Genomic DNA, 56880 nt, shown 5'->3' on the forward strand with positions numbered 1-56880 from the left:
ATGCTCAACACGCTGGTGGTGAACGGAGTACAGCCGGTTGCATACGCCGCGAACGGCGTCAGCGTGGACAGCCTGAAGCCGAAAGACGGCGGTCTCGACATCGCTCCGCTGAAGAAGCTCACACCGGCTATCGCCTCGCTCGATACGGCGTTGCGCGTTGCCGACGCGTCGGCGATGGGCGTCGACACGAAGCACACCCTGTCGCAGATCGCAGCACCGGTCGGCACGCTGCACACGACAATTCAGAAGGTGCTCCCGCTGACGGCTGAGCTCCGCCGGGTGATGCCGCTCTTCTACCCCGCCCTCGGTGGCGACGGGAAGCGTCACTACCTGCTCATGTTCCAGAACAACGCCGAGGAGCGGGCCAGCGGCGGCAACCCCGCGGCGCTGGCGATGCTGAATGTCGACGACGGCAAGATCAAGCTCGGCAAGCAGCCGAGTTCCACCGATTTCCCGTCGCCGTACGTGACGCCGCCGCTCACGTTCAAGGGGGACTGGAACAAGCTGTACGGCCTGCACACCAGCACCTACCTGCAGAACATCACCTTCACTCCGGACTTTCCGAGCAGCGCCAAGTTGGTCCGCGCGATGTGGCTGAAACAGTACGGCGGCAAGGTCGACGGCGTCATCTCATTCGATCCGGTCGCGCTGTCTTATTTGATGCGGGCGACCGGGCCGGTCACGCTCAAGAACGGTCAGATCCTGAACTCCGACAATGCGGTGACGTACCTGCTTTCCGACGTGTATGCCAGGTACCCCGATCAACTCGTGCAGAACGCGGTCTTCGCCTCCGCGGCGCAGGCGATCTTCGGAGCGGTCACCTCGGGTCAGGGCAGTCCGAAGGACTATCTCGCACAGCTGACGCCGATGCTGGCCGAGCAGCGGCTGAAGTTCTGGAGCGTCCGCAAGAAGGAGCAGGCGGCGTTGAAGACCTCGCAGGCCTGGAACATGCTGCCCGAGGACAACAGCACCGCCACCACCGTGGGGGTCTACAACAATGACGACGCGACATCGAAGATGAGCTTCTACATGGACTCGACGATCAAGGTGAAGTCGAGCATGTGCCCGGCGAAGAAGCCGACGTTCACGGTGACGACCAAGGTCACCGACACCCTGAAACTGTCTCAGGTTCCGGGTCTCAGCAGCTATGTCCTCGCGGCCCAGCCCCGTATCGCAGTCGGCGGCGACCGCCAGTGGGTGCAGGTCTACGGCCCGGTCGGCTCCAAGCTGATCTCGATGTCGATCGACGGCAAGAAGGTCGTCTGGGGCACGAACGTCGACTACCTGCTGAACACGAACTACAACGCCACCGGCGTCTCGGACAAGAAGCCGGCGGTGCGCGGCGAGATGTACGACCGGCCGGTCGGCATCGTCAGCATCAACATGGGTCCGCAGCAGTCGCGCACGGTCGTCGCGCACTTCTCGGGCGCGACGGATCCGAGCACGACGGTCGCAGTCAGCCACACCCCCAAGGTGCGGCAGGTGCCGGTGACGATCACGCAGAACGACTGCACGTAGCCGCTCCCGCACCGTCGGCGGACGCCCTCAACTACGGAGTGGACTGCGCAGCTACGGAGGACCTGGGCTCGAACACGGCGCGTCGCGCAGGTTCTCCGTAGTTGCGCTGGTTCTCCTCAGTCGGGGCCGATGCGCACAGAGGTGTCCGAGCTCGCCGGGTACTCGCTGTCGACGACGGCGACGGTGCCGGTGCCGGTGCCGGTGCGGCTCACCTTCGAGACGGAGTTGTGCAGGATCTGCAGGCTGTCGAACCCGCCGTTGTCACCTGGGCAGGGAAGGTCGGTTCAGTGCGGTGGGCCCGAAGCCGGTGGCAGACCCGAGTAGCAGGCCACGCCCTCCGCCCGCCCTGCGCTACCCGTTCGACGCACCCCGGAACGGGTGCTTCGGGTTCACCTTCTTGCCGAAGAAATCGGTCTTCACCGACGCCGGCACCGCCACACCGCGCTGCGCACCCTTGGTGCTCTGCAGTCGGTAGCCGCTGACGGTCTTCATGCCGTTGCTGCCATGTCCCGGGTTCCGCAGTCCGGGATACGCGTGGCTCGTCCCCGCGCCCTTCGGCTCGGTCTTGGAATGATGACCGATGAAGGTGTTCGCCTTACTGAAGAGCGGACCGGGGAAGCGGTAGCTGCTGTTGCCGAAGCTGTAGACGATGTTGTTGAAGAACTGCGTCCCCTTGGCGCCGAAGCCCTGCTTGGTCCGCACCACGCTGTCGGCCTTCACGGACGACGCCACATAGATGGAGTTGTTGTAGATGTGGACGTTCTTGCTCGGCTTCTTCGTCGTGAAGACGATCGCGGCGCGTGTGTTGTTCTCCAGGATGTTGTATCGGATCGTCAGGTCGGTGGCGTTGCAGATCAGGAGGCCGCCGCCCTGGTTGTCGTGCACGTAGTTGGCCTCGACGGTGGTGTTCTTCGCCGAGACGTCGATGTCGATCCCTTCGCCGTCACCACCCAGTCGATGCTCGCCGTACACCTCGTTGTGATCGATCCGCACGTTCTGCGACCGTGCCGTCCAGATACCCGAGTTCGCGGTCTCCGGACTGACCTTCTTGCACTGCGGGCAGGGCCAGAAGTCGGCACCGTTCGCGCTCAGGCTGTGGTCGATGCGGCCACCCTTCACCCCGATCAGAATGATGCTGTCGCCCCGCGCCTGGCGGACCGTGTCATACCCGATGCGCACGTCGGTGTCGGTGCTCGCGGGGTACTCCGCGTTGTTCACGACGATGCCCGTGCGGCCGACTTTGCTCACCGCGTTGTGCAGGATCTGCAGGTGGTCGAATCCGTCGCCCCTCGTGCCGAAGGTCAGAGCGGCGATGCCGCCGAAGAGCCTCGGCCCGTGGAAGCCCGCGACCGGGCTGCTGACGACGTTGTCGACGGTGAGGCGCTGCGCCGTCAGGTTCGCCAACCGCTTGCCGCCCTCGTTCAGGAACAGCAGGCCCGCCCGATAGGTCTTCGTGGTCTTCGTCTTGACCTTGTTCGTCAGGTGCAGGTCCTGCACGGTCCAGTCGTGCTGGTTGAGCAGCCGGACGGTGCCGGTGTTGTTGGGGGTACCGCCGCCGTTGATCGTGGGCTTGGCGCCGGAGCCGTAGGCGCCGATCACGATGGGGCTGCCGGGCGCACCTGAGCCGAGCGGGGCCAGGCGACCTGAGCAGGTCGTGCCGCGCTTGAACAGGATGTGGTCGCCTGCGGAGTAGGCACCGTGTGCGTTCACGGACTTCGCCTTGTTCCAGGGTGACGACGCGGAGCCGTTGCCGTTCGTCTTCGCCGCACAGTTCACGTAGTAGGACACGCCGCCCACCGAGAGCGCGGGCGCCGCGGCGGCAGTGGCCGCGCCGGCGCCGAGCACGAGCGCGCCGACCCCGAGGATCGCGACCGGCGCCGCGATCACGCGACGCAGCCGCGTGCTTCGGGTCGTGGGGCGTGACGTCGGGCGGGGCGTGCGGATCGAGCGGAACAGTCGGTGCATGCGGTCGGACTCCAAGCGGTGCGGGCGGGCATCGGCCTCGAGGCACGGCGCGCGGTGGCGCAGCGCACGGCTGCTGCCCACTTGTCGACCGACCCCCGGCTGTGCGGCGCAGATCGAGCGCCGCGCGATCAACGATGACATGGTGCTCGGGTCCTCGCGGCGGGTCGTGCGGCGAGGCGTCGGATCGGCGTGGCCCTTGCCCGCAGTTCCGGGGTTCCGACCCACGCGGAGGCCCCCGAACTGGGGCGGAGCACGGATCCGGATGCCTCCGGCGGGGCCGGTACTGTGACGGGGCCGGTCCCGACGGCACCCCACCCAGGAAGATCACGAGTGCCAGCAGAGCGCAAGTCTGTACAGGCGCGCCCTGACGCGGCCTCGCACGAGGTGCGCCGTCGCGTTCGACTGGTCGGCCTCATCGCCCTCGGGCTCGGGGTGCTGTTCGTCCTGATCAGTGCGTTCTGGGTCGGCGGCCGGGCGATCGCCGCCAAGACCGCCCTCGAGCGGGCGCAGTCGCAGCTGACGACCTTCAAGAGCAGTATCGGCCGATCCGGCGGCCCCAGCACCATGCAGCTGTACTCCAGCGTCGTCGCGAACACCGACCTCGCCGCAGCGCAGGTCGACGATCCCGTCTGGCGGCTCTACGAAGGGGTACCCGGAGTGGGGCCCAACCTGAAGGCGTTCCGGCGGATCGCCCAGGTGCTCGACACGGTCGTCCGCACCGGGGTGCGTCCCGTCGCCAAGGTGGGGGACGGGATCAGCATCGACAGCCTCAAGCCGGTGAACGGCGCGCTCGACATCGCTCCGCTGCGCCGCCTGGGCCCGGCCGTCGCCAAGCTCGACACGGCGCTGCGCGTCGCTGACGCGGCCACCGGGCGGATCAACACCAGGGGCACGCTGCCGCAGATCAGCAGCACCGTGGTTCGCCTGCGCTCGACCATCGGCACACTGCTGCCCGTCACCGGCGAGTTGAAGAAGGTCGCTCCGCTGCTCTATCCGGCCCTCGGCGGCGGCGAGCGGCGCCACTACGTGCTCATGTTCCAGAACAACGCCGAGGAGCGCGCCGGCGGCGGTAACCCCGCCGCCCTCGCCGAGTTGAAGGTGTCGAACGGCAAGATCCAGCTGGGCCGCCAGCCGAACTCGCAGGAGGTGCCCCATCCGTTCTCGAAGCCGCTCGTGACCTATGGCGGCGACTGGGACAAGCTGTACGGCCCGCACACCTCCACGTACCTGACCAATTTCAGCTTCACGCCCGACTTCCCGGCAACGGCGCAGATGGTCAGCGCCATGTGGCTGCAGCTGTACAAGCAGCCGATCGACGGCGTCATCTCGGTCGACCCGGTCGCGCTCTCGTACCTGATGCGGGCGACCGGGCCGATCCCGATCGGCCACGGCGTCACGCTGACCTCCAAGAACGCGGTGCGGTTCCTGCTCTCCGACGTCTACAAGCGGTTCCCCGACTCGCACCTGCAGAACGCGCTCTTCTCCTCCGCCGCCAAGTCGATCTTCAAGGCGGTTTCGAGCGGGCAGGGCAGCCCGAAGGCGTACGTGCAGCAGCTGGCGCCGATGCTGAAGGAGCAGCGGCTGAAGGTGTGGAGCGCGCGGCCGGCCGAGGAGGCGGCGCTGCTCGACTCGCCTGCCGGCACCATGCTGCCCGCGGACAACAGGGTGAAGACCACCTTCGGCGCGTACTACAACGACGACTCCACCTCGAAGATGAGCTATTACATGGACGCGACCGTCGGGGTCGCCGCCAAGGTCTGCCGGTCGTCGAAGCCCTCCTACACGGTCACGACCAAGGTGACCAACACGCTGAAGGCGTCGGAGGTGGCCGGGCTGCCGAAGTACGTGCTGGCGGGCCAGTCCCGCATCCCCGTCGGCGGCGACCGCCAGTGGGTGCAGCTGTTCGGGCCGGTGGGCGCGAAGCTCGGCTCGGTCACGATCGACGGCCGGACCGTGCGCTGGGGCACGAACATCGACTACAAGCTGAACACGAACCCGCGGGCGACGGGTGTTGACGATCTGAAGCCGGCGGTGCACGGCGACATCTACGGCCGCCCGGTCGCGGTCGTCAGCATCAAGATGGGGCCGGAGCAGTCGCGCACCGTCGTCGCACACTTCGCCGGCGGCACCGACCTCAGCAGCAAGCTGGCGGTCAGCCACACCCCCAAGGTGCGAGCCGTGCCGGTGACGATCACCCACACCCCCTGCGGCTGATCGGGCCGTGCGGCGAGCGGCGGACCGACGGCGCAGCTGCTGGGCTCAGCGGGTGGCGGACTCGCGCTCGCCGCCGGCGGAGATGGCGGCCAGTGCGCGACGGAGCACCGTGGAGGAGGTCGACATCGTGTACGGGAAGTAGACGACCTCGACGCCGACCTCGGCGAACTGCCGTTCCAACCGCCGGCCCTTCGGGGTGTCGCGCCAGTCATCGCCCTTGAAGAAGTGAGTGAAGCGCACCTGCCGCCAGGTGTCGAGCTTGTCGGGGACGGTTTCTGCGCGGGCCTCGTCGACGAAGGAGATGCTCTGCACGATCTCCAGCCGCTCCGCCAGCGGAATGACCGGGGCGGTGCCCTTGGTCAGCAGCAGCATCTCGTCGGAGACGACGCCGGCGATCAGATAGTCGCACTGGCTCTTGGCGTGCCGCAGCAGGTTCAGGTGCCCGATATGGAAGAGGTCGTACGCGCCCGCGGCGTACCCGACGCGCAGTGGGGGCTGCGCACCGGTCGCGACGGGCGTGGGCCTGCCTCTCGCGGGTACGCCGGGCGCTGGGGGGACGCTCATGGGGAGGGGCCTTCGGGGTGGGCTGTGGGGGGATGGACCGGCGGGGGCCGGCGCTCAGGAGGCGAGGGCCATGGATCCGTCGTCCGCGCGGGCGAGCAGCTGGATGATTTCGGCGCTGATCGCCTCGCGATAGGTCTCCGGCGCATAGCGGCGGGCCGCCATCGGCGCCAGGGCGACCGCGGAGCGGCGGAAGGCCGACCAGGTGACGGCCACGCGGTGCAGCGCCTCCGCGAGCGCGATCTCGTCGTCGGCGTCCACCGAGACGGCGGACGCGAAGCCGTCGATCGCCTCGCCGAGACCGCCGATCGCGCTGACGATGACCGGCCGGCCGGCGAGGACCGCCTCGACGGCGGTGTTGCCGAACGGCTCCTCGGTGCGGGAGGGGACCACGGCCACGTCCGCCTCGTTCAGGGTGTGCCAGATGGAGGCGCGGAATCCGTGGAAGCGCACGCGCTCGCCGAGTCCCAGGGTCGCGACCTGGGCGTGCAACTGCTGCTCATACCACTCGTAGCCGGGGAAGACCCCGCCGACGATGTCGAGGCTGGCGGGCACGCCGTGCGCGGTCAGCACTCCGAGTGCGGCGATAGCGACGTCGACCCCTTTGCGGGGCGAGAGGCGCCCGACGTATGCGATGCGCAGTCCGTCGCCGACCTCGGGCCGCGGCAGGCGCACCGCGTCGGGTCCCGCGACGCCGTTGTAGATGACCGAGGTGCGGCGGGCGAGCGACGGGACGACCTCGGTCAGGCTCTCCATGCTGAACCGGCTGTTGGTGATCACCCGGTCGGCCAGCAGCAGCGGCCAGGCGAGCGCCTCCCGCAGCATCACGGGCATGGCCCGCTCGCTCTCGTGCACATGGCAGAGCACGGGGATGCGCCGGCGGCGGGCGCGCAGGATCCAGAGCGGCACGGTGACGGTGGACACGTAGACCACGTCCGGTCGCACCCGTTTCAGCAGGGTGTCGATCCGGCGGGCGGCGCCGACCGAGCCGGCCATGAACGAGGCGAGGTGCTGCGGATACAGCAGACGCTTGCGGATGACGGGCGCGGCGATCAGCACCGTCTCGGCGCCCAGGCTGCGGGCGGCGGCGAACAGGGGTCCGTCGGTCGGCATCGCGACGATCACGCGCCAACGTCGCTCCACGAGCCCGGTGACCGTCTCCAGCATCACCCGGTCGGACCCGTACAACTCGGCGCCGGGATGCGCGATCAGGACGGTGCCGACCTCGGGACCGGTGGGGGGCAGCTCAGGCATCCACCACCTCCCACGACGTGTTCCACGGGGCGGTGCCGTGGCGGCGGCCGTTGCTCATGCCGCGCGTGCTGTAGCCGCGGGAGAGGCGGGCGGCGAGGGCCTCGTAGCTCTCGGTGACGACGTCCCAGTTGTAGAGGACCTGGGCGCGCTCCTGCATCAGCTCGCCGATGTCGCGGAAGCGGTAGGCGTACCGTTCCACCTCCTCGATCTGGCCGGCCAGCTGCCGAGCGCCGGAGAAGTACAGCCCGGCGGTGCCGGCGACCTCGCGGTTGAACAGCACGTCCCAGCCGAGCACCGCGGTGCCGGCGCCCATGGCGCGGAGCAGCGACGGGTTGGTGCCGCCGACGGAGTGGCCGTGCACATAGCTGAGGGCGTGCGCATACAGCTGGTCGAGCAGGCGCTGGTCCCAGACGGCGCCGAGCATGCGGATACGGCTGTCAGCGGCCGCCGCGTGCTTGATGCCCGTGGTGTAGGCGGGGGCGTAGGGCGCCGAGCCGACCACGACGAGCGGCAGGGTCGCGCCGGAGCGGGCGTAACCGTCCACGATCACGTCCACGTGGTTCTCGGGTTCGAAGCGGGCCACGACCAGGTGGAACTGGCCGGGGACGAGCCCCAGTTGCTCGATCTTGTCCGTGGGGGTGTCGCGCAGGATGTTGGTGCCGTAGCTGATCAGTTCGGTCGGCATCGCGAACTCGTCGTCGTAGTAGTCGGCGATGCCCTGGGCGTCGGCGATCAGGGCGTCCGCCTCGCGGACGGCGGTGCGCTCGGCCATCTGGTAGTAGCGGCGGCCCCATTTGCCCCACTTGTCGCGCTTCCACTCCAGTCCGTCCACGTGCAGGGCGACGGCGGTGCCGCGCGAGCGGATGAGCGGGATGAACGGGGCGTTGGCGGCATTGAAGACGAACGCCACGTCGTGGCGCCTGGTACCCGCGAAGTGCGCGGCCGAGAACGCGGTGTTGCTGATCGTCTCCAGCGACTTGGAGTGGATCGCCGGCAGGTGCACGAGGCGCATCCCGAGGTGCGAGGTGGGTGCCCGGCGCTCAGTGGCGCGTCCGTAGACGGTCACCTCGTGCCCGCGCTCGACCAGGCGCTGCCCGATCTCCTCGATCGCCGTCTCGAAGCCGCCGTACGCAGCGGGCACGCCTCTGGTGCCGAGCATGCCGAGTCGCAGTGCGGGGACGGTCTGCGCGTGGCGGGCGATGGCCGTTGAGGTGACGGTCACGGAGGGGGCCTCGTTTCGGTCCGCGCGGGGTGGGCGCGGCGTGGGTCGGACCGCTTGCCGAGGTGGCGGGCTGTCCTGTCGATCGGACTGACCGATCGAGTGAGGGAGGGTGGGTGTGGGTTGGATCGACTGCACCGGGTCGTCGTCAGGACGGGACTCGATGCACAGAGCGTTCATGCGCCGGGGTGGCGCACGGCGACCGTGAGTCGCTCGAAGGAGTGGGCGGGTAGGGGACGCGCCGACGCGGAGCGGCCGATGGGTGTCGGCTCAGGTGGTGCGGGGTGCGCCGCGAGGCGTTCCGTCGATGCTAGCCAGTGCGCGTGCGGTAGGGGAGGTCCCAACTTCGGGGGGTACACGATGATGACGGCCCCACGGGAGGGCGACGCACAGCATCGCGAGCAGTGCCCAGTTGCCCTCGATCAGCAGGCGGCTCTCCGCCAGCGCCTGGGTCAGCAGGGCCGCGAGCAGCAGCAGCGGCAGCAGGGTCAGGGGTGCTCGTACGGCGGCGAGCCGCAGCGCCCGGAAGGCGACCGAGCCGGTGAGCAGCGCGAACGCGGCCAGTCCGAGCACGCCCAGCTGCAGTTCGACGTCGAAGAACGCGTTGTGCGCCTGCAGGTAGGTGACTCCGGCGCGCACGACCAGGTCGTCGAAGGGCGGCGACCAGGGCACCCACCAGCCGACGAATCCCCAACCGAGCAGCGGACGCTGCACGACGAGGGTGCCGACGATGTGCCAGATCTCCAGCCGCCCGGTCAGGTCGTCGCCCTTGCCGAGCAGCCGGAGCACGGGATCGAAGATGGCGGAGCTGCTCAGGGTGGTGAGCCCGACGATGGCGACCGCGCCGATGGTCAGCAGGATGCGGCCGTGGCCCCGGATGTGGCGGTAGCCGAGGATCAGCAGGGTGGCGGCGACGACGGTACCCGCCGCCACCAGGACCGTCGCGGAGCGGGTCAGCCCGAACAGCAGTACGTCGAGCGCCAACGCTGCGACGCCCAGGCGTCGGTCGATCCGCCGCGCCGCCAGCAGGCAGCCGACGATGATCATGCCGAGCAGCGCCAGGAAGCACGTCAGGTTGGCGTTGCCGACGATGCCCTGGATGCGCTGTCCCTTGTAGAGCAGGCCCTGACTCCAGTAGAACGCTCCGGGAGCCCCCGCGCTGTAGTCGGTGAAGAACGGCAACAGCTCGTGGCCGGGCAGGAACGGCACGACCGCCTCGAACACCAGCGACAGCGCCAGGTGGACGTGGATCATCAGGGCGAAGATCGCGACCAGCCGGCCGATGGGCTGCGCGAGCAGCAGCGATACGCCGATGACGGTCGTGGACAGCTGCACGAAGAAGCCGAGCAGTGTCGAGGTGGGGTAGGCGGACCACACGGTCGAGAGCAGCGAGACGCCGAGGAACAGCAGCAGTGGCAGCGTCGTGGTACGGCGCAGCAGGCGCTTCAGGTGCCGCCGCTCCCGCACCAGGATCAGGACGGCGCCGATCAGGATGGCGAGCGACAGGAAGCCGAATCCCCACCAGCTGAGCAGGTCGCGCAACCCATCGCCGTCCCATAGCGAGAACAGGGCGACGAACGCGAACACGTCCCTCCGCCGCTGCGCCCGCACCCCCTCACGGTACCCGCGGCCCTCCGGGCGGCCGTCGTCACTCCGCGGTCGGGCTGGGACTCCACCCCAATTCCGGAGTCCACCCCAACTACGGAGAATTCAGCCAACACGCCGAGTTCTAACCTGAATCGTCCGTACTGAGGCATCCCGCTCCGTAGTTGGGCGGCTGCTCACGCGATGAAGTGCCGTCAGGCGAGAGCACGCGGGTATGCAGGGCGGAGTCGAGTACGGCCACCGCATTCTCGGGAGAGCAGCACTCCACGGCGTGTACGAGTGCCGTGTGCACGTCGGTGACGGGGCTGAATCGTCGCAGGGTACGACCGCGCTGTCGGGCCCACTGTGCAGGCGCGGGCGCCGCCGTGCGGTTGCCACCCCAACTACGGAGCGGAACGCGTAACTACGGAGGATCACGGGCTGAACGCGGCGTGGCGCGGGTTCTCCGTAGTTACGCAGGGTCTCCACAGTCTGGTCAGTGGGCGGGGGCGTCCTGCTGCACCTCGGTGCGGTCGTCGGACCACAGGGTGTGGAAGGTGCCCGGCTTGTCGACGCGCTGGTAGGTGTGGGCGCCGAAGAAGTCGCGCAGGCCCTGGATGAGCGCGGCGGGCAGCCGCTTCGCCGACAGCGAGTCGTAGTACGACAGGGCGGAGGCGAAGCCCGGCACCGGGACGCCGGACAGCGCGGCGGTGGACACCACGCGGCGCCACGCGGCCTCGCCGTCGGCGACCGCCTTGGCGAAGTAGTCGTCCGCCAGCAGGGTGGGCAGAGCGCCGTCGCGCTCGTACGCCTCGACGATGCGGTCCAGGAACTTCGCGCGGATGATGCAGCCCGCCCGCCAGATCTTGGCGACCGCGCCCTTGTCGATGTCCCAGCCGTACTCCTTGGCGCCCGCGATGATCGCGTCGAAGCCCTGCGCGTAGGCGACGACCTTGGAGGCGTAGAGCGCGGCGCGCACGTCGTCCTCGAATCCCTCCGGCTTGTCCACCGGCACAGGCCGGCCGTGCTCGACGCCCTGCACGGCGGCGCGCTGCTGCGGCTTGGACGACACAGCGCGGGCGAAGACGGCCTCGCCGATGCCGCTGACCGGGATGCCCAGGCCGACCGCGTTCTGCACGGTCCACACACCCGTGCCCTTGGAGCCGGCCTGGTCCACGATCACGTCGATGAAGGGGCCGCCGGTCTCGGCGTCCTGCTGCTTGAGCACCTCCGCGGTGATCTCGATCAGGTACGACTGCAGGTCGCCCTGGTTCCACGCGGTGAACACCTCGGCGATCGCGGGCGGCTCCAGCCCGGCGACGGTGCGCAGCAGGTCGTACGACTCGGCGATCAGCTGCATGTCGGCGTACTCGATGCCGTTGTGGATCATCTTCACGAAGTGGCCGGCGCCGTCCGTGCCGATGTGCGTGACGCAGGGCTCGCCCTCCGCCTCGGCCGCGATCGACTCCAGGATCGGGCCGAGGGTCTCGTACGCCTGGTCCGAGCCGCCCGGCATGATCGACGGGCCGTTCAGGGCACCCTCCTCCCCACCGGAGATGCCGGTACCGACGAAGTTGAGCCGTCTGTCGCGCAGGTCCTTCTCGCGGCGGATGGTGTCGGTGAACAGCGAGTTGCCGCCGTCCATGATGATGTCGCCGGGCTCGAAACGCTCCGCCAGCTGGTCGATCACGGCGTCGGTGCCGCGGCCCGCCTGCACCATGATGATCGCCGCGCGGGGCTTCTTCAGCGACGCGACGAACGCGTCGATGTCGTGGCTGGGGACGAAGTGGCCCTCGTCGCCATGCTCCGCGATCACCTGGTCGGTCTTGGCGTCGGTGCGGTTGTAGAGGGCGACGGTGTGGCCGTGGTGCGCCAGGTTCCGCGCCAGGTTGGACCCCATCACCGCCATCCCGATGACTCCGATGTCCGCCGTGGCCGTGGTGCTCGTCGTCGCCGTGGCGTCGCTCATGACTGCTGCTCCTTCGCTCGACCGCTCGGTGCGACCATAACGCTGCGCTCCGACGCGGCGCTGGGGATGCGGTCGGTGCGCGCTCAGTACGCTCGGCGGCGGCGCATCCGGCGCTCGAACGTGGCGCGACTGGCGCCGGAAGCGGAAGGACGGCCGATGGCGGAGCGACGGATCCGGGTGGTGGCGGCGACGCCGATCTCCGACGAGCTGGTGCAGCGGGTCGTGCAGCGCGAGCCGCGGGTCGACTTCGTGGTGGAGCAGGATCTGCTGCCGCCGGCGCGGCACGGCGGCGATCACCGCGGCGATCCCGACTGGACCCGGTCGCAGCAGGACGAGCAGCGGTTCCGGCGGCTGGTCGACTCCGCCGAGGTGCTCTACGGCCTGCCGGAGGAGGACCCGAAGGCGCTGCAGCGCACGGTGGCGGCGAACCCGGGATTGCGGTGGGTGCAGACCATGCCGGCCGGCGGCGGGGCGCAGGTGAAGGCGGCGGGGCTCACCGAGGAGCAGCTGCAGCGGGTCGTGTTCACCACCTCCGCGGGGGCGCACGAGGTGCCGCTTTCGGAGTTCTCGATCTTCGGCCTGCTGGCGGGCTTCAAGACGCTGCCGAAGCTGGAGGCGTACCGCGCTCGCCGGGTCGGCGCCGTGCCGCGGTGGGAGATGGGGCTGCTCAGCGGGTCGAAGGTGCTGATCGTCGGGCTCGGCCACATCGGGCGGGCGACCGCGGTGCGGCTCGACGCCCTGGGCGTGCACGTCGCCGGCACGTCTCGGCGCGACGTGACCGAACCCGGCGTGGGGGAGGTCATCCATCCGGACGATCTGGCGGCGCGCGTCGGCGAGTTCGACGGGATCGTGGTGACCCTGCCCGGGACGGCGCAGACGGAGGGGCTCGTCAGCGCGGAGGTGCTGGCCGCAGTCAAGCCCGGCGCGGTGATCGTCAGTGTCGGGCGCGGCACCGTGATCGATGAGGAGGCGCTGATCGAGGGCCTGCGTGACGGTCGGATCGGCTTCGCCGCGCTCGATGTAGTGGCGCACGAGCCGCTGGCGTCCGACAGCCCGCTGTGGACGCTGCCGAACGTGCTGCTCACCCCGCACACGGCGGCCCTCAACTTTCAAGAGGACCGTCGCATCGCCGACCTGTTCGCCGAGAACGCCACCCGGTTCCTGGACGGTCGGGAGCTGCTGAACCGGGTGAATACGGTCGAGTTCTACTGAGTTCGGCCACGGTCATTCGGTCTCAGACCTTCTGACCTGGCTACCGTGACCGCATGGGGATGCCGCCGGTCGTGGTCATGGGCGTCTCCGGCTGCGGCAAATCGACGGTCGCCGCCGCGCTCGCCGACCGGCAGGGTGGCGTGTATCTGGACGCCGACGACTTCCATCCCCCCTCCAACGTGCACAAGATGCAGACCGGCGTGCCGCTGACGGACGAGGACCGCGGGCCGTGGCTCGACAACGTCGCGTTAGCGGTGCACCAGCGTGCGGAGGCGGGAGAGCAGGTGTTCATGGCCTGCTCGGCGCTGAAGCGCGTGTACCGAGACCGCATCCGCGTGGCCGTGCCGGACGTGGCCTTTCTGCTCCTGACGGCGCCGAGGGCAGAGTTGGAGCGCCGACTGCACCAGCGGCACGGCCACTTCATGCCGCCGAGCCTGCTCGACTCGCAATTGCAGACCCTGCAGCCTCTGAGCAGCGGCGAGCGAGGCGTCACGATCGACGTCTCCGGCGCCGAGGACGTGGTGCTCGACCGCTCAATCGCAGCCCTCGAGCACGTCTGACCCTCTCCCGACCCCTGCTGTCGCGCTGCCATCGGGCGGGTCCGGTAGGCTCTGGGGCTGGACTTCGGCGAGGGATGCGCGGCAGGCGCGTCCGTGATCGACGCGGGCGGCTTCGGGCGCCTTCGCGCCGCCGTCGCCCGAGTACGCATCGAACCGGATGCGCGTCGAACCGAGCGCCGGCCCTTCGCCGGCCCAAATCAGCAGTGGCCCTTCGTCCGGCCACCAGCGTAAGGACTGTCATGGCCGAGAAGATCAGCGCCGAGCGGCGCGAGCAGTTCGGGAAGGGCGCCGCGCGCAAGCTGCGGGCGGCCGGCCGCATCCCCGCCGTCGTCTACGGCCACGGCACCGATCCGGTGCACATCTCGCTGCCGGGTCACGAGACGCTGCTGATCGTCCGCCGGGCCAACCAGGTGCTCGACATCGACATCGCCGGCACCGCCGCCCTCGCGCTGATCAAGGATGTGCAGCGCGACCCGGTGCGGCAGGTCATCGAGCACGTCGACCTGCTCGTCATCCGCCAGGGCGAGCGCGTCGAGGTCGAGGTGCCCGTGCACGTGGAGGGCGAGCAGGAGCCCGGCACCGTCGCGACGCTCGATGCGCAGACGCTATTGCTCGAGGTACTCGCCACCAACATCCCGCAGCGCGTCGTCGTCACCATCGACGGCCTGGGCGACGGTACGCAGATCACCGCGGCCGACATCCAGCTGCCCGAGGGCGCCACGCTCGCCTCCGACCCCGAGCTGCTGGTCGTCGGCATCTCACTGTCCGCCACGGAGGAGTCGGACGAGGCGTCGAGTGCGACGGCGGAGTCCGTCGGGGCCTAGCGCACACCGGACGGCACGCACGTGGACGGCGGCGCCTGGTTGGTCGTCGGCCTGGGCAACCCCGGACCGGGATACGCCCGCAACCGGCACAACGTGGGCCAGATGGTGCTCGACGTGCTCGCTGCGCGCATGCGCGCCTCCTTCAAGCGGCACAAGACCGGAGCGGCGGTCGCCGAGGGCAGGCTGAGTCCCGGAGGCCCGCGTGCGGTGCTGGCCAAGCCGGAGACGTTCATGAACGAGTCCGGCCGCTCGGCCGCGCGCCTGACCCGCTTCTACACGGTCGGCGTCGACCGCCTGATCGTGGTGCACGACGAGTTGGACATCCCGTTCGGCGCCCTGCGCCTGAAGACCGGCGGCGGCCACGGCGGGCACAACGGCGTGCGCGACATCGCGTCGGCGCTCGGATCGCCCGAGTTCATGCGGGTGCGGGTGGGCATCGGCCGCCCGCCGGGCAGGCAGGACGCGGCCGACTACGTGCTGCGCGACTTCGCCTCGACGGAGCGATCCACACTCCGGGTGCTGCTGCAGGACGCGGCGGATGCGGTGACCGCGCTGGCGACCGACGGCCTCGCCGCCGCCCAGCAGACCTTCAACTCCCTGGAGCGCTGACCCTCCTCACGCAGCCCGCGGCGTGACGGCGCGCGCCGGGCGCGTGATCATGGACGGATGCTGCCGACGGAGGGGCGAACCGACGACGACGTCGCGCTCGAACGGCTGCGCCGCGCCGTCTACGCGCCGACCGGAGGGGCTGCGTCGCTGGCCGCCTACCGCCGCGCACTCGCGGTGCGGTCGGCGGCCCGACACTTCGAGCAGCCGTCGCTGCCACCGTCGGACGACCTGACGCCTCCGGTGACCGCCGAGCCGGAGACGCCGTTCGCTGTTCCCACTCCGGCCCCGGCCCCGGTTTCGGTTTCGGTCTCGGTCTCGGTCTCGGACCAGCCCGCATCCGCACAGCCGGCCTCGCGCCGCCGCGTCGCAGTGATCGCGCTCGGTGTCCTCGTCCTCGTCGTCGTCGCGACCGGGATCGCCGCCATGCTCGCGCACACCCCCGCCGACCCGGCGGCGCGTCCCACGCTCGTGCCGAACGACTTCGTCCTCAGCGACCGGGCCGAGGATGTCGCCGCCGCGCACCAGTTCGTGCGCAACAGCGTGCGCGCACCCGTCGGCAGCGAGCCGGTCGACTTCTTCGCCCAGCGCGGACTGCCCCGGCCGGGTACCGGGCAGCAGGTGCTGCAGATCGCGGCGACCGAGCGGCACCTGTCCGCCTCCGGCCGCGTCGGCCTGGGCCTGCTCGCACCGGTGACGACCTCCCACGGCAGCGTGCTGGTGCTCTGCGACCGGCCGGCCACGTTCTCGTGGCGGATCGACACCGGAGCCACCTCGTCGGCCGTGCCCACCAAGGGTCCCGCCGCCAGCCCGGTGATCCGCAGCAGCGGCCGGTGCGGTGGTGACCTGATCGCCGCCACCTTCGACGTGCCCGGCGGCACGCTGCTCACCACGCTGACCCTGACGCTGCCGCGCGGCACCCACGCCGTGCTCGAGGTCGCCGTCACCGACTGAGCAGACGGGCTCTGCCTTAGACGAGCCCGGCCTCCCGCATCGCGGCGACCGCGTCGTCGTGGAAGGAGTAGGGGATGCGCACGCCGCGCACGTCCCGGTACTCGGTGCGGCCCGTACCGGCCCAGAGCACGGTGTCGCCGTCGGACGCCATCGCCAGGGCCCGTCGGATGGCCTGCTGCGGCGCCAGCACCTCGTGCAACTCGGCCGGGTTCGAGGCGCTGCGGACACCCGCGACGATGCCCGCGCGGATCGCGGCGGGGTCCTCGTACCGCGAGTGGTGGTCGGTGACGAGCACCACGTCGGCGAGCTCGGAGGCGATCCGACCCATCTCGGGCCGCTTGCCGGCGTCCCGATCGCCGTCGGCACCGAACAGGATCATCAGTCGGCCGCGGGTCAGCGGTCGCAGGGCCGTCAGCGATTTGAGGAACGCATCGGGCGTGTGCGAGATGTCCACATAGACGGCGGGACCGCGCTGCGATGGAATTCGCTCGAGGCGGCCCGGCACCCGGATGTCGATGCCGGCCGCGACCGCCTCGGCGAGCCGGTCGAACGCGAACCCCGACTCGACCAGCATCACGACTGCCATCGCCGCGTCGGCGGCGGCGTGCTCGCCGAGCAGCGACACGCGCGTCTGCAGCCGCTCGCCCGCGGGTCCGGTCAGCCGGAAGCCCGTGCCGTCCGGTCCGACCTGGATCTCGGACACCGTCCAGTCGGCGGAGCGAGCGGGAGCGGCACCCGTCCGTCCGCCTGTGCCGCCGTCCATACCGATCGTGACGATCGGGATCCCGGCCGCGGCGACCAGGCGGTCGCCATAGGGCGAGTCCAGGCTCACGACTCCGCGCCGAGCGTGCCGCGGATCGAAGAGCGCCGCCTTCGCGGCGAAGTACGTCTGCATGTCGCCGTACTCGTCGAGGTGGTCGTGCGTCAGATTCGTGAAGCCGACGACGTCGAACACGACCCCGCCGATCCGGTTGCGCGACAGTGACTGCGCGCTCACCTCGACCGCGGCGGCGCTCGCTCCGCGCTCGCGCATCCGGGCGATGAGCGCGTGCAGTTCGTCGGCCTCCGGCGTGGTCAGGCGGCTGGGCACCCGCTCGCCCGCCACTCCTCGCGCCGCGGTGGTGCTGTAGCCGGCGGTGATCCCGAGCGCTCGCAGCAGGTGGTCGAGCAGCATCACGGTGGTCGTCTTGCCGTTCGTCCCTGTCACGCCGAGCAGCAGCAGCGGCGGTCGATCGGCGGTGCCGTGCACCCACGCGGCCACGTCGCCCAGCACGGCCCGCGGGTCCGCCGCGATCAGGACCGGGATACCGGCAGTGCGCGCGATCGATTCGCCCTCGGCGTCGGTGAGTACTGCGACGGCTCCAGCCTGCTGCGCCGCTCCGGCGTGGGCGGCACCGTGCGTCGTGGCACCGGGCGCGGCCACGAACAGGTCGCCGGGCCGCAGGTCCTGGGTGCGCAGCGCCAGGCCGGTGACCTGCGCGTCGCTCCGATCGCCGGTGAAGCCGAAGGCACGGCGAAGGGCGGCCAGGGACCGCGGGGTCGGATGCTCGGGCCGGAGCAGACCAGGGGTGAGGGACAAGGGGTTCCCGGTGCAGTGCAGGTGACTGGGTGGCGAATCGGAGGGTCAATTGTGCATTCCAGCATCTCCACATCCGGGATGAGCCGGAGCCACCTGGCAGAGGCCCGGTCCACCGGGCTTGCAGGTGGGACCGGGGCCGGCCGGTAAGCTGCAACGAGTGGGTCTGGCCGGGTTGACGGGGTTGCTGCGATCCGCGGACTCCGTGGATCGGGCCCTGGGTGCGGCCGGACGGTCCGCGGACTTCTCGGCCACCGCCGGGCTGCACGCGCCCTTGCTTGCGAGCCTGCTGCAACGCCGACGCGACCGTGGCGATGCCGACGCCCTGTTCGCCGTCACCGCCACCGACCGAGAGGCCGAGGCGCTGCGCGCCGCCCTCGACTGCCTGGTTCCCGACGCGGAGCTGCTCGACCTGCCCGCCTGGGAGACGCTGCCCCACGAGCGGCTCAGCCCCGGCGTCGAGACCGTCGGCCGCCGTATCCACGCCCTGCGCCGCCTGGGCGCCTGGAAGCCGGGCGATCCGCCGATCATCGTCGTCGCCTCCGTGCGGGCCGCCCTGCAACCGCTCGTCGCCGGCCTGACCGACGTCGAGCCCGTCACCCTGGCCCTCGGTCAGCGGGGCGTCGACCTGAGCGGCGTCACCGCATCGCTCGTCGACCTGGCCTACTCGCGGGTCGACCTGGTCACCCGCCGCGGCGAGTTCGCCGTGCGCGGCGGCATCCTGGACGTGTTCTCGCCCATCGGTGAGCACCCGGTGCGCGTCGATTTCTTCGGCGACGAGGTGGAGCAGATCCGCGCCTTCGCGGTGGCCGACCAGCGATCGCTGGAGACGACGGTCGAGCACGTCGAACTCGTGCCCGCCCGCGAGCTGCTGCTCACCCCGTCTGTGCAGCAGCGGGCCCGCGAGCTGCGCCACGAGTTCCCGAACCTGTCCACGATGCTGGCCAAGGTCGCCGAGGGCATCCCGGTGGAGGGGATGGAGTCGCTGGCGCCGGCGCTCGCGGACCGCATGGTGTCGGTCGCGGAGTACCTGCCGGCGGATGCGGCGATCGCCGTGCTCTCGCCCGAGCGGGTCGCCTCCCGTGCGATCAGCCTGGCGGACACGAACCGCGAGTTCCTGCACGCGGCCTGGCACGCGGCGACCGCCGGCGCCCAGGCGCCGATCGATCTGGAGTCCGGCGACTTCCTGACCGTGAACCAGCTGCGCGAGCGTGCCGGCGATCGGTCCTGGTGGACCTTCACGTCGTTCGAGTCGCAGCCCGACGCGCACGACATCGACCACGACCAGGTGGACGCGGCGTCGATGGCGGCGTTGCTGGCCGACTCCGCCGAATACCTGCGCGTCGACGGCACCGCCGTGCCGGTCACGGCGGGCCGCCCCTCCGCACTGCTCGATCACCTGGGCGGGCGCCTGCGGCACGGCTGGAGCGTGGTCGTGACCGCCGCGGGCAAGGGCCTGGTCGAACGCGGCCGCGACGTGCTGGCCGAGCGCGAGCTCGCCGCCCGCATCGTGGAGCAGCTGCCCGGCGAGCTGGAGTCGGGCGTCGCCTACTTTCTGGTCGGCGACCTGGAGATCGGGTTCGAGCAGCCTGAGACCCACCTGGCGGTGGTCTCCGAGCGCGAGTTCTACGGCCGATCCGCCTCCGTCGACGGCCGCGCCACCAAGAAGCTCGCCAGCCGCCGCAAGAACGTGGTCGACCCGCTGCAGCTGAAGGCCGGCGACTTCGTCGTGCACCAGACCCACGGCATCGGCCGGTTCGTCGAACTCGTGCAGCGCGAGGTCGCCGGACCCGCGAAGCGCGGCCCGCGTCGCGTCGGCGACACGCAGCCCGAGAAGACGCTCCGGGAGTTCCTGCTGCTGGAGTACGCCCCCAGCAAGCGCGGCTACCCCGGCGACAAGCTGTACGTGCCCACCGACCAGCTGGACCTGCTGACCAAGTACGTGGGCGGCGAGGCGCCTCCGCTCTCCAAGATGGGCGGCAGCGACTGGGCGGCGGCCAAGGGGCGCGCGCGCAAGGCGGTGCGCGACATTGCCGTCGAGCTGGTCAAGCTCTACTCCGCGCGCATGGCCTCCCGCGGCCACGCCTTCGGCCCCGACACCCCCTGGCAGCGCGAGCTGGAGGAGGCGTTCCCGTTCATGGAGACCCCCGACCAGTTGGAGACCATCGATCAGGTGAAGGCCGACATGGAGAAGGCGATCCCGATGGACCGCCTGATCAGCGGCGACGTGGGCTTCGGCAAGACCGAGGTCGCCGTGCGGGCCGCGTTCAAGGCGATCCAGGACGGCAAGCAGGTGGCGATGCTGGTGCCCACCACGCTGCTGGTGCGCCAGCATCTGGAGACCTTCCAGGAGCGGTTCGCCGGCTTCCCGGTGCAGGTGCGGCCACTGTCGCGGTTCCAGTCCGACAAGGAGGTGCGCGACACCAAGCGGGGGCTGGAGGACGGCACGGTCGACATGGTCATCGGCACCCACCGCATCCTGTCCGAGGGCGTGCAGTTCAAGGATGTGGGCCTGGTCATCATCGACGAGGAGCAGCGCTTCGGCGTCGAGCACAAGGATCAGTTGAAGAAGCTGAAGACCAACGTCGACATCCTGGCGATGAGCGCCACCCCCATCCCGCGCACCCTCGAGATGGCGGTCACCGGCATCCGCGAGATGTCCACGCTCGCGACGCCGCCCGAGGATCGCCATCCGATCCTCACCTTCGTCGGACCGCGCTCGCAGGGGCAGATCACCGCCGCGATCCGGCGCGAGCTGCTGCGCGAGGGCCGGGTGTTCTACGTGCACAACCGGGTGTCGTCCATCAACCGGGTGGCGGCGGAGATCGCCGAGCTGGTGCCGGAGGCGCGGGTGGCGGTCGCGCACGGGCAGATGGGCGAGCACCAGTTGGAGCAGGTGATGGTCGACTTCTGGGAGCGCCGCTTCGACGTGCTGGTCTCCACCACGATCATCGAGACCGGCCTGGACATCGCGAACGCGAACACGCTGATCATCGACCGGGCCGACAAGTACGGGCTCAGCCAGCTGCATCAGCTGCGCGGCCGGGTGGGTCGCGGCCGGGAGCGCGCCTACGCCTACTTCCTCTACGAGGCGGAGCGGCCGCTGTCCGAGACGGCCGTGGACCGGTTGGAGACCATCGCGGCGAACAACGACCTGGGCTCCGGCATGCAGATCGCGCTGAAGGACCTGGAGATCCGCGGCGCCGGCAACCTGCTGGGCGGCGAGCAGTCCGGGCACATCGCGGGCGTCGGCTTCGACCTGTACCTGCGCATGATCGGCGAGGCCGTCAGCGACTTCCGCGGCGAGACGCAGGAGGGGCAGACCGAGCTGCGGCTCGAGCTGCCGGTCGACGCCCGCATCCCCGAGACCTACATCGAGAGCGACCGGCTACGGCTGGAGGCGTACCAGAAGCTGTCCGCGGCCAGCGCGCCGACCGCGACCGACGGGCAGATCGAGCGGGTGCTGGAGGAGTTGGTCGACCGCTACGGGCCCGCGCCCGACGACGTGCAGGCCCTGATCGCGGTCTCCAAGCTGCGCCGGCTGGCGCAGCAGGCGGGGCTCTCGGACGTCGTGGCGCTGCCGCGGATGATGCGCATCGCTCCGGCGGACCTGCCGGACTCCATGCAGGTGCGCCTGCAGCGGCTGTATCCGGGGGCGAAGATCCTGGCCGGCGCGAACGCGATCACCGTGCCGCTGCCCGCGGTCAACGGCGATCCGCTGCCCGACGCCGCCCTGATCGACTGGCTGGGCCAGCTGCTGACCTCGATCTTCGCGCGCACCCCGCAAGCCGCCGCCTGAAGCTCGAGCCCGTCAGTCGAGCTTGTCGAGCACGAAGATCGGGCCGCCGATCGACAGGGTGATCAGCATGATGCCGCCGAAGAAGACGTAGCCGCCCACGCTGGTCGGCACGTCGAACGAGTTGCCGACCACCAGGATGCCGATGACGAAGCCGACGATCGCGACGATCCCTGCCACCGCGTTGCCCATGTGCTGCCCATCCCTCTTCGCGTGATCGGCACCGGTCGCCCGATCGGAGTCAGAACCCGAGACTACCGAAGCACCCCGGCTCGTAGGGTGGGCCGGTGACCGACGCCGTACCGTTCGGGGCGGCGCTGCTGGTGTCGGGCGCGGCGCTGCTGCTGGCGGTGACTGCGACCAGGCTGAGTTCGCGCATCCGGGTACCTGCCCCCGTGCTGTTCCTGGTGGCCGCGATCAGTGCCGCGAGCGTCGTCCCGGATCTCGGCCGCCTCGCGCCCGAGACCGACAGTCGCATCGTCACGGTGTGCGTGGTGGTGATCCTGTTCGACGGCGGCACGCAGATCGGCCGCCGACGGTTCCGCGCCGCCGCGGCGCCCGTGCTCGTGCTGGCCATCGTCGGCACGCTCGCGACGGCGGCCGCAGTGGCGGCGGCGGCCCACCTGCTGCTCGGACTGCCCCTGCCCGCGTCGCTGCTGCTGGGTGCCGCCCTCTCGCCCACCGACCCGGCGGTCGTCTTCTCGGTGCTGGGCGATCGCTCCATCGGCGGCCGCTCGGGCACGATCCTCGCGGGCGAGTCGGGGTTCAACGATCCCGTCGGCATCGCCCTGCTGGCTGGCCTGCTCGTGGCGTTCGGCGCGGGTCGCACGGGCGATGTGAGCGCGGGCGCGGGCGCCGTCGGAGTCGTCGCTCTGCAGTTCGTCCTGCAGCTGGGCGTCGGCTTACTGGTCGGGGTACTCGGCGGCTTGCTGCTCGGTCGATTGGCCGACCGCATCCCGCTGCCGAACGAGGCGCTGCGTCCGGTCGGCCTGCTCGCCGCCGCGGCGCTGCTCTTCGGCCTGGCGACGGTGCTCAGCGGTTCCGGCTTTCTGTCGGTGCTGGTCGCCGGCATCGTGGTCGGCGACCGGGTACCGGCCAGGGCCGACGACCGTCGGCTGCTCGCCGGCGCCGCGGGGCTCTCGGAGATCGTCGCGTTCGTGGTGTTGGGGCTTGGCGCGACATGGCCCCAGTTGCTGCAGCCGACGGTCGTCGTCGCGGCGCTGGCGCTGACCGCGCTGCTGGTGCTCGTCATCCGACCCGTGGTGGTCGGCGGCCTGCTGCTGCCGGTGCGGCTGACGCGGGGAGAGAAGGGTTTCGTCGTCGCCGCGGGGCTGAAGGGCGCCGTGCCGCTGCTGCTCGCGCTGACGGTGCTGGCCGCGCACGGACCGGACGCAGGACTGGTCTTCGCCGTCGTGATGCTGGCGGTGCTCGTCTCGGTGGTGGTGCAGGGCGCCCTGGTACCCACGGTGCTGCGGATCGGCCGAGTACCCGAGCTGACCAACTGAGCGCAGACCGAGTGAGCTGCGCTGTCGGCGTTCCGTGATCCTGAGCCGCAGCAGGCTCAGCCCAGTTGGATCACCAGCGTCTGCAGCCGAGGCGACGCCTCGGGCGTCAGGCGCACCTCGCAGCGGGCTGAGCCGCGGGTGCCGCGCACGCGCCAGACCAGGTGGGCGGCCGACTCGCTGTCGGCCGCATCGGGCGCTGATACGGGTGCATCCGGCGCCAACTCGATGCGGGTCGCGATCGTCGCCGCGTGCGCGGCGCGGCGGGCGAGCGGCTCGTCGAGCTCCAGGTTGTCGGATGCGATGCGCGTCACGGAGTCCGGACGACCGCGCAGCAGCTCCTCCACCGCAGCGCGCGCCGCCAGTGTCTCCGGCCAGAGCACCGGCGCCGACCCGGTGGCGCGGGTCGAATCGAGCACCGCCGTCAGGCCGGCCGTCGCCGCCCGGATCGCGCCGCTGTAGCGGGCGTTCTCCAGCACGACGACGCCGATCCCGCTGCCGGCGTGCCACCGCATGTGGGCGCCGAAGCCCGGGTACCCGCCCGAGTGCGACACGATCGCGCCGTGCCGCGGATCCTCCTCCGCCACCAGGCCCCAGCCATAGCGGGTGCCCGGTGCGGTGCCGGTGGGCATGCGGCCGGTCTGCAACTCGCGGCGCGAGGCCGCGGCGAGCACGCTGTCCGCCGCTGTGCCCACTGCTCCCGCGCCGGCTGTGCCGTCCGGGGTTCCCTCCGGCCTCCACGCCGCGGCCAGCCAGGCGACCCACGCGCCCAGCGCGGCGGGCGTCGCCAGCAGGCCGCCGAGCGGTGAGAACGCGCCGGGCTCCGCCCACGGCTGCTCCACCCACTGGTCGCCGACGCGGGCGAACCCGGCCGCGATGCCCCCCGGCGCCTCCACGGACCGGTCGAACGCGATGCCGGTGAGGCCGAGCGGATGCAGCACGTCCTCTCGCACCAGGTCGATGTACCGCCGGCCCGACACCCGCTCCAGCACCCGGCCGAGCAGGGCGTAGCCCAGGCTGGAGTACTCGTATCGGGTGCCCGGCTCGCTCACCAGCCGGATGCCGCGTGCGGTCATGGCATCGAAGTCGGCGGTGGTCATGGACTCCTGGCGGTCCGCCCACGGGTCGTCGAAGGGGATGCCACCGACCATGCCCGCCAGCTGCGCGACCGTCGGCGCGCTGCCTCCGGTGACGGCGATCGGCAGGAACGTATCGACGGGTTCGTCGAGGTCGAGCAGGCCCGAATCGCGCAGTTGCAGCATCGCGGTGGCGGTGAAGCTCTTGGTGCAGGAGGCGATGCGGAACGCGGTGCCGCCGTCGGGTACCGGCGATGCCTCGCCGCCCGCGCCGCCCGTCGCGACCACGGCTCCGTCGGCGACGAGCGCGTAGGCGGAGGAGGGGGCGTGCCCGTCGCGCACGCGCCGGCCGACGATCTCGTCGAGCGCCGGCGCCAGCAGGGGGACGGCACTGGAGTCGTAGGGCACGGCGGGCCTCCTCATGCGGTGGGCTCCTGACACGGGACGAAGGACCAGCCTTCCATCCCGCCCACCGGCCTCGATCCGGCGGCCCGCCTGCCTGCCCTGCTCGCTACGCTCGGTCGACGTGTCGGTCCTGTTGCGCGAACTCGAGCCCGCCGACCTGCCTGCGGTGGTGGCCCTGAACGACGACGCCGTCCCGGCGGTCCCGATGACCGACGAGGACGAGATGGCGCTGCTGACGGCGATCGCGTCGCTCGCGGTGGTCGCGGTCGACGAGGACGACCCGACCGAGCCCCTCGGGTTTCTGATCGCGATGGACCCGGAGACCGAGTACGCCAGCGAGAACTTCCGCTTCTTCCAGCGCCGCAGCAGCGACTTCCTCTACGTCGACCGCATCGTGATCGGCGGCGAGCGGCGCGGCGCGGGCATCGGCCGCCTGCTGTACGGCGCCGCGTTCGACCGGGCCCGCACCGACGGCCGCTCGGAGGTGACCTGCGAGGTGAACCTGCGCCCGCCGAACCCCCGCTCCCTGGGCTTCCACGAAGTACTGGGCTTCTCACGGGTGGGGGAGCAGGAGACGAAGGGCGGCAAGGTGCGAGTCGCCCTGCTGGCCGCGCCCGCCGGCGACCCCGACTGAACCGACCCGACCGACCCGACCCGACCCGACCCGACTGAACGGCGTGAAGGCGCGCCGGATCACCGCCTCAGAAGGGGCAGTCGAGTTCGTCGTCGTCGGTCCAGCGGGCCTCGTCGGGCGGCGGGTCTGCATCCGTCGAGGGTGGAGTGAGGTACTCGTCGGGCACGGGTGTGGGTTCGGGGGGTTGGACGGTGGTGATGATGCGGGTGCCGTGGAAGCTGGTCCAGGCCAGGTCGCGGCCGTCGCGTAACTCGATGTCCCACAAGCCCGACGTCTTGATCATGTGATCGCGGCGGGACAACAGCACAAGATTGTCGAGCGCGGTCTGTCCGCGGGCGAAGCCTTGATGGAAGGGGGTGACGTGGTCGGCGTCGGTCTGTCCGGGTGGGCGTCGACAGTTCGGTCCGCGTCCGCCGCCGTCGAGCAGGCCGAGCAGGGTGCGCATGTCGGCGGTCGGTTTGTACTTCTTCCGCCCGATGGTCATCACCGCCCCGGTGACGGGGTCGGTGAGGACCCGGATCCAGGACTTCGCGTTGCCCGCCAGCCGTTTTGCGGTGTCCATGTCGATGGGTCCGTAGCCCTGCAGCGTCGCTGGGCACTCCGAGACACCGAGGGCGGTCATCGCGGGGATGAGGACGGCGATCTTCGCCTGCACCCCACGACGGGCCGGGACGGTGACGCCGTTCTTCTCGGTGGCGTCGTGGCGGGCGCCTTCGACCCACAGGTCGGTGAGGATGTCGGACCGCAACTGCTGAACGCTCCGTGTCTCGCCCTCGGTCCCATGGGCGGCGATGGCTGCTGTGGAGAGGGCGTGGTCGATGGCGATGGCTTCGGGGGCGGGCATCAGGTTCGACAGCCACGCCATCCCATCCGCCGCCGGCTCCAACGTCACCTGCCGCCCCCGCAACGCCCTCACATGCCGGTCGATGGCGGTAGTGGCTTGCAGACGCTCCCGGATGACATGCAACCGGTCACGCAGCTTCGGGACCGCCACCCGGGTCACCGCATCGGCGGCCTTCGCGTCGAACGCGGGCAGGAACTTCGGGTCAAGGCCGTCGATGGCGGCGTGCACCATCTGCATGCCCCGCCACGGCACCCCACCGGCCACGAACCGGGCCCACGTCAATGGCAGGTTGGTCTCCAAATCCTCCGCGGTGTGCACCAACTCGGACGCGGTCTGCTCCGCGACCTGCAGCGAGGACGCCAACTGCAGCATCACCGCCTTCTGGACCATCCCGTTCACCATCGCATCCGGCGTCCCCGTCACCGACGCCACCGCGACCCGCCACGTGCCAAGCGCTGCCAGGACCCGCTCCGCCTCCGCCTCACGCAGTGCCCGCTGCCGCAGCTCGACCCGCTCCATCGCGACATTGATCGGATGCACCTCCGGCAACGGCTCATCCGCACCCGGCAGGGCGGCGAGCTCATCCGGGTCGATCAGGCCGACATCGAACGGGTCCAACTCCGTGACCGTCGCCAGCCAGTCCTCCGGATCCAACCGCAGGGCAGCCAACTGCTCATCACCCCACGACGCATACTCACCCGCAGTCGGATACCGCGGCACATCGCCCACCTCCACCCGCCGCCGGACCGAGAGCTCGAGCAGCTTCCACTCATCCACCTCCGGATCCACCACAAGACGCCGCGCCACCCGCTCGCCCACACCCCGCATCACTCGAACATACTATCGAAAAGAATGGAAAGGCGCTACCCGAAAAACGCTTATTTCAGACGAAGGGGACCGGCCTCCGTGGACGTTCTCACCCGCTCCGAGAGCGACAGCCGCACCGTCGGCCACTCGCTCTCGATGATGGAGAAGACGACGACGTCGCGCATGGTGCCGTCGCGCCAGAGGTCGTGGTTCCGCAGGATTCCGTCCTGCTTCGCACCCAGGGCGGCGATCGCGGCCCGCGAGCGTCGGTTGTGCCAGTGTGCGCGGAATTCGACCGCGATGCAGTGCAGCTGCTCGAAGGCGTAGGTGAGCTGGAGCAGCTTCGCTTCCGCATTGACGCCGGTGCCCTGTGCGCCGGCGCTGATCCAGGTCGAACCGATCTCGAGGCGTCGGTGGTCGGGCCGGATGTTGAGGAAGGTGGTCATACCGATCGCGCGACCGTCGGCGACGCGGCGAATGGTCCAGGGGACGACCGTCCCGGCAGCGTTTCCCCCCAGTCGCCGATCGATCTCGGCCGGCATGTCCGCCGGTGCCGGCAAGCGGGTGTACCAGACCGTGTGCAGATCGTTCTCGGCGATTGCGGCGGCGAGCTGCTCCGCATGTTCTGGCGCCAGCGGCTCCAGAATCACCTGCTGACCGACCAGGCGGGGGATCGCGAGAAAGTCCACCTCTTCAACTTAGAGACAGCGGAGATTTCCGTCCGTTCGGGCAGCGCCCGGGCGCCTCAGGCCATCACTCCCACGGGTGCCGCCTTCCAGCCCGGAAAGACGTCGTTCATGGTGCCGCTGTGCAGGGGGACGCGCTTCGTCACGACCTCGGTCAGCACGTCGCGGTAGTCGTTCCAGCCGGGGATGTCCCCTTCGGTCGAGCGGTGGCCGAGGCCCTTCCAGACGCCGTGCACACCCGGCTGCACGCCGCCGCCGACGACCAGCACCGCCGCCGTGGCCGTGATCGACGATCGATCTCGTCGCCGAAGGCCGCCGTCAGCCGCGCCACCAGACCGACTCGGGCATCGAGCCCCTCCGCCGTCATCCCGTGCACGGTAGCGGCTCGAGCGGCCGCGCTCGCAGGATCGAACCCGACGAATGAGGAATGTCAGGGTGCCCCGCGGGCTTCGATTCAAGGTGACCACTTCAGCCCCGACCGTCAGCCGCCGCGATGTGGGGTTCCGGTCCGAGCGCGGGCCGATCCTGATCGCGCTCATGCTCTCGACCGGGCTGATCGCGATCGACTCCACGATCCTCGCGACCGCAGTCAAGTCCGTCACCGACGACCTGGGCGACTTCGCCAGTTTCCCGTGGCTGTTCTCCGTGTATCTGCTCGCGCAGGCTGTCTCCGTGCCCATCTACAGCAAGCTCGCCGACACGGTCGGCCGCAAGCCGCTGCTGCTGTTCGGGATCGGGCTGTTCTTCGTCGGCTCCGTGCTATGCGGATTCGCTCCCACGATGACGTGGCTGATCGTCTTCCGCGCGGTGCAGGGGCTCGGCGCCGGGGCGCTGCTGCCGATCTCGGTCACCATCGCCGGTGACATCTACACGGTCGCCGAGCGCGCCAAGGCGCAGGGCTACCTGGCCAGCGTGTGGGCGATCGCCTCCGTCGTCGGGCCGACGCTCGGCGGCGTGTTCTCGCAATTCGTCTCGTGGCGGTGGATCTTCTTCGTGAACGTGCCGCTCTGCCTGCTGGCGGCGCTGCTCGTCGCGCGCAACTACCGCGAGAAGGCGATGCCGCGCATCCGCCACCGCATCGATTACGCTGGAGCCGGCACCCTGACGGTGGGGCTCACCTCCCTGCTGCTGGGGCTGCTCGAGGGCGGACACGCCTGGCCCTGGGTGTCGTGGCAGTCGCTCGCCGCCTTCGTGGTCGCTGCGGCCCTGATCGTCGCGTTCGTCTTCATCGAGCGCCGCGCGGCCGAGCCGGTGCTGCCGCTGTGGGTGCTCTCCCGGCGGCTGCTGCTGACCACGGCTCTGCTCAGCGTCGGAGTCGGAGTCGTGCTGATCGGCTTGACCTCGTACGTGCCCAACTTCTTGCAGCGCACCGCGGGGCAGCAGCCGATCGTGGCCGGCCTCGCTGTGGCCGCGCTCACCATCGGCTGGCCGCTGGCTGCCTCCAACGCCGGTCGGCTCTACCTGCGCTTCGGCTTCCGCCCCACCGCGTTGATCGGCTGCACTTTGGCGATCCTCGGCGCCGTGGCGCTGGCCGCGACCGTCGCCGCCGCCTCGCTCTGGCTCGTTGCCGCAGCGTGCTTCCTCGTCGGGTTGGGTCTGGGGCTCGTCGCCACACCCACCCTGATCGCCGCCCAGTCCTCGGTCGGGCGGGAGGAGCGCGGCGTCGTGACGGGCGCCAACCTGTTCTCCCGCTCCGTCGGATCCGCGGTGGGTGTCGCGGTCTTCGGCGCCGTCGCGAACGGCGTGCTCGCCCAGTCGCGGGATTCGATCGGAACCGCGACGGCCGCTGCTTCGTTCGCCGTCTTCGGTGCCGTCGCGCTCGCCGCCCTGCTGACGATCGTCGCTGCGATCGTGATGCCCAAGGTGCGCGCGGACATCGCTCCGGCAGCTGCCGACGACGAGCAGCCGGAGAGCGCGACCGGGAAGGCCGGCCGGGATCGCCTTCCCGCGGACGTTCGCTCGGCGAACGATGCAGCCACCGCTTCTGCGGGTTGATCTGCCGCTTCGCTCGACCGTCGACCGAGCTCGTTGATCCGAAAGGATGAGGGGATGCCGGACGACGGGCTGCTGCTGACCGAGGCCCCGGGGCACGAGTTGGAGCGGCTGGCCGCCGTCACCGCCCGGCTGCGCGGTCCGGGCGGCTGCCCGTGGGACGCCGAGCAGACCCACGCCTCCCTGGTGCGGTATCTGCTGGAGGAGGCCGCCGAGCTGACCGAGGCGATCGAGTCCGGCGACCGCGCCGGGATGCTCGAGGAGCTGGGCGACGTGCTGTACCAGGTGCTCTTCCACGCTGATCTCGCCGCCGCGACGCCGGGGGAGGCGTTCGACATCGACGATGTGGCGCGTGTCACGAGCGCCAAGATGATCGGCCGCCATCCGCACGTGTTCGGGCCGCAGCAGGCCGCCGACGCCGACGCGGTGGTGGTGCTGTGGGAGGAGCAGAAGCGCACGGAGAAGCCCGAGCGCACCAGCGTGCTGGACGGCGTGCCGATGACGATGCCGTCGCTGCTGCTGGCCGAGAAGCTGCTCGGCCGGGCGGAGCGGGTCGGACTGCAGGTGCGGCCGGCGGAGGTGTCGGGCGGCGACGCGGAGCAGGCGCTGATGACTCCGCCCGCGAGCGAGGACGTACTCGGCGACCAGCTGCTCGACCTGGTGATCGCCGCCTCCGCCCAGGGACTCGACGCCGAGCGGGCGCTGCGCGGCTCGCTCCGCCGGCTGACCGACCGCATCCGCACCGCTGAGAGCGCTCCGCCCGCCGCCTGACCCCGGAGCGCCGGGCGACTCAGGCGATTCGGCTGCCGTGTGCCGGTCGTCGCGCGGGCGTGATCAGCGCGCGCAGTCCCAGCAGCAGCGCGCCGACGGCGAGCGCCGGGTGGATGAGCAGCCCCACGAACCAGCCCGGAGTCGTGGATCCGATCACCCGCCTCGGCGGTCCGGGACTGCTCGGTGTTCTGGGGCTGCGCACGAGCCCCGGAGGGCGGCACCGGAGCCAGGTGCGCGTGTGCGCCAGGATGGCGGGGTGGCCGCACCCGTGAATCCGCCCCGCGGAATGCGCGACATCCTGCCCGCGGAGAAGGTCAAGCGGGAGCGGGCGCTCGCCGTCATCCGGCGGGTGTACCGCACCCACGGGTTCGACGAGATCGAGACGCCTGCGCTCGAGGACGTGGCCCGACTGCACAGCGGCATCGGCGGTGACAACGAGAAGCTGGCCTACAGCGTGCTGCAGCGCGGCCTGGCCGCCGACGACCTGCGTGCCGCCGCCGACGCCGGCGACGTGCTCGCGCTCGCCGACCTGGGCCTGCGCTACGACCTGACGGTGCCGCTCGCCCGGTTCGCCGCGAGCAATCGCGGGGCGCTGCCGCCGGTGTTCAGGGCGCTGCAGATCGGACCGGTCTGGCGGGCGGAGCGTCCGCAGAAGGGCCGCTACCGCCAGTTCGTGCAGTGCGACATCGACGTGTTGGGGGAGGCGGGGCCGCTCGCCGAGCTGGAACTGCTCGCGGCGACCGCGGACGCGCTCGCCGCCCTCGGGCTGCGCGAGATCACCGTGCGCCTGAACGACCGGCGCATCCTGACGCGGCTGCTCAGCACCTGGGGCATCGGTGCGGACCAGGCCGGCTCGGCGCTGATCATCATCGACAAGCTGGACAAGATCGGGGTCGCCGGGGTGGTGGCGGAGCTCGCCGATGCCGGCGTCGCAACGGCGGGACTGGCCGAGCAGTTCGAGCAGCTCGCCACCGCCGACTGGTCGCTGCTGCAGCAACCGCCGCTCTGGCTCGACACCGACGCCTACGCACACCTGCTCGCGCTGCGCGACGCCCTGCCGCAGTCCGAGGTCGTCTTCGATCCCACCCTGGTACGCGGGATGGGCTACTACACAGGCACGATCTTCGAGCTGGCCCATCCGGGTTCCGGCAGCTCGGTCGCCGGCGGCGGGCGGTACGACGGGATGATCGGCCGGTTCCAGGATCAGCAGGTGCCGGCCGTCGGATTCTCGATCGGCTTCGAGCGCATCATCGACCTGCTGCCGGACGAGCCGGACGAGTCGTCGGCGGTCGCGCTCCTGTACGACGCGGACGTCCCGGACGCGGTGCTCCTGGCCGAGAAGCGGGCGCTGGTCGCGGCGGGCACCCGGGTGCGATTGGAGCGCACGCGCAAGAACCGGCGTGCGCAGCTGGAGGCGCTCACGGCGGACGGCTTCACCCGGTTCGAGGTCGTCACTGCCGACGGCGCGGGCGATCTCCGCCCCCTCGACGCGTGAGCACTTCAGCAGGACAGGGTCCCGTCAGCAGGTCGTAGGTCGACCGGCAGCCTGCTGTCGAGACCTGGTCCTGCTGTCGTGCGAGGTGAACACGCGTCAAGCGGCGGCTCGGGTCAGCGGCCGTCGCGTTCCACGGTGCGGCGCAGCCGTGGTGGGGCGGCGAACCGGTGGCCGGCGTCCAGCAGTTCGGCCACCTCCGCCCAGTCCGTGTCGGGCGGGTCGAGGTCGATGCCCAGCCAGCCCTTCGGACCGAAGTAGCCCGGCACGAAGAACCGCGGATCCTGCAGGCGGGCCGGCCGCTCGTCGTCGTCGACGTGCACGATCACCGCGCGCGGGTGCTGCGTCTTCTCCGGACCCTTCGTGGCGGAGCCGTAGACGGCGAACACGCGTCCGGCCCGGAACCACGGCCGCCCGAAGGTGACCGTCTCGACCGCCTCGGGCAGCGCCAGCGCGATGGAGCGCAGTCGGTGCAGCACCGGATCGTCCGCGTCGAACTGCAGCGGATGATCCATGCCGGGCACCGTACTGCTCATGCCCTCTCGGCTGCGCACACAGGTACGACGGCGCAGCCATGCACGCGCGGCACGGCGTGCGAGATCAACATCAAGGCCGGTCGGCCGCCGGAGGCTCGGCGTCGACCTCCCGGAATACTCCGGCGTCACGGTCCTTCTGCACCGTCTCGGCGGGGAAGAGCCGGCCGCTCATGGCGAGGTAGACGCCCGGTGCTGCGAGCCGTGCAGCGCCGACTGCGAGGCCGAGATTGAAGGCGGCGTCGCTGTCGCGTATCGACGCGGGTTGCATCGCTCCGGTGAGCACCACGACCTTGCCGCCGATGCCGCGAAGCGCCTCGGCGGTCGTCACCATCGTGTCGGTGCCGTGCGTGATGAGGGTCCGCGCCTCCGCCTCACCCTCGACCGCCGACCGGATGGCGGCACGATCGTCGTCGTCGAGGTCCAGGCTGTCCTTCGCGCCGGCCTTCCGGCGAGTGCACCGTGTCGTGGAGCCGCCCGTCGTCGGGATCCGGATGTCCGCCATGCTTCACGTCTCCCTGGGGCGGGCGCTCGCGGGGTCTGCCCGGCCGACCAGTGCCGACTGCTCTGGGTGGCCTTCAGTCCCGACCCGGTGAGGACCACCACGGTGGCCACGGTCCTCGAAGCTGCCGCTCGGAGTGAGCCACTCCGCCTTCATCCTCAGCAGCGCACCGTCCACGCGCACCGGGAGCAGCGGCGTGACGCCTTCACCCAGGGACGCCTGGTGCCGCAGCCGCTGCGGCAGCGTCGCCCGGGGTCTGCTCGTGAAGGTTCCGGCCGACTCGGCAGAGGGGAGCCGCCCCGAAAAGCCGTCGATCGGCGTCACTAGACTCCGGGCGGACAGCAGATCGCGAGACCGCAGAGGAGCACCACATGGCCGCCGTCGACGTCGTCGAAGCCCGCGAGATCCTGGATTCCAGGGGCAACCCGACCGTCGAGGTGGAGGTGCTGCTGGAGGACGGCGTGGTCGCCCGCGCCGCCGTGCCGTCGGGCGCGTCCACCGGCGCGTTCGAGGCGTACGAGTTGCGTGATGGCGACCCCAAGCGGTACGGCGGCAAGGGCGTCGAGCAGGCGGTCGCCGCGGTGATCGACGAGCTCGGCCCGGCAGTGGAGGGTATCGACGCCAGCGACCAGCGCCTCATCGACGCCGCCCTGATCGCGGCCGACGGCAGCGAGAACAAGTCGAACCTCGGCGCCAACGCGGTGCTCGGCGTCAGCCTTGCCGTCGCCAAGGCGGCGGCGATGTCGGCCGAGCTGCCCCTGTTCCGCTATGTCGGCGGCCCGAATGCGCACGTCCTGCCGGTGCCGCTGATGAACGTCATCAACGGCGGCTCGCACGCCGACTCCAACGTCGACATCCAGGAGTTCATGATCCTGCCGATCGGTGCCGGCTCGTTCCGCGATGCGCTGCGCTGGGGGGCGGAGACCTACCAGGTGCTGAAGAGCCTGTTGAAGTCCAAGGGCCTGTCCACCGGACTCGGCGACGAGGGCGGCTTCGCCCCCGACCTGCCGAGCAACCGTGCCGCGCTCGACCTGCTCGTCGAGGCGATCGGATCGGCCGGCTTCACGCCCGGCACCGACATCGCGCTCGCGCTCGACGTGGCGAGCACCGAGTTCTTCCACGACGGCGTCTACACGTTTGAGGGGCAGTCCAAGAGCGCCGCGGACCTCAGCGCCTACTACGCCGACCTCGTCTCCTCCTACCCGCTCATCTCCATCGAGGACCCGCTGGCCGAGGACGACTGGGAGGGCTGGGCGCACCTGACCGGCGAGCTCGGCGGCCGGCTGCAGATCGTCGGAGACGACCTGTTCGTCACCAACCCAGAGCGCCTGGCCAAGGGCATCGCCGCCGGGGCGGCCAACTCGATCCTGGTCAAGGTGAACCAGATCGGCACGCTGACCGAAACCCTCGACGCGGTGGCGCTCGCCCAGCGCAGCGGCTACACCGCGATCCTCTCCCACCGCTCGGGCGAGACCGAGGACACGACCATCGCCGACCTCGCGGTCGCCACCGACGCCGGCCAGATCAAGACCGGTGCGCCTGCCCGCAGCGAGCGGGTCGCCAAATACAATCAACTGCTCCGGATCGAGGAGGAGCTGGGCGACGCCGCCGTGTATGCGGGCGCCGGCGCGTTCCCGCGCAGCGCCTGACGGGATCTGCTGACGGGCGGGACCCGAGGCCAGCTGTCTGGCGCGCAGCGCTCGACCGGGATGCGCAGAAGGGGCGACGGTGACGCGGTCCTCTGCCAAGCCGGTGCGGCGCCTCCGCGTCTCGCTGCCGCCCGAGCGTCCGGATGCCGCACTGGTCCGCGGCGCACGGGTGCCCGGGGCGGCCGTCGTCACGCTGCTGCTGCTCGTCTTCGGCGTGCTGGTGCTCGCCCCCGGGGTCAGTCAGTACCTGAACCAGCGGCAGCAGACCGCCGACCTGCGTGCCACGGTCGCGCAGCAGCAGCACGATCTGAACACCCTCCGTGCGCAGCGCGCCCGCTGGAGCGACCCCGCCTACATCCGTGCGCAGGCCGGCTCGCGACTGTTCTATGTTCTGCCCGGACAGACCGTGTACCGCGTCGCGGGACTGCCGGCGAGGCCGACGACCGGGGCGAGACCACCGTCCGCGACGGCCCAGCAGACGACGACCGATTGGGCGGCCACGCTCTACGGTTCACTCGTGACGGCGGGAACGACGGACGCGACGACGAGCCGCCTCCGATCCGCGCTGCCGCAGAAGTGAGCCCGCAGAAGTGAGCCCGCCGAGCGCCGCTGACCTGGCCACGGTCGCCGCGCAGCTCGGGCGCACGGCACGCGATGTGCTCGCCATCGCGGCCCGGACCGCGGACGGCCAGCCCGCGGTGGTCGCCACCGCACCGCGACTGGCGGACGGCACGCCCTTCCCCACCTTCTACTACCTGACGCATCCGCTGCTCGTTCGGGCGATGTCGCAGTTGGAGGCGGCCGGGCGGATGCACGACTACACCGCGCAGGTCGCCGCCGACGACGCGCTGGCGGCGCAGTACCTCGCAGCGCACCGCGCCTACCTCGCCGATCGCGACGCGGTCGCCGTGGTTCCGCAACTGGCCGGGACGAGCGCAGGCGGGATGCCCGGCCGGGTCAAGTGCCTGCACGCGCTCGCCGCGCACGCCCTCGCCTCCGGACGCGGCGTCAATCCGATCGGCGATCGCGCGCTGACGGAGGCCGCCGTCGCGGACCAGGGCGTGGCGACCGCGATCCCTTCGTGGGCGCCGGCGCCCAGCCCTGATCGCGCCACGCCCCCGGTGTAGCCTGAGCACTTCGCGAACGGCCCCCGCTCAGCCACGAGGAGACCTGACCAGTGCCACGAATCCTGATCGTCGGCGGCGGCTACGCCGGCTTCTACACGGCCTGGAAGCTGGAGAAGTTCCTCACCCGCGGCGAGGCCGACGTCGTGCTCATCGACCCGTTGCCCTACCTCACCTACCAGCCGTTCCTGCCGGAGGTGGTGGGCGGCTCCGTCGAGGCGCGGCATGCCATCGTCAACCAGCGGCGCCACCTGAAGCGCACCCACGTGATCACGGCCGCGGTCACCCACATCGACCACGCCGCCAAGACCGTCACCGTCTCGCCGGCGGTCGGCGACGACTGGACGATGGAGTACGACATCGTCGTGGTGACCGCCGGGTCCGTCAGCCGCACCTTCCCGATCCCGGGCGTCGCCGATACGGCGTTCGGGCTGAAGACCATCGAGGAGGCCGTCGCCATCCGCGACCGCATCCTGACCAACTTCGACAAGGCCGCCAACCTGCCGGCGGGTCCGGAGCGCGATCGCCTGCTCACCTTCGTCGTGATCGGCGGCGGCTTCGCGGGCATCGAGGTGTTCGGCGAGATGCGCTCGCTCGCCTCCGCGCTGCTCAAGTACTACCCGCAGCTGACGTTCGACGACACGCACTTCCACCTGGTCGAGGCGATGAGCCGCATCATGCCCGAGGTGTCACTGCCCACCAGCCACTGGGTGCTGAAGAACTACGCCGAGCGCGGTGCGGAGGTGCACCTCGACACCCAGCTGAAGAGCGCCGAGGGCGGCCGCTGCGAGCTGTCCACCGGCGAGTCGTTCGAGTCGGACGTGATCGTGTGGACCGCCGGGGTGATGGCGTCGCCGATGCTGCGCAACACCGACCTGCCCACGGAGGAGCGCGGCCGCCTGCGCGTGCGCCCCGACCTGCGCGTGGTCACCGCCGACGGCGAGATCGTGCCCGACGCGTGGGGCGCCGGCGACGTCTCCGCGGTGCCCGACCTGACCGGCAAGGGCGTGGGCGGCTACTGCGTGCCGAACGCGCAGCACGCGGTGCGGCAGGGCAAGCAGCTCGCCAAGAACCTGGCCGCCAGCCTGCGCGGCGAAGGGCTGAAGGACTACTACCACGAGAACCTCGGCGCGGTCGCCGGCCTCGGGCTCTACGTCGGGGCGTTCCAGAGCGGCAAGATCGCGGTCAAGGGGTTCCCGGCCTGGGTCATGCATCGCGGGTACCACGGGCTCGCGATCCCGACGTGGGAGCGCAAGCTGCGCGTCATCGTCACGTGGGGCCTCAACCTGCTCCTCGGCCGCGACATCGTCTCCACACTGCTGGTCGAGACCCCGCGCACGGCGTTCGAGACGTTCGCCAGCCGCCCCAAGCCGCCGATTCCGGAGAAGGCGCCCGAGCCGATCAAGCGCAGCCTGCGCGCGCGGCGCAAGGCCGAGGCCGAGGCCGATCCGGAGTTGCCGGGCGCCAAGGGCGTCGAGGCGCCGGTCTACGCCAACCCGGCTCCGGAGCCCGCGAACAAATAGCGCGGCTCCGCCCGCCCCGCTGCTGCACCCGACATCCGAGGAATTCAGGACAGATCGAGGTTCCGGCCTCGATCCGGGCCGGATTCGCCCTCACTCCTCGATTCCTCCTGAATTCTTCGATATCCAGGCAGATTTGACAGCTCGGATGTCGAGCAGGTCGCCGAGGCCTCGGGTTCATGCACGTGCACCCCTGCCGGGCAGACCTGCGTCGCGGGACCGTCGGCGTGCCCGCGACGCCTCCGATCTGACAGGCTCGGCGTGTGACGACGGCGTGCTGCACCCCGTCCTCGTCCCCTCAGCTCGCAGCGACGACCTGCTTCGAAGTCACCCGGACGCCGCTCGCACTCATCGCCGGCCTGAGCCGCACGTCGCAGGCGAGAGCGCGCAGCCGCCATCTGCTGTCCGAAGAACTCAGGACGATTCGAGGGCCCGGTCCAGATCCGGACCGGATTCGCCTTCGTTCGTCGATTCTTCCTGAATTCCTCGGATCCTGATGCTGGCCGTCGTCGGTGGCGTCCTGCTTCTCGCGGGTGCGCTCGCGGTGCTCACCGGTGTGCTGCCGCTCGACGCGGTGGTCGCGCTCGCCGACCGGACCGTGCCCGTCCTCGGGTTCGTCGTCGCGATCACGGTCGTGGCCGCCCTGGCGGCGGAGGCCGGAGTCTTCGCCTGGATCGCGGACGCGGCGGCGCATGCGGCGCGCGGCCGTGGTGCGGTGCTGTGGTTGCTCGTCGTCGCGGTCGCGGTGCTGTCGACGGTGTTTCTCTCCCTCGACACCACCGCGGTGCTGCTGACGCCCATCGTCGTGACGATGGCGCGGCGGGTCGGCCTGCCGCCGATGCCGTTCGCGCTGACGACGGTCTGGCTGGCGAACACCGCATCCCTGCTGCTGCCGGTGTCGAACCTGACGAACCTGCTCGCCGAGTCCGCACCGGCACTGCGCGGCCGCAGCTACGTCGCGCTGTCAGCGCTTCCAGCCGTCGTCGCCGTGGTCGTTCCGGTGCTCGTGCTTGCGGTCGTGTATCGACGCTCGCTGACCCGGCGCTACGCCGCGCAGCCCTGGTCCGTACCGGCGGACCGCCGCCTGCGCACCGTCGCCGCCGTCATCGTCGCCCTGCTGGTTCCGGCGCTGGTCTCCGGCCTGCCGGTGTGGATACCCGCCTCGGCGGCGGCGCTCGTGCTCGTGATCGTCTTCTCGTGGCGCCGACGGACGGCGCTCCGGTTCGGCCTGCTGCCGTGGCAACTGGTCGTGTTCGTGTGCGGCCTCTTCCTGACGGTGGCCGCGGTCGGGCGGGTGGGCGCGACCGCCGTGCTCGAGGCCGTCGCCGGCAGCGGCGACTCGCCCGTCGCCCTGCTGCAGGTCGCCGGAGTGGGGACGGCCGCTGCGAATCTCGTCGACAACCTGCCCGCCTACCTGCTGCTCGAACCGGTGGCTGAGAGCCCGGCTCGGCTCATCGCGCTGCTCGTCGCGGTGAACGCCGGATCCCTGATCACCCCGTGGGCGTCGCTTGCGACCCTGCTCTGGCAGCAGCGCCTCGCCGCGATGGACGTGCGGATCTCCTGGTGGCGGTTCGCCGGACTCGGCCTGATCGTGGCGCCGCTGACGGTCGGCGCCGCGACCCTCGCCATTGGCGTCACCCGTTGATCTGCCCGTCGGGCGCGACCGGCTCAGCGGGAGACGGGCCGGATAGTGATGTCGTCGATGGTCCGCAGGTGGCCCCGGACCTCGTGCTCCGCCTCCGCCGCGATGGCTTCCGCGGTAGTGAGCGGCAGGTCGCCGACAAGGATGGTCGCGTCGCCCTGCAGGCGATGGCCGGCCCAGCGCAGGCGCAGGGAACGGAGTTCGAGCACGCCCTCGACGTGCGCGATGGCGTGTTCGGCGGTGTGGAGCAGGTCGGGGTCGATGCCGTCCATCAGGCGTCGTCCGATGCTGCGGACGGTGCCGATCAGCAGCAGGAAGATGGCGACGGCGATCACGATGCCGACGATCGGGTCGGCCAGGGGAAAGCCGAGCCAGACGCCGGCTGCGCCCAGCAGGACCGCGAGCGAGGTGAACCCGTCCGTGCGGGCGTGCACTCCGTCGGCGACGAGGGCCGCCGAGCCGATCCGTCGGCCGACTCGGATGCGGTAGATCGCCACGGACTCGTTGCCCGCGAAGCCGATGAGGCCAGCCAGCGCGAGCCAGCCGAGGTTCACCGGTGTGTGCGGATGCAGCAGCCGGTCCACCGACTGCCAGGCCGCGACGATCGCGGACAGCAGCACGACGACCACGATGAAGAGCCCCGCGAGGTCTTCGGCTCGCCCGTACCCGTAGGTGTACCGGTGGGACGGTGGTCGACGGCCCAGCGCGAACGCGATCCAGAGCGGCACCGCCGTGAGCGCGTCGGAGAAGTTGTGGACCGTGTCGGCCAGCAGCGCCACCGACCCGGTCACGGTCACGAGCACGAGCTGAATCAGCGACGTCGCCAGCAGGACGACGAGGCTCACCTTGAGTGCGCGGACGCCGTCGCGGCTCGCTTCGAGCGCGTCGTCCACCGAGTCGGCGGCATCGTGGGTGTGCGGCACGAACAGGTCGTGCAGGAACCCGCGGACGCCGCCCCGGTGTTCGTGGCTGTGCTGATGGTCGTGGTCGTGGTCGTGGCCGTGTTCGGGCTCGAGGTCGTGCGGATTGCCGGAGGAGCTGCCGATCGGGTCGGTCATGCCCGGGTGTCGTGGCGGGTCGGGGCCGCCCCGTCGACCGGGTGGTGGTGGCGGGGCACGTCGTGCAGGGCGTGCTCGGCCTGATAGATGCCGTCGACGACCAGTCGTGAAGCGTGTTCGTTGGCCAGCTTGTAGAACACCTGGTTGCCGTGCTGCCGTGTGCTCACCATCCGTGCCATCCGCAGCTTCGCCAGATGCTGCGACACCGCCGTGGCAGGCCGCTCCACGATCGCCGCCAGTCGGTTCACCGGCAGCTCGTCCGCCTCCCGCAGCGCCAGCACGATGCGGACGCGGGTCGCGTCCGCCAGCAGCGAGAACACCTCGACCGCCAATTCGACGTACTCGCTGCTGGGGACGCGACCACATGTCGTCGAATCTTCGCTCATGCGCAGATTGTCACACAGCAGCGTCGACCGCGGGGCACCCTGCGCCCTGCGCCCTGCACCCCGCGCTCACGGTCGTGGGCGCAGGGCGCAGGATCGGTCAGGATCCGGAGGGCGCCGGGGCCGACGGAGCGACGCTCGGGGCTGCCGGCGCCGTGCTGGGCTTCTTCCCATCCGCGCCCGGGGCCTTGCCTGCGCCCGGTCCCTTGCCTGCTGCGCCCGGCGCCTTCGCGGGCGGTGTCGCTCCGGCAGCGGGCGGTGCGGGGCGCTCGGCACCCGGGCCGGCGGCCCCGTCCTTCGCTGCAGGCGCGCCCTTGGGCGCATGCGGGGCCTTCGGACCCGGATGACCCGCGGGCGGCACGGGCTTTCCCACGGTGACGACGCTGGCATCCAGGGTGGTGCCGTTGCTGTCGACGGTGCCGGTCGCGTCCACGTGCTGGCCCGCGGTGAGTGCGCTCGCGGTGGCGGCGGTCGCGTTCTTGGTGATCTTGGCCCCGTCCTCCAGGTGGACGGTGCGGGTGAATCCCTCCTTGTCGCGGACCAGCAGGGTGTCACCGGCGAGGGAGAGCACCGAGCCGCCGATGTGCGGCTGGTGGCGCGGGGCGCCGGCGCCCGCGCCGGCGGGATCGGGCGCGGCGGTCGTCGCTCCGCCGGTCGCGCTGCCCGAGGAGGACGGAGCGGGGCTGCTGGCGTCGGCGGCGAAGGCGGCCGCCGCACCGACGCCGGTGAGGCCGACCGCCGCGATGCCGGCCGCGGCGAGCAGCACGCGCTTCTTGGTGGGCTGTGGTTTGTTCATGAGGTGTCGCTTCTTCCGTCGCTTCTGTTCCCGTGGGCCGAGGCGGGTGCGTCGGCTGTTCCAGGGCACAGCCCCGGACTGAAGCCGACCTGAAGCGGCGGCCGCAGGGCAGATTCTTCAGGTGTGCTTCAGCGATTGCGACACGTCCTTCAGGTTCGCTTCAGCGGATGCGCGGACGGTGGTGGCATGGCTTCGGATGCGGCGCGCGTGCTGGTGATCGAGGACGATCCCCTCATCCGCGCATCGGTCGCCGCGGCCCTGACGAACGAGGGCCATCTGGTGCGGGAGGCCGGGGACGGCGACGGACTGCAGGCACTCGTGGAGCAGTTTCGGCCCGACCTGGCCCTGGTCGACGTGATGCTGCCCGGCGCCGACGGCATCACGCTGGCTCGGCGACTGCTCCGCACCGGCGACATCGCCGTGATCTTCCTCACCGCCCGTGACGGGGTCGGCGATCGCCTCGCCGGGTTCGGCGCCGGTGGCGACGACTACATCGTCAAGCCGTTCATCACCGAGGAGTTGCTCGCGCGCACCCGGGCCGTCCTGCGCCGCCGCGGTCGCGTCGCGGACACGATCGACCTCGGCGCGCTGATCGTCGACGAGGGCGCCGGAGTGGCGGTCGTGGGCGGCAGTGCGCTCGACCTGACGGCCACCGAGTTCCGACTGCTGCTGTTCCTCGCCCGGCACCGCGGCCGCATCTGGTCCAAGACCCAGCTGCTGACGCAGGTGTGGGGGTACGACGATTACGACCCGAACCTGGTGGAGGTGCACGTCAGCGCCCTGCGCCGCAAGATCGAGCAGCACGGACCGCGAATGCTGCACACGGTGCGCGGCCTCGGCTACGTGCTGAAGGCCGCGGAGGCGGACGCGGCCGACGCGGCATGAAGACCCCGTCGTTGCGGCGGCGCGCCGTCGTGGTCTCGCTCGCGGTGCTGGCCGCCGTGCTGCTGTTGGTCGGCGTCTTCGTCGACGTCGCCCTGGGCGGCATCCTCCGCGCGGAGCAGCGGCAGCGGATCGAGTCGGTCGCCACGCTCGCCACGCAGCTCGACGGCACGCTCGACGCGCAGGATCTCGCCGACCGGCTGACGATTCCCGGCGTCACCGCGACCATCCGAACCGCCGGCGACGTGGTGGTGGGCGTGCCGAAGCGGCCGAAGAAGGGCGATCGGCCCGCCCCGCCGGCGCCACCCGCATCGGCGACGACGCCGTCGGCGCAGATCCAGCAGCAGGGCGGGCAGCTCGTCGCCACGCAGACGCTGCGCGACGGCGCGGAACTGACCCTGACGGCCGACACCGGCACGATCGACGCCGCCCTCGCCCGGTTCCGCCTGCTGATGGCGGTCGGCAGCGCTGCCGCGCTGGGGATCGCCGCGCTGCTGCTGCGGGGGCTGCTCGGTCGGGCGCTGCGTCCGCTCGACGCGCTCGCCCGCGCTGCCCGGGCGACCGCGCACGGCGACCGCGGCCGACGTCTGGCTCCGCGCGACCCGACCACGGATCTCGGTCGTGCGGCCGCCGAGTTCGACGCCATGCTCGAGGACTTGGAGGGCGCCGAGCGCGCCACGGCCGCCGCCCGGGAACGGCTGAGCGCCTTCCTGTCCGACGCCTCCCACGAGCTGCGCACCCCGCTGGCCGGACTGGCCGCCGGCGCCGAACGCCTGCTGCTCGACGCCGGACCCGACCGGGAGGCCGTCGCCACCGATCTGGTCCGCGAATCCCGGCGAGCGGGCCGCCTGGTGGACGACCTGCTGCTTGTTTCGCGCCTGGAGCACCTCGATCTCGACCTGCACCCCGCCGATCTCGCCACCCTCGCGGCGGCGGCGGCCGGCCGCGCCGGTCGACTGCCGGGAGCGCACCCGATCGCGGTCGTCGACGAACGACCGCACCCGTCGGCGATCCTGGCCGATCCGATGCGCATCGAGCAGATCCTCGCGAACCTGCTGCAGAACGCCCAGCGCGCGGCCCCGTCCGGCAGCACGCGCATCCGAATCGGCCGGGCGACCGACGGCGGCTCGACCGTCACGGTCAGCGACACCGGCCCGGGCGTGGCCGGCGAGGCACGCGAGGCGATCTTCGAACGGCTCGTGCGACTGGATCCGGCCCGCTCCAGCACCACCGGCGGCGCCGGACTCGGCCTGCCCATCGCCCGCGGCCTGGCCCAGGCGCACGGCGGCGACCTGGTGTGCGTCGACCCGGGCCCGGGCGACCTGCCGGGCGCCGCCTTCCGACTGACCCTGCCCGCCACCACCGAGCCCACTCCCGCGGCTGCGACACCCCCGACACCCGGAGCACGACAGCAGGACAGGGTCCCGACGGCAGGTTCCAGGTCGACAGGGGACCTGCTCACGGCACCTGGTCCTGCTGTCGTGCTGGATGCGACGTGATCTGACTCGAGTCGACCAGCAGCACGCCCTCGCCGACGTGCTCGGCGGAGCACACCGGCGGACTGTTTCTTCGATCGATCTGAGTGCGCTGTGCGCATCGTCGGACCATGCAGCGTGCGTCGGATGGGGTGCGCGGCTCGGCCTCTCGGGCACTGCTGGCCCGGGCACTGCTGGTCCGGGCACTGCCTCGCTGGTCGGTGCGAGGGGAACGCGCGTTCCTGCGACACCTCGCCGCCAGCCTTCCCGCCGACGCCGAGGCTCCGAAGCACGTCGTGATGCTGATCGACTCCGATCTAGGGCTGGTCAGAGCGATCGCGTCCGCGTATCCGCAGAGTTCGGTGCACGTGTTTTCGGTGCAGCCGGTGCAGCGCAGATCGGTGCTGATTCCCCCGAACGTGCGGATCACGCCCGCCGAGAACATGTCCGCCGTGCACGAGGCCATGAAGCTGCTCGGCACGATCTCGTTGATCGTCGACGGGCTGGAGGCCGGGCATCCGCTGCAGGTTCCGGCTCTGCGAGAGCTGATCTACCACCTCCGCTCGGCCGGCACGTACTGCATCCGGCGGATGGGAGCGGACGTGAGGGATGTGGTTCGACGCCTGGGCGCGCTGAACGAAGAATTCGATCTGTCGGTGCGCGAGCAGTCGTCGATTCGTGCTGTGGGCGCCATCGCGCAGAAGGATCCGACGGGACCGGTGGCGACCAGGCGGGTCGCGGCGGCGGCCGGGCAGATCGTCCACGTGGGCAGGTCGGTGTTCATCCGCAAGCGCTTCCTGCACCTGCTGAAGATGCGGGAGGAGGCAGTGACACCGACGTTCATCGAGCATCGGGCGCGGACCTGGCTGCACGAGCGGACTCTCGTCTCCGGCCGCCCCTTCGTCTCCCGCGCGACCGTTCGAGTCAACCGGCCCGAGCTGGCGCGCCGGTTCAGTCCGGCCTTCGACCTGCCGTCGATGAAGTTCCGCAGCTACGACTTCGTCACCTGCACGCCACGGCAGATTCTCAGTCGAGGAAACCTCCTGCTGCCGGAGACCTTCCGCCTGAGTCGACGGCGGTACCTGAAGCACGACTTCCTGCTCGACGTCGATGCCCGCTTCGCACAGGTCCCCGGCAGTCTGAAAGACCCACCGACGCTTCGCGGCGCCTACTTCTATCTCGACTGCGAGTACCCGAGCGTCTACGGCCACCTGCTGACGGACATGGTCGGCAGGTTGTGGGGGTGGGAGCTCGCACGGGCGGAGGACCCGAGCGTGCGCCTGTTGATCTCCAGTCGCCGCCGGGACGAAGGACGGCTGCCGGGGTGGATGCTCGAACTGCTGACCGCGTACGGGATTCCGGAGTCGTCGGTGACGGTGCTGGATCGCACGTCGGTCGTCGAGCGCCTCTATTCGGTGACTCCCCAGTTCGTCAACTTCGCCTACGTCGACCCCGCCGTCGAGCAGACCTGGCAGCGACTGCTCGATCGGCTGGTACCCACGTCCATGGAGCGCACGCCGACCAAGCTGTTCGTCACCAGACCGCGCGGCACAGCCCGGACGTGCCGCAACGCGGACGAGGTCGAGGCGCTGTTCGCCGGATACGGGTTCGCCGTCGTCCGCCCGGAGCTGCTTCCACTCGCGCAGCAGGCGACGCTGTTCAGGAACGCCGAGGTGGTCGCCGGGTTCGGCGGCAGCGCGATGCTGAACACCGTGTTCGGGCAAAGCCCCAAGCGCAAGCTGGTCCTGAATCCCGCATCGCACAGCGCGATCAACGAGTATTTGATCAGCAGCGTGCTGGGCGACGAGATCGACTACGTCTACTCCGACGCGGAACTCGCCGGCGTGCCGGGAGCATCCCGGCGGGAGCGATACCAATCCCCGTACTCAGTCGACCTGGACCGCGACGGCGCACTGCTGCGGGACTTCGCGCGTGCCTCGTGACCCGCCCGGTCACCCCGGCGGCTTCGTGGACGGCGCCGTCGACGGCATCGTGACGACGAAGACGGGATGCTCGGTCGAGGTGAGCGCGATGTCGCCGCCGGCTGTTCGAGCGAGTCGGCGGGCGAGCGCGAGCCCCAGTCCGGCACCGGGGCTGTCGGCGCCGCGGACTCTTGGGTCGAAGAGGTCGTCCACCGGAACGCCGACGGGTGGGCCGTCGTTGGCGATCGAAACCCGGACCTCGGAAGCGTCGGACTCGACGGCGACCTCGACACGGGCGGACGCATAGCGGAACGCGTTGTCGAGGATGGGCGTGAGGATTCGCTCGACCAGTTCCTGGGGGACCGCGACGGACGACGGCACCGAGCGCACCTGCACATCCAGGTCGGCGCGACGCTGTCGATCGAGCACGCTGCCGACCGCCGCGACGACGTCGGCGCGAGCGTCGGTACCGACGCGTCCCCGGGCGACGTCCAACAGCAGGGTCATCGCGGCGCTCATCTCCTGCGAAGCGGCGGCGATCCGTTCGAAGCGGGCACGATCCGCACCCTCATGCAGGGACGCGCCGAGCTGCGCTTCGCCCTGCACGACCGTGAGCGGTGTGCGCAGCTCGTGGGCGAGCTCGGTGCGCGCAACGCCTCCTGCACGACTCGGCTGATCTTGGGGTCGTCCTCGCAGAGGCCTATCCGAGCCATCGGCCTGCCGTCCGCTCCGGGCTGGGTGGTGCCGGGTCGGGTGCTGGCGCGCTGGGTGTCGTCGGGTCGGGTGCTGTCGGGAGCGGTGGTGTGGGGTCGGGTCGTGCCGGGCGGGGTGCCGTCGGCAGGGTGAGACGCATCGTCGTCCCGGCCGTCGAGGTCGACTCGACGGTCACCGACCCTCCGGCTCGAACGGCGACGTCGCGAACCAGTGCGAGTCCGATCCCGAAGCCGCGTCGGCCCGACGGCGGAGCGCTCGTCTCGGATCTCGCGAACCGCTCGAAGATGCGGCGCGGCTCGACGCCCGAGATCCCGGTGCCGCTGTCGCTCACCGTCACCTGCAGCAGGCCGTGGCCGACCAGGGCTGCGAGCGCCACCTCACTGCCGTCCGGCGCGTGGGCGACCGCGTTGTCCAGCAATGCGACCAGACAGCGGCGGAACGATGCCTCGGCCAGCGCGACCCACGCCGCCTCGTCGACGACGGCGTCGAGGTCGGTCGTGAGGGTGATTCCGCGCGCTCCGGCGATCACCGCCATGGATTCGACCGTCCGCGCGACCGCGCCGCTCACCTCGCAGGTCGCCGGGCCGTCGGGGCTTCCGGCGGCCGCGATCAGCAGATCGGTCACCACGTCGTTCAATGATCGGGAGTCGTTGCGGAGTGCCGCGAGCAGTGCGACCCGGCTCGCCGAGTCGTCGTGCGTGCGCTGCAGCAGCTGCAGTCGGGCGTCGAGGATCGACAGCGGGGTGCGCAGTTCGTGGCTCGCGTCGGCGACGAACTCCCGCTGCAGGCGCAGCGCCTCACCGAGCGGGCGGACCGCGCTTCGCGACACCAGCCAGCTGGCCACGCCGGCCAGCGCGACCGTGACCGCGCCGAGCACGACCAGTGCCGTGACGACCTCGTGGCCGTCGACGTAGATCTTGTCCTGCCCGGGCAGCGACTTCTCCAGCAGTTCGGCCGGCCGCGACTGGTCGACGATGAACCCGACCGCGAGGGCCAGCACGATGAGGACCAGGGCCGTCGAGACCGCGGTGATCCGCAGGGCGACGATGCGGGAGGCCCGTCGGACGGCGACGGAGTCGCTGTCGGATGGTCCGCGGTTCCGCGCCTGGGCGCGCCGAGTCACGGGCTTCCCAGTCGATATCCGATGCCGCGCACGGTATGGATCATGTCGCGGTCGGTCTTGCGCCGCACGTAGTGCACGTAGGTGTCGACCAGGCCGAGATGGTCGCTGCTGTCGAAGACCCGCCGGAGTATCCGCTGCCGGGAGAAGGCTCGACCCGGTTCCGCGGACAGCAGTTCCAGCAGGTCGTTCTCCTTCTCGGTCAGCGTGATCCGGCCGACGTAGGGGGAGTGGATCATGCGCGAGCGGGGATAGAACTCCCACTGTCCGATCGTCACTCCGGGCCCCTCCACCGGGAACGTCCGCTGAATCGCCCGCAGTCGCGCGAGCAGCTCGTCGAAGTCGAAGGGCTTCACCAGGTAGTCGTTCGCACCGGCATCCAGTCCCGCGACGCGATCCGAGACCGTGCCCAGCGCGGTCAGCACCAGGATGGGGACCGGGCTGCCCGCGGCGCGCAGCGACTGCACCACCTCCAGGCCGGACAGGCCGGGCAGCCGGCGATCGACGACGAGCACGTCGAACTCGGTGGACAGGGCCTGCCGCAGGCCCTCCGCTCCGTCTGCGACGAGCACGACCTCGTAGACCTCGCTGAGGACGTCGCGTGCGATCGGCCCGAGGGTCGGATCGTCCTCGATGAGCAGCAGGCGGCCTTGTGGCGGCGGGGGCTGGCGCGGCTCCTTCATCCGACGCTCACCTCCGATGCCCATATCCCTTGCCCGCTCACGATGCCCGCGTGCGGTGTCCGTGTGCGATGCCTGCGGCCATCCAACGCGACAGCCTGACCGACCGGCTCGAAGAACCCGCTCAGACTCGTCGGATCGATCCCGTTCATGTGCGTTGCAGGCGCGGCGCACCAGCATCCGACGATGACCCGTTTCCTGACACTCCCATCGCACCCGCAGGATCAGGAGGACGCACCTCCGGCGCCGGGGATCGCGTTGGTCTGCATCGTCGTCTCGGACGCCGATCCGCTTGCCGAGATGGTCTTCGAGATCCGGCCGCGGTACCCGGCGCTGTTCGTCCTGCTGATCGATCAGTGCCCGGGAGACGCTCCGGAACCACTCGTGGACTGGTTCGCGGACCACGACGACCACATCGGGGTCCTGCGGCCGCCGGATGCGGAACCAGCGGATGCCGGACGAACGGATGCGGGACGAACGGATGCCGGACGAACGGATGCGGGACTGGCCGGCCTGCAGTGGGCCCTGGACCACGACTTCGACGTCGTGGTCCAACTCGACGCGGCCGGCGAGTACCACCCCGAAGACATCGGCCGGCTGCTCGACGCCGCGGAGCGTGCCGATCTGGTGCTCGCTGAGCGCACCTGCCGTCTCACCCGAGACGCCGAGTTGTCGGGCTGGGCGCTGCCGCTCGCCCGTCGGCTCTTCGCCCGGTTCGTGCTGAACGTACCGACGCACGATCCTGGAACCGGCCTCAGGGCCTATCACGCAGCAGCGCTGCGTCTGCTGCAGAGCTCGACGATGGAGCAGGTCGGAACCGCTGCCCGCATGGAGCTCACGCTGCGCGCCCACGAGCAGGGGTGCACCGTGCGGGAGATCGCAGCCGGACTGCGCGTATGAGCGCCACCACGTTGTTGTCGACGCAGTTTTGCTCGGGATATGGGCGCCTCCCGCATTCTCGGACGATTCTTCGGACCGGCCCGGCACCATGCTGCCCGTGACTTCGATCGCCTCCGCGGGCTCATCCGGCGCCGTCGCGCCGCTTCGCCGACTGAGCCGAGTGCCTCAGCCGTCTGCGTCGTTCTGGCTGGTGAAGGTGCTGACGACCGGGATGGGCGAGACGACCTCGGACTATCTGGTGCGGACGTTCGCACCAGAGCTGGTGGTACCCGTCGCCGCGGCTGTGCTCGCGGCCGTGCTGCTGCTGCAACTGCGGTTGCGTCGATATCACCCGGCGATGTACTGGACGACCGCGCTGATGGTCAGCATCGTCGGCACCATGGCCGCCGACGTGCTGCACGTCGGGTTCGGGCTGCCCTACCTCGCCTCGGTGATCGGCTTCGGCATCCTGCTCGCGGTCGTCTTCATCGCCTGGCGTCGAGCCGAGGGCACGCTGTCCGTGCACGACATCACCACCGGTCGGCGTGAACGCTTCTACTGGGCCGCCGTGATCACGACCTTCGCGCTCGGCACCGCGGCAGGGGACCTGACCGCATCCACGCTCGGACTCGGATACCTCGGGTCCGCCGTGCTCTTCGCCGTGGCGTTCGCCGCTCCCGGAGTTGTCTACGCCCTCGTTCGACGTGGTCCGGTCGTCACATTCTGGATCGCGTATGTGCTCACCCGGCCGCTCGGCGCCTCCGTCGCGGACTGGTTCGCCGTACCGACCCCGCGGGGCGGGCTCGACCTCGGCGCCGGACCGGTGAGCCTCTGTCTGCTGGCCGTCTTCGTCCTCGCCGTCGCGCTGCTCTCCAGACGCGGCCGCCCGTCCTCGCGCCGCCGTCGCCACCTCGCATGACCGTCGATCTCCATCTCCGCCGCCGTCGGGGTGCCCGTGTCCGCACCATCGCGGTCGACTCGGGCGAGCATCGCGTCCTGCGCCTCGACACCGTGCTCCGCATCCTCTCGGCATCGGGTCGAGGGCGCGTGCTGACTCCGAACGAGTTCCGGATCGTCATGGCCCTGCTGGATCGGCGCGGCCAGGTCGTGCGACGCGACGAGGTCGTCGCCCTCGCGTGGTTCCCGGGCGCCGCCGTGCGGAGCGCAACGCTCGACGCCTACCTCCACCGCATCCGGTGCCATCTGGAGGTGCTCGAGGCGGACCTCACGATCGAGACGGTCCGTGGGGTGGGCTGGGTGCTGCACTGAGCACTGAGCACTGACCATCGAGCACAGGGCGGCCGGCAGGACGCAGTCACATTCGGTGCAGGTGCCGCGCAGCACTCTGAGGTCATGAACCTCGACACGATGCGACCGCCCAGCAGTGCGACGTGGTCGTGATCAGCGTGGTGGGAACGCTGTTCTCGGACAACCTCGTCGACGGCTACGGCGTCCCGCTCGCCGTCTCGACCGCCGCCTTCGCGGTGTGTCTCGCTGCGACGTTCCTGCTCTGGTTCCGGGCCGAGCACACCCTGTTCATCCACTCGATCATCACCCGCCGCCGCGAAGGCTTCTATTGGACGGCGATCCTGTTCGCGTTCGCGCTCGGCACCTCCGCCGGCGACTGGTTCGCGGAGGGCATGGGCCTCGGCTACCTTCCGTCGGCGCTGATCTTCGCGGCAGTCATCGCCGTCATCGCCGTCGCGCGGTTCGGGTTCAAGCTGAACGCGGTCGCGGCATTCTGGGCCGCGTACGTGATGACGAGGCCGCTCGGCGCGTCGATCGGCGACCTGCTCTCCCAACCGGCCAAGAACGGCGGCCTGGGGTTCGGCACGACGTGGGTCAGCGACGCCTTCCTGCTGATCATCGTCGGGGGGATCGTCGCCTTCACGGTGCGGCGGCGCACCGCGCAGGTCGTCGAACCGCTTTCGGCGTCCGCCGTGGGTTGACGGGGCGGGAGCACGCAGACGGCGACCAGGGCGGTGAGGGGCACAGCGATCAGAGGTCGAATGTGTCGGGCGCGGCGTGGAGCCCGAGGGTCATCGGCCGACAACCCGAGCACGACAGCAGGACTGGGTCCCGATAGCAGGTTCGTGGTCGACGGTGGACCTGCTGTCGGGACCTGGTCCTGCCGTCGTGCTGGAACCCTGCACTCACTCCGCCTCCGCCTCCGCCCCCGCCTCCGCTGCCCGGCGCCTGCTGCGTCGCCGCAGCCCGGAGATCACGAGCGGCAGCACCGAGACGGCGACCAGGACGGTGAGCAGCACATCGATGTTGTCGGCGATGAACGGCACTCCGCCCAACAGCGATCCGAGCACCGTGACGCCGACCGCCCAGGCGAAGCCGCCTGCCACGTTCCACGGCACGAAGCGCCGGTATGGGTAGCGAGCGCTTCCCGCGGCGAGGGGCACGAACGTGCGGACGACCGGGACGAAGCGCGCCAGGAACAGCGCCCGGCCGCCGTACTTCTCGAAGAACTGCTCGGTCTCTCGCAACCGGGAGGTCTTCAGCACGCGAGCATCGTCCTTGAACATCCGCGTTCCCCAGCGTGACCCGATGAGGTATCCGACCTGGTCGCCCGCCACCGCCGCGATGAAACCGACCAGGGCGATCGCCGCCACGGTCAGCCCCAACTGCTCGTGCAGCAGCCCCGCGGACACCAGCAGCGAATCGCCGGGCAGGAAGGGGAAGAGCAGCCCCGACTCGATGAAGACGACCGCGGCGATGACGGCGAGTGCCCACGGTCCGGAGTCGCCGAGGAGGGCGCCGATGTCGATCACCCTCGAAGTGTCCGGACGGAGCCCTCAGAATCCGAGAAGGTTCCGGCGTCCTCGGGCGCGGACGCCCGAAGCGATCGGCGGGATCCGATGCCGATCAGTGCCCGCGGAGGTTCGCGTCCGCGGATGCCAGGTCGGTGTTCGCCTTCGAGCCGTCCGAGGCGACGAATCCGGCCTTGTCGAGCGCTGACTGCAGTGACGCCTCGTACGCGTTGCTGGTGTAGGTCGCACCGCTGACGGCGTCGACGGCTGCGGTCTGGTTGCTCAGCACCTCGCTGCGGAGGGCGGGCATGGCCGCCTGGCTGATCTGGGCTGAGCGCGGGTCGCCGTTGTTGTACTCCAGGACGGTGACATCGGTGATCTTCCCGTTCTTTATCGTCGCCCTGATTTGGGTGTTCCCATAGCGGTCGGTCTCCACAGCTCCGGTGACGGTGGTGCTGCCCGCAGCCGAGGATGCGCTCGACTGCGGGGCGGACGAACCGGAGGGGCCGAGGGAGGCGGGGGAGGAGTCACCGCTGCCGGCGGCGGACCCGGACCCGGTCTCGGACCCTTCGATGCTCGATGCGGGCAGGGGCTTGAAGAGCAGGACGCCCGCAGCCCCGATGAGCGTGGCGGAGACGACGATCGGTGCGCGTCGCATGGCTTCTCCTTTCAGAAGACGAACGACTCGAAGTGGATGCGGTCGGCGGGAACGCCTGCGCGGCGGCACTCGGTGGCGACCGCGGTGGTGAACGTGGTGGGCCCGCAGATGTAGACGTCACGTCGGTCGATGTCGGGCAGCGCTCCGCGGAGTCTCGACGCGTCGATGGTCACCTGATCGCGGGACCCGAGCGCCTCGAAGACGGTGCCGCCCCGGCGGCCGACCTCCGCGACGAGCTCCTCATGGAGCACCAGGTCGTCCCGGGTGCGGGCTCGGAGCAGCACGGCGACGTCCGCGTGTTCGTCGAGGTCCTGCAGGATGCTGATGAGGGGCGTCACGCCGACGCCGGCGCCGACGAGGAGCACCTTGGTATTCACGGCCGCGTCCGCCGTGAATCGCCCATACGGGCCCTCGATGAAGACGGGCGTACCGATGGGCATCGTCGCGAGGTCGCGGCTGTGGTCGCCGAGGTCCTTCACGGTGATCCGCATCCGGTCGCGGTGCGGCACGTGGGAGAGCGAGAACGGGTGCGCCTCCCACCACGCCCCGCGGGCGAGGAAGCGCCACTGGAAGAACTGACCGCCGGCGACGGGCAGCCGGTCCAGCCGGCGCCCCTCGAGGACGACGGAGACGACGTCGGCGTTCTCCCGCACCACCTCGGCGACGCGGACTCGGTGACGCAGCGAGCGGACGACCGGCACGGCGAACCGCCAGTACCCGACGGCGGCGAGCAGGGCGAGCCAGATCGTGGTCCACCAGAGGGTCGCGAGCGGGTGCCCGGCGAACGACGCACCGCTGTCGACCTGGTGGGCGAAGGCGAAGAGCAGTGCGAGGTACGTGTACAGGTGGATGCTCCACCACGTCTCGTACTTGAAGCGCCGGCGGGCCCGCTTGTAGGAGGTGATGCCGGCCATGAAGAGCAGCACGGTGGCGACGGCCGCTCCGAGCATGCCCTGGTAGGTGAGGATCAGCTCCCACAGCTGCGCGAGGATCCCGGTCTCGGCCAGCCCTGCATAGCCGACGGTGATGAGCACGACGTGGGCGAGCAGCAGATAGAGCCCCCACGGGCCCAGCCTGCGGTGCCACCGGATCAGCCGGTCCTGACCGATCGCGCGCTCCAGCGGGCCGATCCGAGACGACAGCGCCACGGTCACCGCCATCGCGTACCCCGCGAGCAGGCCGGTCATCCGGCCCGCGGCGGTGATGAGGCCGGGGACGGAGCTGATGCTCTGCATGGATTGGGCGGAGATGCCGAGTGCGATCGTGACGCCGAGCCCCAGGCCCGCGAGGGCCGCGAGCAGGTCGACGATGATCGGCCGCCCTCGTGGCGGCAGGCTGCGGGCACGGTGGGTGTGCTGAGGGATTGACGAGCTCACGATGTCGGGAGCGAGGCCGGTGGCGGTCATGCTGCACCGACCGGATCGGTCTGGCGGACGGTGGTGATGGAGACACCGTGCACGGTGGTCGGGAAGCCGCCGGTGGCGGTGACGCGCCCATCCGCCCAGATCGTCATCGACTCGCAGTACGGGATCGCGGCGATCCAGCCGGGGCCGTCGATCCCGAGCGCGAAGGCGGCGGTGGAGCAGGCATCCGCGTGTCCCAGGTCGCGGCCGACGACGGTGACGGAGACGGCCGCATCGCACGCCTCGCCGGTGGCGGGATGCACGATGTGTCCACCTCGTTCGTACGTACCGGAAGTGGCGACCGCCAGGTCCGCGCCGCTGACGACGGCCGCGAGTGCGCCGCGCTCGAACGGGTGCTGCACACCCACCCGCCACGGGCGCCCGGGCAGCGGCGCACCCGAGGTCAGCACGTCTCCGCCAGCATTGATCGACCAGTCGGTGCAGCCGTGCCGACGCAGGATCGCCGCCGCCCGCTCGGCGGACCACCCCTTCACATAGGCGGAGGGGTCGAAGACACCCGCGCGCCACTCGTCGAACGCCCCGCCGCTCAACGCTCCGATGGAGTCGCAGACCCGGATGATGTCGGCCAACTCGGGGGAGCGGTCCTCCTCCGGGATCTCGCCGCGACCATGGCGACACGTCTCACTATCGGGGCGGTAGGGGCTGAACCGACGGTCCGCCTCATGGAACCAGGCGACCGCTTCGGCGATCGCCGCACCGTGATCCCCGGCACCCCGGAGGTCGAGCGACAGGACCGTGCCCATCACGCGCTCCACGCACAGAGATCGTCGGGACTCAGCAAGCATGGGCACAGCCTGTTGGCCCGCGCTCGGTCCCGCCAACGCGCCGCCTATGCGTTCTCCATGACAGGAGACGCCCGCGCTGACCGGAGCCACCCCTCCCCGGGCCACCGCGTGCGCTGGCGTGGGAGAGCACGACAGCAGGTCAGGGTCCCGACAGCAGGCTCCTGGTCGACAGGGGACCTGCTGTCGGGACCTGGTCCTGCTGTTGTGCTGGAGCAGTGCCCTCGCAGGGATTCGACTCCCACCGCACGGCCGTCACACCGCTGCGCGGTGCGCCGGAACCGGCGGCGGGGCCCACCGAGGGGTTCGAATCGGCACACATCACGAGTCCACGAGCCGCACGAGGCGACTCGCGGACTCGTGCCCTCGCAGGGATTCGAACCCTGACTGGAGCGATTTTAAGTCGCCTGCCTCTGCCGGTTGGGCTACGAGGGCCGGATGGAGTCGCTACGGGAGATCGTCTCACCCACGCGACGGGAAGGCGTCGGCGCACAGGCTGATCGCCGCATCCGGACTGGCACCGCGGCCGCTTGGAGACGCGTGCGATTCCGGCGGACGGCGAGTATCGGTGGTTACCCTGGCGCGATGGGCGCAGTGTGGATTCCGATCGTCGTCATCGTGGTGCTGCTCGTCGTGCTGGGGCTCTACCTGTGGGTCACGTACAACTCGATCGTCACGCTCAAGGTGCGGGTCGACGAGGCGTGGAGCGACATCACCGTGCAGCTGAAACGCCGTGCGGATCTGATCCCGAACATCATCGCCTCGGTCAAGGGCTACGCCAGCCACGAGAAAGAGGTCTTCGAGGCGGTGACGAAGGCGCGGGCGGAGTCGATCTCGGCCACGACTCCGGTGGAGGCCTCCGCCGCCGAGAACCACGTGCAGCAGGCGTTGAAGTCGGTGTTCGCGGTGGCGGAGGCGTACCCGCAGCTGCAGGCCAGCCAGAACTTCCTGCAGTTGCAGAGTGAGTTGGTGGACACCGAGGACAAGGTGCAGGCGTCGCGCCGCTTCTACAACGGCGGGGTCCGTGAGTTCAACACCAAGATCCAGGTGTTCCCGAACAACATCTACGCCCGGCGCCTGGGCTTCACGCGCCGCGAGTTCTTCGAGGTCGCGGACGTGGCGGCCATCGCGGAGCCGCCGCGCGTGCAGTTCTGACCTCGGTGCCCGCGCAGGTCTGACGCGCCGCCCGTGTACCGCGCGATCGCCCGGAACAAGCGGAGCACCGTCGGCATCTTCGCCGTCTTCTTCGTGATCCTCGGCGTGCTCGGCTTCGTCGCCAACAGCTTGTACGCCGCTCCCGGCACCTACTCGGTGTTCGTTCTGGTGCTGGTCGGTGCGGCGCTCTATGCGACGATCCAGTACTTCGCGGCGGGCCGGCAGGCCGTGGCGATGAGCGGCGCGGTGCCGATCCAGCGGTCGGACGAGCCGCGGCTCTACCGGATCGTGGAGAACCTGTCGATCACCACAGGTACCCCGATGCCGGCGGTGTATGTGGTGCCGGATCCGGCGCCGAACGCCTTCGCGACCGGGCGGGATCCGGCGCACGCGATCGTCGCCGCGACGACCGGACTGCTCGAGCTGATGGACGACGACGAGCTCGAGGGCGTGATGGCCCACGAGCTGAGCCACGTGCGCAACTACGACATCCGGGTCTCGCTCGCGGTCTACGGTCTGGTCGTCGCCGTCGGACTGCTCAGCGATCTGCTGATCCGCGCCGCCTTCTTCGGCGGACGCGACCGAGACCGCGGCGGTCCGATCGTGCTGATCGTCGGCATCGTGGCGATCGTCGTCGCCCCGATCGTCGCATCGCTGGTGCAACTGGCCATCAGCCGGCAGCGGGAATATCTGGCCGATGCGACGGGCGCGCTGACCACGCGCTATCCGGAGGGGCTCGCCCGCGCGCTCGCGAAGCTGGAGACGAACGGCGGGCCGCTGCGCCGCCAGAACACCTCGATGGCGCACCTGTGGATCACGAACCCGCTGCGGCCGGGCCTACTGGCCGGCCTGTTCAGCACCCACCCGCCGATCGCAGACCGCATCGCGCGGCTGCGGCGCATCGGCGGGGAGTTCTGAAGCGTTCCGGTCAGCTGTTGGAGTCGCTGACCGCCTTGCTGATGGCGGTCGGGGCGTCGTATTCGCCGTCCGGAATATTGCCGAGGGCGGTGAGCACCGGCTCGTCGGCGCCCTTGTCCTTGGCGGTGGACAGGATCGTCTCCTTGGTGACGGGGTAGTCCATGCCGCCCAGGAACTTCTGAATCTGGATGGGGTTCGGGAAGTCGGCCACGGTGGTGGCTCCTCTCTGTCGGTGACTCCAGTTGATCAGGCGGTCCTTGGGAGTTCGCCTCCTGGTGAGCGCG

Annotated in this window: 53 protein-coding genes and 1 tRNA gene (1 of these 54 cut by a window edge); 27 read left to right on the forward strand and 27 right to left on the reverse strand. The window is 70.7% G+C overall.

What is annotated here, in order from left to right:
- Positions 1-1518 carry the 3' portion of a DUF4012 domain-containing protein gene (locus ACFE7H_RS03405; protein WP_375399807.1) on the forward strand. The gene continues 282 nt to the left of window position 1, outside the view, so 1518 of the gene's 1800 nt are visible here — the last part of the coding sequence; its start codon lies off the left edge, out of view; the stop codon is at positions 1516-1518.
- Between the two features lie 351 nt (positions 1519-1869).
- On the opposite strand, the gene ACFE7H_RS03410 is transcribed toward ACFE7H_RS03405, so the two are convergent.
- A complete protein-coding gene (locus tag ACFE7H_RS03410; RefSeq protein ID WP_375399808.1) occupies positions 1870-3483 on the reverse strand; it encodes a right-handed parallel beta-helix repeat-containing protein in 1614 nt (537 codons plus the stop codon).
- A 330-nt stretch (positions 3484-3813) separates the two neighbouring features.
- Here ACFE7H_RS03410 and ACFE7H_RS03415 point away from each other — a divergent pair, with 330 nt between their 5' ends.
- The gene (locus ACFE7H_RS03415; RefSeq protein WP_375399809.1) at positions 3814-5697 is read left to right on the forward strand and encodes a DUF4012 domain-containing protein; all 1884 of its coding nucleotides are present in this window, start codon (positions 3814-3816) and stop codon (positions 5695-5697) included.
- Between the two features lie 45 nt (positions 5698-5742).
- On the opposite strand, the gene ACFE7H_RS03420 is transcribed toward ACFE7H_RS03415, so the two are convergent.
- The 5 genes from ACFE7H_RS03420 to gndA form a co-directional block, all read right to left on the reverse strand.
- Positions 5743-6186, reverse strand: coding sequence for an adenylyltransferase/cytidyltransferase family protein (locus ACFE7H_RS03420; protein ID WP_375399939.1), 444 nt, complete (start codon positions 6184-6186; stop codon positions 5743-5745).
- A 129-nt stretch (positions 6187-6315) separates the two neighbouring features.
- Positions 6316-7512: a glycosyltransferase gene (locus tag ACFE7H_RS03425; protein ID WP_375399810.1), complete on the reverse strand. Its 1197-nt coding sequence runs from the start codon at positions 7510-7512 to the stop codon at positions 6316-6318.
- The gene (locus ACFE7H_RS03430; protein ID WP_375399811.1) at positions 7505-8734 is read right to left on the reverse strand and encodes a DUF1972 domain-containing protein; all 1230 of its coding nucleotides are present in this window, start codon (positions 8732-8734) and stop codon (positions 7505-7507) included. The genes ACFE7H_RS03425 and ACFE7H_RS03430 overlap by 8 nt, the downstream gene beginning before the upstream one ends.
- Positions 8735-9001: 267 nt before the next feature.
- A complete protein-coding gene (locus ACFE7H_RS03435) occupies positions 9002-10342 on the reverse strand; it encodes an O-antigen ligase family protein (RefSeq protein ID WP_375399812.1) in 1341 nt (446 codons plus the stop codon).
- Between the two features lie 469 nt (positions 10343-10811).
- Positions 10812-12284, reverse strand: a complete 1473-nt coding sequence (gene gndA / locus ACFE7H_RS03440; protein ID WP_375399813.1) for an NADP-dependent phosphogluconate dehydrogenase — start codon at positions 12282-12284, stop codon at positions 10812-10814.
- A 156-nt stretch (positions 12285-12440) separates the two neighbouring features.
- Between gndA and ACFE7H_RS03445 the strand changes: the two genes are divergently transcribed.
- The 5 genes from ACFE7H_RS03445 to ACFE7H_RS03465 all read left to right on the forward strand — a co-directional run bounded on the left by ACFE7H_RS03445 (position 12441) and on the right by ACFE7H_RS03465 (position 16440).
- A complete protein-coding gene (locus ACFE7H_RS03445; RefSeq protein WP_375399814.1) occupies positions 12441-13496 on the forward strand; it encodes a D-2-hydroxyacid dehydrogenase in 1056 nt (351 codons plus the stop codon).
- Between the two features lie 53 nt (positions 13497-13549).
- Positions 13550-14056, forward strand: a complete 507-nt coding sequence (locus tag ACFE7H_RS03450) for a gluconokinase (protein ID WP_375399815.1) — start codon at positions 13550-13552, stop codon at positions 14054-14056.
- A gap of 239 nt (positions 14057-14295) precedes the next feature.
- Entirely contained in the window at positions 14296-14880 is a 585-nt protein-coding gene (locus ACFE7H_RS03455) for a 50S ribosomal protein L25/general stress protein Ctc (protein ID WP_375399816.1), read from the forward strand.
- Positions 14881-14901: 21 nt separating this feature from the next.
- Positions 14902-15489 carry an aminoacyl-tRNA hydrolase gene (gene pth / locus ACFE7H_RS03460; protein WP_375399817.1) on the forward strand — a complete coding sequence of 196 codons (588 nt, stop codon included), beginning with the start codon at positions 14902-14904 and terminating at the stop codon, positions 15487-15489.
- Positions 15490-15546: 57 nt separating this feature from the next.
- The gene (locus ACFE7H_RS03465; protein ID WP_375399818.1) at positions 15547-16440 is read left to right on the forward strand and encodes a hypothetical protein; all 894 of its coding nucleotides are present in this window, start codon (positions 15547-15549) and stop codon (positions 16438-16440) included.
- A 16-nt stretch (positions 16441-16456) separates the two neighbouring features.
- On the opposite strand, the gene ACFE7H_RS03470 is transcribed toward ACFE7H_RS03465, so the two are convergent.
- Positions 16457-18019, reverse strand: a complete 1563-nt coding sequence (locus ACFE7H_RS03470; RefSeq protein WP_375399819.1) for a Mur ligase family protein — start codon at positions 18017-18019, stop codon at positions 16457-16459.
- 157 nt (positions 18020-18176) lie between these two features.
- Between ACFE7H_RS03470 and mfd the strand changes: the two genes are divergently transcribed.
- Positions 18177-21815: a transcription-repair coupling factor gene (mfd, locus tag ACFE7H_RS03475; protein ID WP_375399820.1), complete on the forward strand. Its 3639-nt coding sequence runs from the start codon at positions 18177-18179 to the stop codon at positions 21813-21815.
- Positions 21816-21827: 12 nt separating this feature from the next.
- Here the strand turns inward: mfd and ACFE7H_RS03480 are convergent, their stop codons facing one another.
- Complete coding sequence (locus ACFE7H_RS03480) at positions 21828-22004, reverse strand: hypothetical protein (RefSeq protein ID WP_375399821.1); 177 nt, start codon at positions 22002-22004, stop codon at positions 21828-21830.
- 95 nt (positions 22005-22099) lie between these two features.
- Here ACFE7H_RS03480 and ACFE7H_RS03485 point away from each other — a divergent pair, with 95 nt between their 5' ends.
- Complete coding sequence (locus ACFE7H_RS03485) at positions 22100-23317, forward strand: cation:proton antiporter (protein WP_375399822.1); 1218 nt, start codon at positions 22100-22102, stop codon at positions 23315-23317.
- A gap of 56 nt (positions 23318-23373) precedes the next feature.
- Here ACFE7H_RS03485 and ACFE7H_RS03490 read toward each other — a convergent pair whose 3' ends face one another.
- Positions 23374-24813: a serine hydrolase domain-containing protein gene (locus ACFE7H_RS03490; RefSeq protein WP_375399823.1), complete on the reverse strand. Its 1440-nt coding sequence runs from the start codon at positions 24811-24813 to the stop codon at positions 23374-23376.
- A 103-nt stretch (positions 24814-24916) separates the two neighbouring features.
- Here ACFE7H_RS03490 and ACFE7H_RS03495 point away from each other — a divergent pair, with 103 nt between their 5' ends.
- Complete coding sequence (locus ACFE7H_RS03495; protein ID WP_375399824.1) at positions 24917-25429, forward strand: GNAT family N-acetyltransferase; 513 nt, start codon at positions 24917-24919, stop codon at positions 25427-25429.
- Positions 25430-25496: 67 nt separating this feature from the next.
- Here the strand turns inward: ACFE7H_RS03495 and ACFE7H_RS03500 are convergent, their stop codons facing one another.
- Genes ACFE7H_RS03500 through ACFE7H_RS03510 form a run of 3 tightly spaced genes read right to left on the reverse strand, consistent with a single transcriptional unit; the run spans position 25497 to position 28035 of the window.
- Complete coding sequence (locus ACFE7H_RS03500; protein WP_375399825.1) at positions 25497-27101, reverse strand: DUF222 domain-containing protein; 1605 nt, start codon at positions 27099-27101, stop codon at positions 25497-25499.
- Positions 27102-27151: 50 nt separating this feature from the next.
- Positions 27152-27769, reverse strand: coding sequence for a GNAT family N-acetyltransferase (locus ACFE7H_RS03505; RefSeq protein WP_375399826.1), 618 nt, complete (start codon positions 27767-27769; stop codon positions 27152-27154).
- A 56-nt stretch (positions 27770-27825) separates the two neighbouring features.
- A complete protein-coding gene (locus ACFE7H_RS03510) occupies positions 27826-28035 on the reverse strand; it encodes a hypothetical protein (RefSeq protein WP_375399827.1) in 210 nt (69 codons plus the stop codon).
- 268 nt (positions 28036-28303) lie between these two features.
- Here ACFE7H_RS03510 and ACFE7H_RS03515 point away from each other — a divergent pair, with 268 nt between their 5' ends.
- Together ACFE7H_RS03515 and ACFE7H_RS03520 are read left to right on the forward strand one after the other, a co-directional pair.
- Positions 28304-29761, forward strand: a complete 1458-nt coding sequence (locus tag ACFE7H_RS03515; protein ID WP_375399940.1) for an MFS transporter — start codon at positions 28304-28306, stop codon at positions 29759-29761.
- Positions 29762-29815: 54 nt separating this feature from the next.
- Complete coding sequence (locus tag ACFE7H_RS03520; RefSeq protein WP_375399828.1) at positions 29816-30529, forward strand: MazG family protein; 714 nt, start codon at positions 29816-29818, stop codon at positions 30527-30529.
- A gap of 19 nt (positions 30530-30548) precedes the next feature.
- Here ACFE7H_RS03520 and ACFE7H_RS03525 read toward each other — a convergent pair whose 3' ends face one another.
- On the reverse strand, positions 30549-30686 hold the full coding sequence (locus tag ACFE7H_RS03525) for a hypothetical protein (RefSeq protein WP_375399829.1): 138 nt from the start codon (positions 30684-30686) through the stop codon (positions 30549-30551).
- A 99-nt stretch (positions 30687-30785) separates the two neighbouring features.
- On the opposite strand from ACFE7H_RS03525, the gene hisS reads away from it, so the two are divergent.
- A complete protein-coding gene (hisS, locus tag ACFE7H_RS03530; RefSeq protein ID WP_375399830.1) occupies positions 30786-32024 on the forward strand; it encodes a histidine--tRNA ligase in 1239 nt (412 codons plus the stop codon).
- 113 nt (positions 32025-32137) lie between these two features.
- Here hisS and ACFE7H_RS03535 read toward each other — a convergent pair whose 3' ends face one another.
- Positions 32138-32536, reverse strand: a complete 399-nt coding sequence (locus ACFE7H_RS03535) for an MmcQ/YjbR family DNA-binding protein (RefSeq protein ID WP_375399831.1) — start codon at positions 32534-32536, stop codon at positions 32138-32140.
- A gap of 91 nt (positions 32537-32627) precedes the next feature.
- Positions 32628-33059 (reverse strand): asparaginase domain-containing protein, encoded by a 432-nt coding sequence (locus tag ACFE7H_RS03540; RefSeq protein ID WP_375399832.1) that lies wholly within the window; start codon positions 33057-33059, stop codon positions 32628-32630.
- 368 nt (positions 33060-33427) lie between these two features.
- On the opposite strand from ACFE7H_RS03540, the gene eno reads away from it, so the two are divergent.
- The 5 genes from eno to ACFE7H_RS03565 all read left to right on the forward strand — a co-directional run bounded on the left by eno (position 33428) and on the right by ACFE7H_RS03565 (position 38994).
- A complete protein-coding gene (gene eno, locus ACFE7H_RS03545) occupies positions 33428-34705 on the forward strand; it encodes a phosphopyruvate hydratase (protein WP_375399833.1) in 1278 nt (425 codons plus the stop codon).
- A 79-nt stretch (positions 34706-34784) separates the two neighbouring features.
- Positions 34785-35285: a septum formation initiator family protein gene (locus tag ACFE7H_RS03550; RefSeq protein WP_375399834.1), complete on the forward strand. Its 501-nt coding sequence runs from the start codon at positions 34785-34787 to the stop codon at positions 35283-35285.
- Between the two features lie 10 nt (positions 35286-35295).
- On the forward strand, positions 35296-35832 hold the full coding sequence (locus ACFE7H_RS03555) for a DUF501 domain-containing protein (protein ID WP_375399835.1): 537 nt from the start codon (positions 35296-35298) through the stop codon (positions 35830-35832).
- 50 nt (positions 35833-35882) lie between these two features.
- Positions 35883-37352, forward strand: a complete 1470-nt coding sequence (locus ACFE7H_RS03560; protein ID WP_375399836.1) for an NAD(P)/FAD-dependent oxidoreductase — start codon at positions 35883-35885, stop codon at positions 37350-37352.
- A gap of 490 nt (positions 37353-37842) precedes the next feature.
- Complete coding sequence (locus ACFE7H_RS03565; protein WP_375399941.1) at positions 37843-38994, forward strand: SLC13 family permease; 1152 nt, start codon at positions 37843-37845, stop codon at positions 38992-38994.
- A 23-nt stretch (positions 38995-39017) separates the two neighbouring features.
- Here ACFE7H_RS03565 and ACFE7H_RS03570 read toward each other — a convergent pair whose 3' ends face one another.
- The 3 genes from ACFE7H_RS03570 to ACFE7H_RS03580 form a co-directional block, all read right to left on the reverse strand.
- Positions 39018-40049: a cation diffusion facilitator family transporter gene (locus tag ACFE7H_RS03570; protein WP_375399837.1), complete on the reverse strand. Its 1032-nt coding sequence runs from the start codon at positions 40047-40049 to the stop codon at positions 39018-39020.
- A complete protein-coding gene (locus tag ACFE7H_RS03575; protein ID WP_375399838.1) occupies positions 40046-40435 on the reverse strand; it encodes an ArsR/SmtB family transcription factor in 390 nt (129 codons plus the stop codon). Before ACFE7H_RS03575 ends, ACFE7H_RS03570 begins: the two co-directional genes overlap by 4 nt.
- A 97-nt stretch (positions 40436-40532) precedes the next feature.
- Positions 40533-41228, reverse strand: a complete 696-nt coding sequence (locus tag ACFE7H_RS03580; RefSeq protein WP_375399839.1) for a hypothetical protein — start codon at positions 41226-41228, stop codon at positions 40533-40535.
- A 186-nt stretch (positions 41229-41414) separates the two neighbouring features.
- Between ACFE7H_RS03580 and ACFE7H_RS03585 the strand changes: the two genes are divergently transcribed.
- The 3 genes from ACFE7H_RS03585 (at position 41415) to ACFE7H_RS03595 (ending at position 45528) form a co-directional block, all read left to right on the forward strand.
- Positions 41415-42113 (forward strand): response regulator transcription factor, encoded by a 699-nt coding sequence (locus ACFE7H_RS03585; protein ID WP_375399840.1) that lies wholly within the window; start codon positions 41415-41417, stop codon positions 42111-42113.
- Entirely contained in the window at positions 42110-43609 is a 1500-nt protein-coding gene (locus ACFE7H_RS03590; RefSeq protein WP_375399841.1) for a sensor histidine kinase, read from the forward strand. The genes ACFE7H_RS03585 and ACFE7H_RS03590 overlap by 4 nt, the downstream gene beginning before the upstream one ends.
- 107 nt (positions 43610-43716) lie before the next feature.
- Positions 43717-45528: a DUF563 domain-containing protein gene (locus ACFE7H_RS03595; RefSeq protein WP_375399842.1), complete on the forward strand. Its 1812-nt coding sequence runs from the start codon at positions 43717-43719 to the stop codon at positions 45526-45528.
- 9 nt (positions 45529-45537) lie between these two features.
- Here the strand turns inward: ACFE7H_RS03595 and ACFE7H_RS03600 are convergent, their stop codons facing one another.
- From ACFE7H_RS03600 to ACFE7H_RS03610, 3 genes are read right to left on the reverse strand one after another with little or no spacing between them, the layout of a single operon-like run.
- On the reverse strand, positions 45538-46203 hold the full coding sequence (locus ACFE7H_RS03600) for a sensor histidine kinase (protein ID WP_375399942.1): 666 nt from the start codon (positions 46201-46203) through the stop codon (positions 45538-45540).
- 4 nt (positions 46204-46207) lie between these two features.
- On the reverse strand, positions 46208-47344 hold the full coding sequence (locus ACFE7H_RS03605) for a sensor histidine kinase (protein ID WP_375399843.1): 1137 nt from the start codon (positions 47342-47344) through the stop codon (positions 46208-46210).
- Positions 47341-48024, reverse strand: coding sequence for a response regulator transcription factor (locus ACFE7H_RS03610; RefSeq protein ID WP_375399844.1), 684 nt, complete (start codon positions 48022-48024; stop codon positions 47341-47343). Before ACFE7H_RS03610 ends, ACFE7H_RS03605 begins: the two co-directional genes overlap by 4 nt.
- Positions 48025-48207: 183 nt before the next feature.
- On the opposite strand from ACFE7H_RS03610, the gene ACFE7H_RS03615 reads away from it, so the two are divergent.
- The 4 genes from ACFE7H_RS03615 (at position 48208) to ACFE7H_RS03630 (ending at position 50849) form a co-directional block, all read left to right on the forward strand.
- The gene (locus ACFE7H_RS03615; protein ID WP_375399845.1) at positions 48208-48921 is read left to right on the forward strand and encodes a hypothetical protein; all 714 of its coding nucleotides are present in this window, start codon (positions 48208-48210) and stop codon (positions 48919-48921) included.
- Positions 48922-49018: 97 nt separating this feature from the next.
- Positions 49019-49819, forward strand: a complete 801-nt coding sequence (locus ACFE7H_RS03620) for a hypothetical protein (RefSeq protein ID WP_375399846.1) — start codon at positions 49019-49021, stop codon at positions 49817-49819.
- A complete protein-coding gene (locus ACFE7H_RS03625) occupies positions 49816-50169 on the forward strand; it encodes a winged helix-turn-helix domain-containing protein (protein ID WP_375399847.1) in 354 nt (117 codons plus the stop codon). The genes ACFE7H_RS03620 and ACFE7H_RS03625 overlap by 4 nt, the downstream gene beginning before the upstream one ends.
- A 122-nt stretch (positions 50170-50291) precedes the next feature.
- A complete protein-coding gene (locus tag ACFE7H_RS03630; protein WP_375399848.1) occupies positions 50292-50849 on the forward strand; it encodes a hypothetical protein in 558 nt (185 codons plus the stop codon).
- A 204-nt stretch (positions 50850-51053) separates the two neighbouring features.
- Here the strand turns inward: ACFE7H_RS03630 and ACFE7H_RS03635 are convergent, their stop codons facing one another.
- The 5 genes from ACFE7H_RS03635 to ACFE7H_RS03655 all read right to left on the reverse strand — a co-directional run bounded on the left by ACFE7H_RS03635 (position 51054) and on the right by ACFE7H_RS03655 (position 54958).
- Positions 51054-51680 carry a DedA family protein gene (locus ACFE7H_RS03635; protein ID WP_375399849.1) on the reverse strand — a complete coding sequence of 209 codons (627 nt, stop codon included), beginning with the start codon at positions 51678-51680 and terminating at the stop codon, positions 51054-51056.
- Positions 51681-51774: 94 nt separating this feature from the next.
- Complete coding sequence (locus ACFE7H_RS03640; protein ID WP_375399850.1) at positions 51775-52317, reverse strand: FMN-binding protein; 543 nt, start codon at positions 52315-52317, stop codon at positions 51775-51777.
- An 11-nt stretch (positions 52318-52328) separates the two neighbouring features.
- Entirely contained in the window at positions 52329-53723 is a 1395-nt protein-coding gene (locus ACFE7H_RS03645) for a ferric reductase-like transmembrane domain-containing protein (RefSeq protein ID WP_375399851.1), read from the reverse strand.
- On the reverse strand, positions 53720-54484 hold the full coding sequence (locus tag ACFE7H_RS03650; RefSeq protein WP_375399852.1) for an FAD:protein FMN transferase: 765 nt from the start codon (positions 54482-54484) through the stop codon (positions 53720-53722). The genes ACFE7H_RS03645 and ACFE7H_RS03650 overlap by 4 nt, the downstream gene beginning before the upstream one ends.
- Positions 54485-54884: 400 nt before the next feature.
- Positions 54885-54958: transfer RNA gene (locus ACFE7H_RS03655), tRNA-Leu, on the reverse strand.
- A gap of 150 nt (positions 54959-55108) precedes the next feature.
- Here ACFE7H_RS03655 and ACFE7H_RS03660 point away from each other — a divergent pair.
- Entirely contained in the window at positions 55109-55678 is a 570-nt protein-coding gene (locus tag ACFE7H_RS03660; RefSeq protein WP_375399853.1) for a LemA family protein, read from the forward strand.
- Between the two features lie 33 nt (positions 55679-55711).
- Positions 55712-56596, forward strand: coding sequence for a M48 family metalloprotease (locus ACFE7H_RS03665; protein ID WP_375399854.1), 885 nt, complete (start codon positions 55712-55714; stop codon positions 56594-56596).
- A 10-nt stretch (positions 56597-56606) separates the two neighbouring features.
- Here ACFE7H_RS03665 and ACFE7H_RS03670 read toward each other — a convergent pair whose 3' ends face one another.
- On the reverse strand, positions 56607-56807 hold the full coding sequence (locus tag ACFE7H_RS03670) for a DUF2795 domain-containing protein (protein ID WP_375399855.1): 201 nt from the start codon (positions 56805-56807) through the stop codon (positions 56607-56609).
- Between the last annotated feature and the right edge of the window lie 73 nt (positions 56808-56880).

Origin of the sequence: uncultured Amnibacterium sp. (assembly GCF_964250715.1) — a bacterium.
Lineage (GTDB): Bacteria > Actinomycetota > Actinomycetes > Actinomycetales > Microbacteriaceae > Amnibacterium.

Coding starts and splice junctions, on each gene's coding strand:
- ACFE7H_RS03410 (WP_375399808.1), bottom strand. CDS start 3,483: ATGCACCGACTGTTCCGCTCGATCCGCACGCCCCGCCCGACGTCACGC.
- ACFE7H_RS03425 (WP_375399810.1), bottom strand. CDS start 7,512: ATGCCTGAGCTGCCCCCCACCGGTCCCGAGGTCGGCACCGTCCTGATC.
- gndA (WP_375399813.1), bottom strand. CDS start 12,284: ATGAGCGACGCCACGGCGACGACGAGCACCACGGCCACGGCGGACATC.
- ACFE7H_RS03445 (WP_375399814.1), top strand. CDS start 12,441: ATGGCGGAGCGACGGATCCGGGTGGTGGCGGCGACGCCGATCTCCGAC.
- ACFE7H_RS03450 (WP_375399815.1), top strand. CDS start 13,550: ATGGGGATGCCGCCGGTCGTGGTCATGGGCGTCTCCGGCTGCGGCAAA.
- ACFE7H_RS03455 (WP_375399816.1), top strand. CDS start 14,296: ATGGCCGAGAAGATCAGCGCCGAGCGGCGCGAGCAGTTCGGGAAGGGC.
- ACFE7H_RS03465 (WP_375399818.1), top strand. CDS start 15,547: ATGCTGCCGACGGAGGGGCGAACCGACGACGACGTCGCGCTCGAACGG.
- ACFE7H_RS03480 (WP_375399821.1), bottom strand. CDS start 22,004: ATGGGCAACGCGGTGGCAGGGATCGTCGCGATCGTCGGCTTCGTCATC.
- ACFE7H_RS03490 (WP_375399823.1), bottom strand. CDS start 24,813: ATGAGGAGGCCCGCCGTGCCCTACGACTCCAGTGCCGTCCCCCTGCTG.
- ACFE7H_RS03500 (WP_375399825.1), bottom strand. CDS start 27,101: ATGCGGGGTGTGGGCGAGCGGGTGGCGCGGCGTCTTGTGGTGGATCCG.
- ACFE7H_RS03515 (WP_375399940.1), top strand. CDS start 28,304: ATGCTCTCGACCGGGCTGATCGCGATCGACTCCACGATCCTCGCGACC.
- ACFE7H_RS03520 (WP_375399828.1), top strand. CDS start 29,816: ATGCCGGACGACGGGCTGCTGCTGACCGAGGCCCCGGGGCACGAGTTG.
- ACFE7H_RS03535 (WP_375399831.1), bottom strand. CDS start 32,536: ATGGATCATCCGCTGCAGTTCGACGCGGACGATCCGGTGCTGCACCGA.
- ACFE7H_RS03540 (WP_375399832.1), bottom strand. CDS start 33,059: ATGGCGGACATCCGGATCCCGACGACGGGCGGCTCCACGACACGGTGC.
- eno (WP_375399833.1), top strand. CDS start 33,428: ATGGCCGCCGTCGACGTCGTCGAAGCCCGCGAGATCCTGGATTCCAGG.
- ACFE7H_RS03570 (WP_375399837.1), bottom strand. CDS start 40,049: ATGACCGACCCGATCGGCAGCTCCTCCGGCAATCCGCACGACCTCGAG.
- ACFE7H_RS03575 (WP_375399838.1), bottom strand. CDS start 40,435: ATGAGCGAAGATTCGACGACATGTGGTCGCGTCCCCAGCAGCGAGTAC.
- ACFE7H_RS03580 (WP_375399839.1), bottom strand. CDS start 41,228: ATGAACAAACCACAGCCCACCAAGAAGCGCGTGCTGCTCGCCGCGGCC.
- ACFE7H_RS03585 (WP_375399840.1), top strand. CDS start 41,415: ATGGCTTCGGATGCGGCGCGCGTGCTGGTGATCGAGGACGATCCCCTC.
- ACFE7H_RS03590 (WP_375399841.1), top strand. CDS start 42,110: ATGAAGACCCCGTCGTTGCGGCGGCGCGCCGTCGTGGTCTCGCTCGCG.
- ACFE7H_RS03595 (WP_375399842.1), top strand. CDS start 43,717: ATGCAGCGTGCGTCGGATGGGGTGCGCGGCTCGGCCTCTCGGGCACTG.
- ACFE7H_RS03610 (WP_375399844.1), bottom strand. CDS start 48,024: ATGAAGGAGCCGCGCCAGCCCCCGCCGCCACAAGGCCGCCTGCTGCTC.
- ACFE7H_RS03615 (WP_375399845.1), top strand. CDS start 48,208: ATGACCCGTTTCCTGACACTCCCATCGCACCCGCAGGATCAGGAGGAC.
- ACFE7H_RS03625 (WP_375399847.1), top strand. CDS start 49,816: ATGACCGTCGATCTCCATCTCCGCCGCCGTCGGGGTGCCCGTGTCCGC.
- ACFE7H_RS03640 (WP_375399850.1), bottom strand. CDS start 52,317: ATGCGACGCGCACCGATCGTCGTCTCCGCCACGCTCATCGGGGCTGCG.
- ACFE7H_RS03645 (WP_375399851.1), bottom strand. CDS start 53,723: ATGACCGCCACCGGCCTCGCTCCCGACATCGTGAGCTCGTCAATCCCT.
- ACFE7H_RS03650 (WP_375399852.1), bottom strand. CDS start 54,484: ATGGGCACGGTCCTGTCGCTCGACCTCCGGGGTGCCGGGGATCACGGT.
- ACFE7H_RS03660 (WP_375399853.1), top strand. CDS start 55,109: ATGGGCGCAGTGTGGATTCCGATCGTCGTCATCGTGGTGCTGCTCGTC.